The organism is Lysinibacillus sp. YS11, assembly GCF_002896375.1.
GTDB lineage: Bacteria > Bacillota > Bacilli > Bacillales_A > Planococcaceae > Lysinibacillus > Lysinibacillus capsici.
The window spans coordinates 3,651,534-3,709,204 of sequence record NZ_CP026007.1 but is presented as its reverse complement, the minus strand read 5'-3'; the positions used below and the strand labels follow the sequence as shown (position 1 = coordinate 3,709,204).

Below are 57,671 nucleotides of genomic sequence, written 5' to 3'. Positions count from 1 at the left end.
TTATTAATGGTTTCAGCAATATAATATGCACTTAATTCAATAGAATGTGTTTCTACCGCTACTGGTTTGTATCCAATACGTTCCTCAGAAACTACGATTTTATCTTCCTTGATAAAGTCATTAGAAAGTTTAACAATTTCGTTAGTTGAACGATAATTTTTTTTTAATTGTACTATGTTAGTAGGTGAGATCTTATTACATGTCTCTATAAACCGATCCATATTCTCACTATTTGAACCGTTGAACGTGTAGATTGTCTGATTTTTATCACCTACAACTGTAATTGAAGTACGCTCGTTTTTTAGGTTAAAAAGTAATTCTTCTTGGGCAAGCGAGGTGTCTTGGTACTCATCAACAAAAATATGTTCAAATAAAGTTGTCATTTTTTTATATGTTACTTGTTTGAGCGAAAGAATACGATTAGCTTCGGTTATTAAACCTTGGTAGTCTGTTACATTTTTAATTTTTTCAATTTTGTATATACGTTGCCAAAATTTAATTAAATCTTTTGCAAGGATACGAATTCTTCCATGACTATAGGTTTTTATATGAAAATAGTCATCTTGCATCATCTCATTCCAATGAGATAATGCTCGTTTATCTGATTTACTACCTTGCCGAACCAAATTGTATGCATGTGATAAAACATTATTGACTAATTCGCGATCATTATATTCAGTACATAAGTCTTTAGTAAGCCCAGGATCTAATTGAATAAATTCTTCAGTATCAATTCTACTAAAGTTTTCTCTGAAACGTGATTCATTGTAATGTATCGCATTTTTAATAAGTTTATGTGCTAAGCTATGGAACGTTAAAATATTTGGTTTTCCGCCATAACCAAGTATTGTCGTAAATTCTTCAAGTTTATTTAATAACTGGCTTTTTGCCGATCTAGAGAAGGAAATTCCTAAGATATTATCTGTGTCGACACCAAGCTCAGTTTGGGTATACAGTATTTTAGCTGCAAGAGTAGTAGTTTTTCCTGTACCTGGTCCAGCTATAATTTGTGTGAAACGAGAGGTTGAAGTAACTGCTAATTGTTGTTCAGGATTCAAACTGAATAAATTTTTTTCCATATCCCGATACCTTTCTTGGTAAATATTTAGTTAAATAGTCTAGATTATTTGTAACAGATAAACATATTTTAACAGATAATGTTTTGTTCGTGTGATAATTTTTGGTAATATTGAATTAGAATGATTAGGAAGGATGGGTGGAAATGAGTGTTCGTAATGTAAGGAGTAGACTAATCGATCGTTTAAGATATGAATTAGTTGGCCCTGAGAATGAAATCGAAGTAATTCAAAATAAGCCATTACAAAAATATTTAGCAGGTATTCTATGGCCAATGAAGTCTAGTATAGTGTCAGAAGAGGATGAGATAGATAATACTCATGGAAGAGAGGTTTCTAAAGAAACTTTTGAAACCACTGTACCTTTGGCTAAAGCAATGAATCCATCTGCAATAGGGGTTTCATTTCTAGTAGATAAAAACAACCCAATCATTAGTGTAGATGTAAGGTTAGGAATGTACGAAGAGATAGGGGAAGATAATTGGTCTAGAATCCCATTTGAAGTAAATGGTTTTGCTATTGATTTAACAGAAAATTTAGGAGAAAAAAGGACGAAAAGAATCCCTAAAAAAAATAAAGCAGTTTCTGAAAATACAAATGAATTGATTCAATTAGAGTGGATTGTTCGCCCATTTAAAAATAGTTATGCAATAAGTCTTTTTTTAGTAAATCGTTACATTCAAGAAGTAGACGAACATAATATTGATCATCTTTGTGTATTCCAACCTAAAATTATCATCAAAAGTCAAGATGCACTTTCATTTATGGTTAGAAATGCATTTTCAAATAATGAGAAAGAATTTCAAGATGAGGATACAAAATCAAATACGCTTTTATATAGAAACGAAGGAGTTTATGCAGTGGGGCATAGTGTTTCTGTATTTTGGAAGGAGGTAAATCATAAGACAAAACGAGCAGGATATTTAGAAACAGAAATTATTCCGGCTTATGAAATTCCAATGGTTATACCTCCTGATTGGGATGAAGGAGGTACACTTGATATGAAAAAGCTGGGGGAAATGCAAACAAGTGAAGAAGTAGAAAATGCATTAAACCCACTTTTGGAAAAATATCAAGAATGGATTGATGAAAGAAAAGAAGAGGTTAAAGAAGAGATTGGGGAAGAATATAGGGGTACAGCAAATTTACATATTAAAAATTGCCAAATTTCTTTAGAGCGAATGAAAAAAGGCCTCAAACAATTAAAAAATACTAATGTATTAAGAGCTTTCTTATTTGCAAATCAAGTTATGGCAAAACAGAGGGCACATTCTGAAGCAATTGAAAAAAATTGTTCACTTGAAAAAGTAAAAGTTGAATGGAGACCATTCCAAATTGCATTTTTCCTTCAAAATATAGAGGGAGTTATTAACCCAGAATCAAAGGATCGAGAAATTGCAGATCTACTTTGGTTTCCAACAGGGGGTGGAAAAACAGAAGCATATCTTGGATTAGCTGCATTTACCATTGGTTATAGAAGATTAATGTGTGTTCAAAATTATCGAACAGATGTTGGAGTTTCAGTCATTATGAGATATACACTTCGTTTGCTAACGATACAACAATTTCAAAGAGCAACTACCATGATTTGTGCCTGTGAGGAGATTAGAAGAAAAGATCAACAATTATGGGGGGAGAAACCATTTAAAATTGGGCTTTGGGTAGGAGATAACAGTGTTCCTAACAAATATGATGATGCAAGTGAAGTGATAAAAGCCAAAGTAGATGAAATATTAAGAAAATCTTCAGGATATATAAGACAATTTAAAGGGACTCCAATTCAATTAGTAACTTGTCCGTGGTGTGGACACAAACTTGTAGATGAAAAAGATCCTGTATTTTTGAAATCATATAAAAATAAAGATAAACAAAGAAGAGTCTTAATTTATTGTCCAAGTGATAACTGTAGTTTTAATAAGAAAAATTCAATAAATGAAGGATTACCTGTATTAGTAACAGATGAAGAAATTTATAGATTATTACCAGAAATGGTAATAGGGACGGTTGATAAATTTGCTCGAATGCCATGGGAGCCAAAAATACAAAATTTATTTGGGAGAGTGAAGGGAGAAGTAAAAAACTGGGGCTTTGTATCAAGCGGAAATTTGAAAGAGGAATTAAAACAAGTTAAAAATGTAGCTGGAGATATAAATATTATTAATGATAAACCAGTTCATCCACCAAACTTAATTATTCAAGATGAATTACATTTAATTTCAGGACCTTTAGGTACAATGGTCGGCTTATATGAAACAGCTGTAGATTATTTATCATCAGTTGAAGTAAATGGGGAAAAAGTTGGCCCAAAAGTAATAGCTTCCACGGCAACTATTAAAAATGCTCATCGCCAAATAGAAGGACTTTACACTAGAAGTACACAAGTATTCCCAAGTCCAGGATTAACACATGAAGATTCTTTTTTTGCTAAGCAAAGACCTTTAGAAGAAATGTCAGGCCGGATTTATGTTGGATTATTTGCTCCAGGAAAAAGTATGAAAACATCCCAACTTAGAGCATATGCGAATTTGTTATCCAGTGTAACAAATATGGCACCAGATGAGGATCCAAATGATATTGATCCATACCAAACATTAGTAGGCTATTACAATAGTATTCGAGAACTTGGCGGGGCAGTCCGATTAATTGAGGATGATGTACCTGCTAGGATGAAAACACTTCAAAATCAATTTAATGAAGAAAATACTTATCAGTTCACAATTCGAGAATTGGATAGAGATGTCCCTGAATTAACCAGCCGTATTGATTCAGGGAAAATCCCAGAGCTGTTGGCAAGGTTACAACAACGCTATCATGAGAAAGGTGACAACCTACAACCAGTGGATGTTTTACTAGCAAGTAACATGATTTCTGTTGGAGTGGACGTTGCTAGGTTAGGCTTAATGGTTGTAAACGGACAACCAAAAACAACAGCAGAATATATTCAATCTTCAAGCCGTGTTGGACGTAAACACCCAGGGTTAATTATAACCCTATACAACTGGGCAAGACCTCGGGATATATCCCACTATGAAGAATTTTATGCCTATCATGCCGCTCTTTATCGCTATGTAGAGCCTATTAGTGTTACTCCATTTGCATCAAGAGCGCGTGACAGAGGAATAGCTGCAGTTTTTGTTGCAATGTTAAGATTGGGTAATCCAGAGCTTTCTGATAATAACGCTGCCAATAATCTTTCAAAAGTAAATACTTTTTCAAAAGAAGTCATAAATACATTTGTTACTAGAGCAGAAAAAATGAAAATTCCTAAAGAAGAAATAAAAAAACACTTACAAGATATACTTGAGGAATGGGAAGAAGCCACTGAAAAAAGTAAAATCGTTTACAATAAATTTAAACCAGAAAATGAAACGAATTTATTGTATCCAATTGGATTAGATCCTTCGAAAGGAATATTCAAAACACCTAATTCAATGCGAGATGTAGAATCAACTGCGGGAATTTATATAAGAAAGGATTGAGTTGAATGAGTGAAAAAGTTGGTGAGTTAAGACCGAGTCAATTTATTACCACTTTCGGACCTGGATCGATAATTGATTTACCTGATTATTCTGTAATAATGGCTGGGATTGACAAATGGGATAATGTTGATGTTTCAAGAGCATCAACTATAGTAGAACCACGGCTTAAGCAGAAATTAAGAATTAATCAAATAAAATCAATCCCTATCAGTAATAGTAAAGAGATTGGTACAATTCCTGCATATAGGTTTCCAGAATATCATGTTTGCCCTAATTGCAGAAAATTAGGGAAATATAGTGGTAAAGAATTTATTGAGGAAAAAGGAATTTTGTATTGTAAGAATCCTGCCAATGAGAAAGGGCCTTGTCCTAAAGTTAAAACTCATCCAGTTCGTTTTATCGCTACTTGTAAAAAGGGACATATAAACGATTTTCCATGGGGGGGGTATGCACATCAAAAAGGAAAATATGATCCGAAAACATGTAAATTGTATTTAATTGATGAAGGACAAACAGGTTCATTAAGAGATTTAATTGTTTATTGTAAGACATGTGATAAAAAAAGATCAATGAGTGATGCATTTTCTAATAAACAAATTCTTGGGAAATGCTCAGGAAGAAGACCTTGGCTAAGAGATTATGAGGAGGATTGTAGCCTAAATAAAGAATTGTTACTTAGAGGTGCATCAAATATCTATTTTTCTTCTATAGAAAGCTCCATTGTGATTCCGACAAGCAAAAATGAAGGGATTGAGGGAATTGTTAGAGAGCATGTGAATATCGATGATGAGGAATTGACAGGGAATCGAACGGTATTTGATATAGTCATGAAGAGAAATCCTGATATTAACAGGATTGGACTTGATAAAGCTTGGGATTTGATACAAAAAATAAAAAGTGGGGAAAACGATGAATATTTAGATTTACGGACACCAGAATATGAAGCACTTTTAAAGGGGCATCATGACTATGAAGGTATCGAATTTCAAGTTGAGGCAGAGGATGTGCCACATCGATATAGAGATTATATTGCTAACTTAGTAATGGTAAAACGTCTTAAAGAAGTTATGGTACTTAAAGGATTTACAAGAATTCATCCACTTCCTGATCTGACAACGCGACTTACAACTGAGATTGGTATAAATGAAGAAGGAAATGAAAATAATGAGCAGGTTCAGTTAGCTCCTTTAAGTAGTAGTAACCTAGACTGGTTACCAGGAGTAGAAACATATGGGGAAGGTATTTTTATAACTTTAAAAAAGGAAAAACTAACTGAATGGGAGAATGAACATAAAGATTATGGTATTGGTATGGAAAGAGCCCATAGGAACATATATAAAGAGCGAAATATACCAGAGGATGAAATACCTCCCTTTCCGGGTTTAAGATATGTTCTTCTCCATACATTATCCCACGCATTAATAAGGGAATTAACAATGCATTCAGGCTATTCTTCATCTGCCCTTAAGGAACGCATATATTCTAATACAGAAAATGATATGGCTGGAATTCTCATTTATACAGCAACTATTGATTCAGAAGGTAGTTTAGGTGGATTAGTTGAATTAGGTAGAAAAGATAAGTTTGAAGCCATATTATCAAGGGCGCTAGCAGCAGCACTTTATTGTTCTAGTGACCCACAATGTGCTGAAAAAGATGTAGATACCCTTAGTGATGTAAATGGAGCTGCATGTCACAGTTGTATGTTACTTGCAGAGACATCATGTGAAAAATCTAATAGATACCTAGATCGATCTATATTAGTAAAAACGGTGGCGAATTATGGAAGAGAGTTCTTTGAAATTTAATAACTTACAAAATAAAATAGTCCGCTTCATATCATCTTGTTTGTTTGAAGAGGAAGAAGATACTTATCAACAATTAATGAATTTTCTCAATAAATTGGATTCTTTGTTAGATTATTCTAACTGGCAGTCTAAATTAAAACTTCCTTTTGATTTAGAATTTTTCCTGTATGAAGTATTTAAATCTGCATTGGATTGTAAAATTTCGCCTAAAGAGTTACAACAGTTGATAGAAGTAGCATACAAGATGGGGAAACATCAATTAGAGTTAAAACCAAGAATCTCTCCTGTATGGACAGGCCCTATAACAAATGAGGCACCCATAAAGCTTAATACTTATGACACTGTTAAATATTTATTAGAATCTGCTAAAGAAGAAATATTTATTGTAGGTTATAGCTTCTCATTTAATAACGAGAAAATAAAAAAACTATTAAGGTGTATTGAAAATGCGGCAGAACGCAACTGTCGCATCAATGTCATAGTGAATGATGTGGAAAATAATTTTAAAGAAATAATGAATCATTGGAAAAAAGAACGGTATCAAATTAATGTATATCATTGGAAAGGGTATAATTCCTCAGAATTTACAAGTCTTCATGCAAAGCTCGTGATAATTGATCAACAAAAATTGTTACTTACTTCTGCTAATTTCTCATACCATGGATTTCAAAAAAACATTGAAACAGGAGTAATCATTGAGAATCATGAGATCCCAAAAGTTATATGGAAACAATTTCACTCATTAATGAAAGAGCAACAAATGGACAGAGCTTATTAATAATAAGCTCTTAGTCCTTACTTCATGATTGTGCTATTTTACAAAAGGGTATTATCTAATTGGAAGTTAAAGTTTAAGAACAGAAAACGGAAAGGAAAAAGAAGTAACTATGTATATTTTGCATCCTCCTATTTTTAAAGAAGAATATGGTTTAAGTTTTGGTGAATCGTGGGAGATTTTTACTTTGAAGTTATTGAAAATACATTATAAAACAAATAATATCAAAAAAAGAAACCCACCAGAGAGTGGTATTGACCTATACTTTCCTGAGAAAAAAATAGCTTTTCAATGTAAAAGTATAGCTGAGGAAAATGGGAAATTTAATTACACCAAAGTGCAGAAATCTTTAGAGGATGCATTAAAGATTCAAAAAGAGCTTGGATGGCAGAAGTTTATAATATGTACTAACTGTGAGGAGACTGGTAAGCATATTGAAAAATTAAAAAAGATATATAAAGACATAGAAATATATAGTAAGCATTTTTGGATTTATATCTGCGAGAATAATCCAGAAGTTATTCAAAATAATTTTAGAAAAATTATAGATGTTCCATCAGCTTATCAAGCTAATAAGTTTAAGAATATTTCTAAGATTCCTTTAGAAATAAAAGAAATAATGATGAATAAGCATAATTTTTTTCAATTTGGCTTTATGTAAACCAAACCGATGATTTAATCCCAATTGATGTATGCTTAGACATGACCGTTGAACATTTACTAAATTTAGTAAAGGGTATATTGGGGATAACTAGTAAAACTTTTATACAGCATGAAGAAGTATTGGTAACCTGTCAATTATATTATCAAGGAATATATATTAATGAAAGTGATAAAACTTTAGCAGATATTCGAATTAAACAGGGAGAAGTAGTTTCTTTAGACATAAAAATAGAGCTTCCAGATATTATAGTGTCAACTTTAATGTTAAAAGATAATCAAAATCTAGTAAGGGGATACTTAATGGAAAGAAAACAATTTCTATTAAATTCTATTCATTCATATTTAAAAAGAGGATACTAATGAATAACATTGATAAATTTAAAATTCTTTCAGGGATTACAGATTTTTCGTTTTTTAAAGAATTTCCAAATATTAACTGTTATAAATATTATAAAAAATATCTTCAAGATATTGATAATTATATTAAAAGTACGTCTTATTCTCAATATAAAACTAGAAAATTAAACTTTCGATTTATTAATCGTTTTGATGTAAATGGGATTGCATATGTAAAAAATGGTGAAGATTTTATAAAAATTAATGAAGGTTCATTATATGTAATATATGGTATGTTTGGTGATTTAATTATAAATGGAGCTTTTTCAAAGTATACAAGTATTAAAGAAGTGGCGGATAGTCGAATTTATCTAAATAATGAAGGGATTACAGAGCATGAATTTAATTTTAAAATTCCTAATGATTATAATGCTAAGCTACTATCAGAATATTTAAGTATGTTTGCTGTAAAATTCATTATTTTGCATGAATTAGGCCATCATATAAATGGACATTTATTATACTTGGAGAAACATTATGGAATTAACGAATGGTATACGAAACAGACTAATCGGAACATTCCGGATTTATTGATAAAAACACTTGAAATGGATGCAGATGCTTTTGCTATAAGTCAGTTAGTAAGAGAATTTAAAGAGATGGTTATAAATGATAAAAAGATTAATGCTTTAAACATACCTAATGATGTTAAACTTGGACTTTTAATTTTTTCATTACATAATCTATTTATTTTACTAGGAGAAGGATTCGAGACCCAGAACTATTCTAATAAATATATGTCAATAAAAAGTAGATATCTACATAATATTTCTTGTTTAAAAACTAATTTGGAAATACAATACTTCGAATTTATAGATAATATTAATTTTATAGATGTAACTTCTTATTATCTTAAAATGTCTGAAACCCTCTATTTTAAAGTTTTTAAAATTAATAACCAATTAATTGATGATTTAGAACAAATAATTGAAGAGTACAATGATTTTGATGAAATAAAGAATACATGGAATTTGATTTTTGATGACTTATCAAAATTTGCTAGAGTACCTTTATCATCAAAATATAAAACTTAGGAATAATTGTATTTGTATAAAGGAAGTTCAGTTTTTGTAATTGGAATTTTTATTAATTATTATTGCAGTATCTGTACAGCAAGCTATACTACTTGAGAAAAGTAAGTAATCAATACATGCTTTGTCTCCGTAAGCAAAATCATAAATTTTATTGGGTCAAACTGTGGGTCAGGCTTTAAAATAGGTGCTGAAAACCCATTGAAAACACTGGTATTTCAGCCCTTTTCATATTTTTTGTTTCAAGACCCGCCGTCTCCATACATAAAGGTGAGCAAGATTGTAGCGGTAAATAATGATAAAGGTATAATAATATAAAAATGGATGGATACAGATAATACATTTGGCTATGAATTATTTACTAAGCTTTTACCGAAATTAAGGTTAAGCAATACACCAATATAGGAAAAAGGTTTACATCAGCAAAATAAGGTATACTATACTTGTTGAATAGATTTCTTTAAAGGCAGGAAAAGTAGGTGAACCAAAGTGGGGAAATATCAATTGGATACTAAAGGTAAGGTGGCTGTGGCAAAGTATCATGAAAAAAACAAGCCGGCCAAATTTGATAAAAAGCAGCAACTTGAGAAAATACGTGCAGAGTATTTGAAAAAGAAGCAAGAACAAACAGATCAATAATTTGAATGAAAACATAGGAAGACTAAAATTTTCCTATGTTTTCTTTTCAAATTGATGATAAAGACATTGAAACGACATAGACATATAAATGGGAGTCACCATCTACAATTGAGGACAAAAAATTACATGATTTGAATGCATTTTTCTGTTTTGATAATAATCTTAAATCCTACCGTATGATATTACATCTTAGCCCCAACGACGATTGAGTGGGAGTAGTCATAAAGCGAGATAACCATCCGTTTATCTCTTTAAACTGATATCCAACGTTTTTGGTTAAATGTGAAAGAATTCATGTGAATATATGCATATCAAATTCTTCAAAGGCTCTATTTTGGGTATTAATTTATAAAATTGTTTTTACATCTGAATGTCTCAGTCTCTTAGTATTTTTTTATTTGCATCTGCTTTCAATAATAGAGACTAATGTCTTTAGAGGAAACTAAGGTTTTTCTGATGAAAAATTATCTTTATTTGTAGCATTCCTAAAATCAGAGCGCAATTAAGTAAGTTACACATAAATGAATGAAAGCGATAAATTAAATAGTTAATTCGAAGTATGTTAGCTTCGTTATTTCATTAGGCTGTTTGGATAAATGAGTTCGGTATTGCACCGGACTTGTTTTTTAATTTTGCCTTGATCCGTTTCATACTATAGTAGTTTATATATTTTTCTAATTCTATTTTTAATGCTCTATACTTTCTAATTCCCTCATGTAAAGGAATTCGGATTTCCAAAGAAATTCACCATGACAGAGTTGTCGTAACAATTTCCTTTACGAGACATCCTTTGAACAACCCCTCTTGATTCAAAGGCCCGACAGTGTTTATTCATTTGATAATGCCAGTCCTGATCGGTATGCATAAGTAACTGGTGGTGCTCAGGTAAACGTTCGAGTGCTTTGTCCAACATGTCTGAAACAAGTGAATAGGTTGGTCTAGAGTAAACTCTAGTGTTTAATTTGTATACGGCTGAATAATAGCTTCAACTACATTGTATTACATATTAGCTTAATCCATTTAAGGATTGCTTTATTATTAGTCCCCATAGATTTAGCTATAGCATAGGAGCTTTCCGTTCCATTCCTTTTAAGTAGTGCTCAACAGCTTGTAATTTATTTTCGGCAGTTCAATATTTTACCGATTCTATCCAATCGTATTGAAAACTTCAAAATATTTTCTGTATTCCTTCTTTGGGAAGTATTACAAGTAAAGTATTGTTTTGTATTGTAGAATAGAGGTGAGCACAGTATTTGGTATATTATGTACATTTAAAAATGCTAAATTGTATTCAACATGAAAATTATTAAATGTATAAGGTGGTGGTTTGAATGAAGGATAGAATCCCCAAACCTATTATCAACACGATTTTATTGTTACTTTTTCTTGTTGCTTTATGGTTCTTAGGTAATGTTAGCCAACTATTTGCTAGTAAAGAAAATACCGAAAGTGAAATTGGTTATATAGTAATGCATGAAGGAATAGTCTATTTTATTCAAGGAAAGGACATTCAACAATCAGATATAGAGAGTTTCTCTAGCGAAAATCTCCTGTTCTCAAATAAATTTGAATCAGTTTCAATTTTAATTAATGAATCGAAACTTTCTATGAAAGGAATTAAAAGTGGAGATAAAGTGAGGATTTGGTATTCTGAAATTTTGGAGTCAAATCCAGCAAAAATCAAAGTTATTCGTATAGAAAAACTGTGACCAAAATTATTATTTACTAAATATAACTTAATTACCATTTATGAATAATAACTTTCATTTATTTCCTTTATTTATTAGAATGTTAGTTAACAACAGTCTAGGAGGAATGAAAATGAAAAAAATTACTTTAAAGTTTTTCTTTATGTTTATCTTTTTATTAGTTCCTATGAATGTCTTTGCGGAGGATCAACTTAGAAGTTTTACATTTGATTCAAATGATTCTTCGCATCCTTACGATATGGTAAATTCGAAAGGTGAAATTATTAAGTATGAGGACTTCAAAAATAATAATTTGCAATTAATTAATGAAACACCAAGTTTTCAAGGCACTGGAATAATTTCACCTGTTCAGATTGATAGCTTAATATTTCATAGTAAATCATTTATTGATTTAACTCCGTCACCTGTTATTATTGAAGACAACTTATCTAAAAATACAAATGAAATAACTCCATATATAGTAATAGGCGAGGACGGTAGAACAATTGTAGAAAATACACAAATAGCACCATTTAGTTCAATTACGTATATTGAATTAAATTGGGCGGATGGTTCAAGTGGCACTTGTACAGGTACTTTAATTGGTAGGAACAGAGTTCTAACAAATGCACATTGTGTAATCGATGCTGGAACACAAAGAGGTATATCTAGTGCTACAGTTTATCCAGGCGTAAGTGATAGCACAGGATGGTTTGGCTCTTATAATGTTAGGGATTATTTTGTCCCTTCTAATTGGATTTCAACTGGTTCAACCTCGGAAGATTTTGCTGTACTTGTTTTAAATGCAAATAATAATAGACATGCAGGAGATGTTGCAGGATTTCTTGGAATAAGACAAGTAAATAATCTTCTTAACGAAAATGTTGGTATTTTTGGGTATCCAGGAGATTTAATAAGAGCAGGTGGTGTGGTTTCTCAATTTGGTATGAGAGGGAATGTTACAAGAGAAGATACGTCTTTAGCTTTTTATACAATTGATACTGCACCTGGGCAGTCGGGATCGGCATTATTAAATGCAAACAACCAAGTTGTTGGTGTTCATAGAGGATCATATATTGTTAATGGGAACACTATGAATGGTGGTCCAAAGATGAATTCAAATATGTTCAATTTTGTATCTCAAGCTTTGCAGTAACAATAACAAACAAGAACAAGAACTTAGTCAATTTACAAAAAGCTGTCTAAAATGAGGGCTTTTAACCAACCATGAATAAAAAGTAAAAGGTAGAAATGCAAATAAAGTTGTTTCAGCAATTCCGTAAATTAATACTTAGATTAAAACTAAATTCTATATAGTCTTTAAATAACTAACTGAGACAAAATTCTAAAGATCAGGCACACATATAAAAGTGAGTGTCTGATCTTTTTATGTAGAAATTGAAATTAGGGTGTCAATACATATTAGACAATTAGCCATTATCAGCACCTTAACTCTCATATTGTGATAAAACTGATATCACAGACAACAATGAAGGAGTAATATACTCCCGTATTTTTCTATCCATCATTTAAAAATATAGTATAGTTATTGTAAAAACCGAAATGATCGAGGGGACTGGAATAGATGAACTTACTAGAAGTTGGAGTAAAAATAAAGCAGATGCGGAAGAAAAATAAAATGTCTCAGGATGATTTAGCTTCGCAGATTAATTTAACGAAAAGTCATATTTCAAAAATAGAAAATGGCAAAGCGACACCGAGTCTGGTGACATTGTCCAAGATTGCGGAAATATTTGATGTGCCAATGGCCTGGTTTGTAATTCAGGATCAATTTGATGGCATTTCAATTGTTTCGAAAAAAGAACGCAATGAGACTGTTGAGACGAATGAACTTGGCTATCAATATGAGCTGTTAGCGAATAAGAGCTATATGAGCAATATCAATCCTTCTATTGTTACTGTACATAATGGGGCGGAAAATTTAGCCCCTTATACACACGATAATGATGAATTTATTTATGTCATTTCTGGTAGTATCGTCTTGAAATACGATCATAAATTTTACCATTTAGAAGAGGGGGACTCTGCGTATTTTTCTGGGAAAAAGGAGCATATCTTTATTAATAATTCTGCAGAAAACTCAAAGGTATTAACGATTTATGTTGAGGATTAAATCTTTCTTTTAAACGTAAATATTATCGAAAATACAAATTTCTTGTTTACAATACTATTCAGACAATTTACAATTGGTGTAATGTTATTCAACAAAGTTGAATTATATTACACTTTTTTTAATTTTGGGGGTATGGGGATGACTTCACGTATTAAGGGATTTTATTTACTTTCAGTAGAAGAGCGAATTAAGTTAATCGCTGAAAAATCAAATTTAACCAAAGAGGAAGTTGAAGCTTTAAAAAGTGGAATTTCATTAGAGCTTGCAGATGCAATGGTTGAAAATGTTATTGGACATATTTCAGTGCCTCTAGGGGTAGCGGCCAACTTTAAGGTGAATGGCAAAGAGGTATTTATTCCGATGGCTACTGAAGAGCCGTCAGTAATTGCTGCGGCTAGTAATGCTGCCCGTGCAGCATATGAGTTAGGGGGTATTTTTACTTCCAGCTCGGGAACAGTTATGCGCGGACAGATTCAGGTATTAAATATTGAGGACCCTCATGCAGCAAGGGCGAAAATTTTTGAACACAAAAATGAGATCATCGAGCATTGTAATGAAAAGGATCCAACATTAGTCAAGTTAGGCGGCGGAGTGAAGGATATAGAAGTGCACTTAATCGACACAGCAAAAGAAACAATGGTTGTCGTTCATTTAATCGTAGATACGAAGGATGCAATGGGGGCAAACGCAGTCAATACGATGGCGGAATCTGTGTCACCATTAATCGAACGTATTACAAATGGACGAGTTGTGCTACGGATTATTTCAAATTTAGCAGATAAGCGTATTGTTCGTGCGCGTGGTGAATTCTCGACAGAAATGCTCGGGGGGATAGAGATTGCGAAAAATATTGTAAGTGCTTACGAATTTGCAGATGCTGATCCGTATCGGGCTGCCACACATAATAAAGGGGTTATGAATGGTATTACTGCTGCAGTATTAGCATCGGGTAATGATACACGTGCTGTTGAGGCTGGTGCTCATGCCTATGCTGCTCGTTCTGGTAGATACCGTTCTTTAACAACGTGGGAGCTGAATAAAGCAGGCAATCTTGTTGGGACGTTGGAATTGCCATTAGCTGTTGGTATTGTGGGAGGGGCTACGAAGACTCATCCTGTTGCAAAAGCAGCGCTAAAAATTATGGATGTGCAATCTGCAGAGGAGCTAGCTAGCTACATTGCCGCAGTAGGATTAGTAGAAAATCTAGCAAGCTTACGCGCACTTTCAGCAGAGGGTATTCAATCTGGTCATATGCGTCTGCATGCGAAAAACTTGGCTGTAATGGCTGGGGCAACAGGCGATATTATTGATCGTGTTGTGCAGCAGGCGGTAGAAGAGAAGGATTTCCGTTATGATCGTGTTTTAGAGATTACAAACTCTCTGCGAGGTGAATAATACATGGCGAATACTCCATACAATGAGCAAAAAAATGTAGAGGAAAAGAAGTTTATTGAAATTTTAGGAGACACGGTTTCTGGCAATCAGTTAATTATTTCAATTATTTTAAGCGTTGCCGCAAGCTTTTTAGGCTATCAGTTTGGTCAGTGGGTTTTTCCGAAGTTTGCAGACCCTCAGATGATTAACTCTTATTCACTGTTAACAGGAATCACGGGTATTCTGATTGTTGTTGCTATTAATACGATTCTTTTTAAACCAAAGCGTATTTTAGTAGAAGATGAAGCATCTAGTCATTCTTTAAAGGAAGCATTTGAGGATTTACAAATTGATATAGACGAGGAAATACGCTTAATCGAGGAAGATCCGGTGACAAAAAAAGAGCTTGAGGATTTTGGCATTCTTTCTAGCTTACAAGGCTTGAAAGGAGCGGATAAAAAATGAGTATTTATTTAATAGCTCTTTTATTTGCACTTCTTGGTGCAGCAATCTTTACTATAATTGGACTTATTTCAGGTACAGATGAAACAGCAATTATGGTACCAATTACATTGTTAGTTATTTTGCTGGGAGCGCCTCCTGAAGGGGTATTCGCCTTTTTCATGGCGGGCGTGTTAGCTAAGCATTTAACACATGCTGTCCCAACTGCGTTATTAGGCATTCCAGGGGATACAACGGCTGTACCGTTAATCGATCATGCCAATACATTACGCCGTTTAGGCATGCCGCACGTTGCACTACGTAAAATGATTTCTGGCGGTGTTATCGGTGCATTTATCGCCCTACCAACCGCTGTATTGTTAGGTCAGTTTTTAGGTCAATTTGCCGACTTTTTAAATCTTCATCAGGCATCATTTTTACACTTGCCGCAATTTTAATCGCATTCTTTTCAAAAGGAAAATGGGCAAGTATTTTAATCATTATTCCATTTGCATTTTTCATTAAAGCTTTAGATAGCGTTAGCTTCGCGATGCTGGATAAACATTTAAGTATTACATTCTTTTTAGGAATTGCGATTGGACCGATGTTTTGTAATATTTTAATGGCGGCTTCTTCTGTTGCTAAAAATGATCTAGCACGCAGTAAGCCAAATCAATATAATCTTGCTACCGAAACGAAATCATGGAAAGGCTATTTCCCGAATCCATTTAAAATTTTATCGAAAAGGCAGACCATTTTTACGAGTATTACAACGTTTCTTTCCTCCCTTACATTTGTCTTCAGTCCTGTTGGGATGACGTCATTGATGGGAGAAATTGTAGGCTCTCGTACAAAAGGTGCCTATAAAAAATCAACAACGAGTCTTACTGTTATGAATGGTGTAACGGAATCGACATATATAGCTGAAGCGATTATTCCATTAATTGCATTCGGTATTCCGTTAAGCCCAGTAGCACTTGGACCAGCATCACCTTTATTTAATGCACCACCGATTTTTACAGTAGATCCAGTTAACAACTTACACACGCTAATGTCTTCATGGGACTTTTTCATTTTTGGGTTAATCGGTATTAGTGTAGCCGCTTTAATTGCTTATCCATTTGCGATGAATTATGCACGTAAAGCATCTGTATTAGTATTGAAATATATTAGCCAGGAAGCAATCGTAGCGATGTTTATCGGATTAGCATTTTTGCTTGCCTATAACGAGGCACAATTGCTAGGAGTAGTGTTAACATTTACAGTTGCAACTGTTGGTGGATTATTGAATCGTATTTTAGGTGTGGGGGCTGGTGTGCAATTCATGGTATTCTACGCATCAAGCTGGATTATGCTACAGCTGTTCGGCATTTAATTAAAGGAAGTGTATCTTTATGACTTTACCAAAACAAGTGGAAATAAGAGAAGTTGGTCCTCGTGACGGCTTACAAAATGAGAAAATTTTTATTCCAACTGATTTGAAAGTGCAATGGATTAATTTAATAAGTGAAACAGGTGTCCGTCATATCGAGGTATCCTCTTTTGTTAGTCCAAAGTGGATACCAGCTTTAGCCGATCATCATGAAGTGTTTGAGCAAATCGCACGTGATGAAAAAATAACGTATGCAGCTCTTGTGCCTAATTTGAAAGGGATAGAAGGAGCCATTCAACACAAGGTTGATGAAATTGCTTTATTTATTTCTGCCTCTGAGGAGCATAATCAAAGTAATGTAAACGCTTCAATTAACCAATCTTTACAGAACTTAAAAGCTGTAGCTGAAGTAGCAAATCGTGAAGGTATATCGTTAAGAGGCTATATTTCAACTGTATTTGGCAGTCCGTTTGGTGATGAAGTAAAGCTTCAAACAGTGAAGGATATCATTGATGCCTATCTTGCAATGGGCGTTTCTGAAATTTCACTCGGTGATACAATTGGGGTAGCGGATCCTGTACAAGTAAAGGCTATTTTATCAGAGCTACTCACTCAATACGATCGTGATTTGTTTGCCCTTCATTTTCATGATACGTATGGCCGTGCTTTAGCCAATATATTTGCAGCACTTGAGCTGGGGATTACAAAATACGACAGTGCTATTGGAGGTTTAGGGGGATGCCCCTATGCCCCTGGTGCAAGCGGCAATGTATCAACAAATGATTTAGTAAATTTCCTGCATCGTTTAGGCGTCCAAACGAATATTGATGAAGAAAAACTATTTACCGCCACACGATTTTTACAGCAGGCAATAAATAGACAGCTTGATAGTAAAGTGTATAAAGTGCAAAGTAATTAAGTAAAAGAGCACCTCTATAGTTAGAATTAAAATGAGAACTGCCCCACCAATTGTTAGACACACTCTACCAATTGGTGGGGCATTTTTTTACTGAGGAAAAATAGTTTTATGCCAATTAATCAGCAAATTAATCATACTACCTTTGAATTCAATAGATGACCTTACTAAACATGATCACTATACTTCAAACACTTTGCCAGCAGTTGAGTACGATTGGTTACTTGAAATTTTCTATATAGATTTTGAAGATGTTTTTTAATTGTATTTTCACTGACGAATAATTGCTGGGCGATATCTATGTTTTTCAAGCCTTTGAATACAAACTTTAAAACTTCTCGTTCTCGATCTGTCATTTCCAACACGATGGAGGGCTGTGAAAAGTGATGTAAGGAATACATGTTTTCGATATTTCTTTTCAAATACACTAACTTTAAAATATCTTTTTCATTAAATAGCTTCTCTCCGGTTTTCCTTAAAAAACCAATAACTGCTACGAGCTTATTGTCTATTCTTAAATACATGGCCATTTCATCTTCATAGCGATTTTCTTTCAAAAAAACTTCTTTATAGTGGGTTTGTTTTTGCAGGCACATAACTTCATTCCTACTCATTAGCTGAATGGAAGGCTGTGTATTTATATTTTGGGGGTGCAATGGATCAAAGTTTTTATATCTTTGTAAATAGTCATTAATCGTGTGACTCTCTATATTAAAAAGCACAGGGGCGGTTAGCTCATTATTTGCTATTTCCCAAAATAACATATGGTGATATCCGAGATGCTGACTAATTGTTTGCAATAGTTCATGTTTAAAACATTCATTGCTTTGTTTCACATTCATATTTGAAATATGATAGCTTGCTTTAAGAATGTTTTCTAAATCATTTTCTAAAAACATGAAAACACCTCATTTCTCTATTATGCATTTATATTCTACTTAAAACAGAATTATCCTTTCGGGTAGTATCTTAAATTTAGAATATTCAGTACATTATAGTTGCAAGATTACTACTATACGAGGTGATGATATGAATTTACAAGAGTATGCATCCTATGACGGTATTGGGTTGGCAGAGCTAGTAAAATCGAAGGAGGTAACACCACAGGAGTTAAAGGAGCTAGCGTTAGAAGGAATAAAAAAAGTCAATCCATCCATTAATGCAGTTGTTAGTGTGTTAGAAGAGCAGGCTGACAAAGCAATTGAGAAGGTTGATGAAAATGCGCCGTTTGCAGGTGTTCCGTTTTTAATTAAAGAGCTTGTGCTACATGCAGAGGGTGTTTCGCATAGTATGGGGAGTCGTATTGGAGAAAATACGGTTATACCAGTCGATAGTGAATTAATGGCGCGCTTTAGAAAGGCTGGCCTGATTTTAGCTGGTACTACGACAACACCAGAGTTTGGCTATAATGCAGCGACTGAAGCAGTTATTTATGGTGCAACGCGCAATCCGTGGAATTTAACTCATAGTCCAGGCGGTTCGAGTGGAGGGTCAGCAGCCGCTGTGGCAAGTGGTATAGTGCCAATCGCTCATGCTAATGATGGCGGAGGTTCTATTCGTATCCCCGCTTCCTGTAGTGGGTTAGTGGGATTAAAGCCAACACGGGGAAGAGTTCCAGCTGGTCCATTCAATAGCGAGCCTTTAAATGGTATTGCCATTGAGTTCGCTGTGACGCGTACAATTCGTGATACAGCTGTTTTATTGGATCAAGTAGCAGGCCCGGACTTAGGGAGCTATTCCAAATTAGAAGTAACACATGCACCGTATGGACAACTTATCCAGGAAACAGTGCGCCCACTAAAAATTGCTTGGACAACTGAAACAAATTCTGGGGCATTTGTCGATCCGGAATGTATAGAAGCAGTTCATAAAACAGTTCAAGTTTTAAAGGAGCTAGGACACGAGGTAGTAGAAGCGCGTCCGAAATATGAACAAGCATCATTTACAAAGGCGACGGTTGCTATTTGGACAGCGAATATTTATCACATGATTCAGGGGGCTGCAGCGGGAACTGGTAAAGCAGTTTCTCCAGACTATATTGAAGCGGCCATTTGGAAATGCTATGAATACGGTGGTCAATTAAAGGCGGCTGATTTATTGGAAGCTATTCATACAAATGCAGTCGTTTCACGTCAAGTTGCAGGCTTCTTTGAAGATTATGATATTTTATTGAGTCCAACTATTGGCACACTTCCTGCTAAAATTGGTGAATTAAATGCCAACAATCCTAACATTTCAGCTGTTGAATGGACAGAGCAAATTTTCACGTATGCACCGTTTACAAATTTATTCAATGCTACAGGTCAGCCCTCTATATCATTGCCTTTAGCCGAAAGTAAATCAGGCCTACCAATTGGTCTACAAATGACAGGTAAATTTGCAGATGAATTGACGTTATTACAGCTAGGTAGACAGCTAGAGGAAGCAATGCCTTGGAAAGACCGTCAACCGGCAGTACATGTCAGTGAACAGCCTCAGCCAGCGGTATAATATAGCATGAACGCACTTAGTGTAGACTGGGTGCGTTTTCTTTCTGTCGTAATTTTAAAGCTTCCTCAAAAGCAGGTTTTATCCTGGCCTCGAACTCATATACATAACTTAAAAGCTAATAGGAGTAGTGATTATTGGACAAACAACAACATAAGTACAGATGGATTGTGTTTGTTGCTGTATTGTTTACCTATTTGTTAATGGCAAGTCAGCGAACTGCTCCAGGATTAATTACAGATCAATTGATGGAGGATTTTGGGGTAACGGCTTCGACAATTGGCTTATTGACGAGTATTCAATTTTTTGTGTACACGAGTTTGCAAATTCCGATGGGGATTTTAGCTGACCGATTTGGGCCAAACCTTTTCCTCATCATTGGTGCCATCCTTACAGGTATAGGAACCATTCTTTACAGTCTAGGTACACATGAATTCATTCTATTCTTTTCTAGAATGCTTACTGGTGTAGGAGATGCCACCATATGGGTGAATATGGTGCTTATTTTGGCACAATGGTTTCATAAAAAGGAGTTTGTCCGATTAATTGGCTTTGCAGGTATGACAGGGAGCTTAGGCTTTTTATTGGCAACAGTGCCTTTTGCTACATTGATTCTTTTATTAGGTTGGCGAATCACCTTTTTCTCTACAGGACTTTTACTATGCTTATGTGGTGTACTTCTTTATTTTGTGCTCGTACAAAACACAAAACGCATTTTTTCAAAGGAACCTGTAAGCATAACTAAAGAACTAAAACGTGAAAAAAGCTCCAAATTATTACGAAGAATATTTTCAAGCAGGCAAGCATGGGCTTTATTTTTTTGTCATTTTGGCGTTGTGGGCGGGTATGTTGGCTTTATTAGCTCGTGGGCAGTACCATATGGGATCAATATGTATGAGATGTCACGGTCAGAGGCTAGTCAGTTAATTATGATTGGCCTAGTCGGAGCGCTTATAGGAGCACCTTTAATGAGCTGGATTGCTGGCTGGTTAGGTACGATTAAGAGACCCTATATTGTAGTGCATATTGCGGTTTTAACGAGTTGGTTTGCCTTTCTTTTATTGAAAGGGCATCCGTCCATTTTCATGCTCATTGTCCTGTTCTTTATCATCGGCTTTGGCTATGGTGCAAGTGCTTTAACCTTTGCGGCAGTTCGTCAAACTTTTCCTTTAGCTGAATCAGGCATTGTTTCTGGATTTGCCAATACAGGGGGCTTTCTAAGTGCCGCATTGCTGCCCATTATTTTTGGGTTTATTTTAGATTACTTTCAAGCTGCCACAGGCAATGTAAGGGATGGGTACTACTATGGCTTCATTTCGCCTGTTATATTCTCCTTCATTGGTTTGATGGGAGTCCTGTTATTAAAGGAAAAACGTGTGAGAGTGGCTCTAGCATATCCAAATGAATCAAATAAATCCTATTAAAATAGGGATATTGGACGGGTTTGAAACTTTTGTTGAATATCAATTTTCTATTGCTTTTTCCTCTTTAATCACGCTAATATTTGTTAAATTTATGAAATTATATTACTTTTATGATAGATTTTACCTGGTTAGACATCTCCATAAATGCTACACTGATTAGGAATCTTAAAATTCAGAATAAAAAGGGAGAAAACTAGGAAATGAATCAATTGAAACAAGTTATAACAATACTAAGTATTGCTGTATTGATTCTGGCAACAGGAATTGTCTTTACACAAACGCCTGTCAATGCACAAGAGAAAGAGAAAGATATTCATATTACACTCCTGGCTACGTCAGATATTCATGGCCGCTCTATGCCTTGGGATTACGCAGTGGATGGACCTAATCTCACAGGAAGTTTAACGCAATTATATACAATTATTAAAGATATCCGTAAAGATCATCCGAATACCATCCTATTGGAAAATGGAGATTTAATACAGGATAATTCTGCAGAATTGTTTAATGACCAGCCGCAGTCACCAATGATGGTGGCTGTTAATGAAATGGGCTATGAAGCTTGGACATATGGTAATCACGAGTTTAATTTTGGTTTGGATGTATTGGATAAAGTTTCCAGTCAATTTAATGGAGCAAGACTTGCTGGGAACGTTTATAAAGAAAATGGCGAACGCTATTTACCTGCATATACAATTATTGAGCGTGAAGGGGTTAAAATCGGGGTTATTGGCATGGTAACACCTTTGATTACAGAGTATGAGAAGGGGACAAATCATCTTGATGGTTTAGTTGTCAAAAACCCTATAGAAGAGACTAAAAAGGCAGTTAAGGAATTAGAGGGTAAAGTAGATGTCATGATTGGCCTTATGCATATGGGATTGGAAAATGAAAATGGTGTTCCAGGAACGGGTGTGAAGGAAATGGCTAATGCCGTACCAGAACTAGCTGCTATTTTTGCAGGACACAATCATGTACTGATAAATAAAGAAGAAGTGAACGGTGTTTTTATAACAGAGCCTAATAAATATGGAACACATATTTCACGAATTGATTTAATATTTACTCGCCAAGGCGAGAAATTGTTGCTTAAAGAAAAAGATGCTTCAACTATTCCTGTAAAGAATGAAGACGGGACCTTTGTTGAATCGGATAAAGACCTAGAAAAAACGTTGAAGCCATACCATGATTATGCACGTGAAGATGCTAATATCGAAGTAGCACAGCTTAAAGGAACAAATCTTGTTCCCAAAAATGAAATTAAGGGTATACCAGCTGTACACATCCAAGAAACACCTTTATCAGATTTTTTCCATGAGGTCATGCTACATTATAGTAAGGCAGATGTGGTAGCACATCAGATTGATAATGACAAAGCTTCATTGGATGTAGGTCCTATTAAGAAAAAGGATATCGCCTATAATTATCAATTTGCTGGTGGAGAAGTATCAGTTTATGAAGTAACGGGCAAAGATTTAAAAGATTATATGGAATGGGCAGTTGGCTATTTTAATAGCACACGTGATGGAGATGTGACGATTAGTTTTGATAAAACGCGTCGTTCCTCTAAATATAGTACGAATGATTATTTCGGAAATGTAAAATATGACATCGATTTAACTGAGCAGCCAGGTAACAGAATAAAAAATCTACGAAAATTAGATGGTACCCCAATTAAGCTAGAAGACAATTTAAAGCTTGGTATGAACTCTTATCGTATGGATTTTCTTGTATCAAAAGGTCAGGCACTTGAAGGGCGTAAGTTTAATATGATTTGGTCCTCTAAAGAAGAAAGTGCCTATGGAGAAACAGGCGGTACAATCCGTAATCTAGCCATTCGATATCTAAAAGAAGAGATGAACGGCGTGTATGAGCCAGTGATCCAGCATAACTGGAAAATCGTTGGTGTCGATATGAAATCGCCAGCACGTGCTGCTGTTGTTGAATTAATCAATAAAGATATTTTAGCCATTCCTACAACGGAAGATGGTAAATATACAAATATAGCATCTATTAATATCAAAGCTTTGATTACAGAAGAAGAAATAAAAATGCTAGCAACAAAAGCAAAAGTAGATGCTAGCCAATTTACTGGGGTAAAAACGTCAGGTGAATTTTATCAAAAGCTGGTAAAAGCATTGAATAAACCTAAAGATGAGCCAGTAGAAAAACCGGTGAATCCAAGTAAGACAACACCAGACAAATCGAAGCCAACTATTACTCAGTCAGAATCACTTAAAGGGATTGTTACGGCTTATCACTTAAATGTTCGTTCAAAGCCATCGAACTCAGGAAAAGTATATGGGACAATTTCAAAGAATACCGAAATTACAATTTTAGAGGAAATACAAGGCTGGTATAAGATATCTTATAATAATAAATCGGGGTATGTTTATAGCAAATATGTAACGATTAAAAAATAAGAGCTAGCATAAGGCTGAAGGAAACTAGATTTGCATCTATTCCTTCAGCCTCTTTACATACGGCGATTTTTAGTCAATTAACACGTTGGGCTTTGTCATTGTAGTAGAGCGTTATTAAACTTGTGAATGTAGGTTATTAAAAGTCAAAAAACCTTATCCCATATATACACTAGCACAAGTATCTGGAGCAGGTTCATAAAAGCAATGATTCTTAAATTGTCCTGTAAACGGCTGACCATACCATGTTGGGGGACATGGTGCATATGGATTGAAGTACCAGAGTGCGTATTTTGCTGGATGTTCTCGCCAGAAATCTAAGTTTTGTTTCGCTAATCTTTTTTCCGTTTCTCTTGCTCGTTGGTAAAACATATTGCCTTTTTGAACAGCTTCGAAAGAATAGTTTCCGCCTTGTACCTGGTAAATAACCTGCTCAATCGTTCTTACATCATTGAAGTCTAAACAGGACGCCACTGCACGATTCACAATGACATTGCCCACGTAAAGCATACCTTGTTGACCTTCACCCTCTGCTTCTGCTCTCATCATCCTTGCCATTAAAGCAACGTCTGCATCACGGTATTTTACTCTTGGCATTTTTCCACCTCCACCTTATAGTATGAAAAAGAACAAGGCTAGTTTCACTTTATCTTGAAATTCGTTGTTTTTGAATATCACTCCATAAAAAACACCATCTTTACTGTTCAACAGCAAGATGGTGTTTTTTCATTAAAAATTATTTTTGAAGTATGGCGTTTTTTTCAGTACAACACATACTGGGATGGCGATAACTAAGCCTACGATGTTTTGAATGACGTCCCCAGGAATGGATGCCAGCGGGGCAATCCAGCTGTTGAACATAATGGCTTGCCCAACATAGTAAACAGAAATCATCACAGGCATTGATACTACTGCTCCTAAAATATTCAGCCCAAGATTATCACCTTTATGTCCTTTTGACCAAGCAATTTTACCGACAATGAAGCCTTGTAATGCGCGTGAAATAATGGTTGTGGGTGCCCAAATTAACCAGCCACCTACGATATCGAATAAACCCATTCCAATAGCTCCAGCAAGTGCTCCTTTTTTAGGCCCGAATAGAATAGCAGAGATAAACAGCATAGATGTTCCTAAGTGGATAAGGCCCCCTTGCCCAATCGGTAGCTTAAGATTGATAAACATTGTAGCAACGAAAACAAGTGCTGCTAAAATCGCTGTAATGACTAAATCAAATGTTTTTGTGCGTGATTTTGTATAGGATGTTGGCCTTTGTATATTTTGCATTTGTCTCTTCCTCACTATGATGAATATTTTGATGATTTTTACTTTAACAAAGGACTGACTATTGTAAAAGTGTCAATTTCATAAAAAAGTTAAGGGTCAGTTTGAGGTTATTTTCGCATCTTTCTAATTGTGATACGATGGGGAGAGTAAAAGCAGGATGAGTTAGGTGGAATGTATGATGAAAAAAGTTGCTGTAATTCAAGATATGTCGTCCTTTGGAAAGTGCTCATTGACGGCTGCGATGCCTGTACTCTCTGTGATGGGTGTGCAAGCAGTCCCACTACCAACAGCTATTTTAACGGCACAAACAGGATATTCAAGCTTTTATTGTGAAGATTTAACGTCAAAGATGGACTCTTTTATAGACGAGTGGAGTAAGCTTGAAGCTACCTTTGATGGTATTCATACAGGCTTTGTTACAGGTAAGGAGCAAATCGATAATATATTTCGCTTTTTAGACGTGTTTCACTCAAATAAGACGACATTGCTTGTCGATCCAGTAATGGGCGATCATGGTGAGGTCTATAAGATGTTTACTGGTGAATTGCTTGATCGTATGAAAGCGTTAGTAAAGTGTGCTGATATTATTACGCCAAATGTTACGGAATGCTGCTTGCTTACAGGTTTATCCTATGAAAGGCTATTGAGCTATCAAAATGATAATGATTATATTCATGCCCTTAAAGAGGCAGGTCAGCAGTTACAGCAAGCAACTGGAGCAAATGTCATTATTACGGGTTTGAATCCACCAGTAGGTGATACGGACAAGCGTTATGTTGGCAATATGTTTGTCGATTCTGAGCGGTCTTTTCATAATATCCGCAACTATAATGGTGAGAGCTATTCAGGCACAGGCGACCTCTTCGCATCCATCATAATGGGCGGCATGATGCGCGGACAAGATTTAATGGAATCAATGACAATGGCAGAAACATTTTTAGCCGCTGCAATTGAAGCTACTTCGAAGGAGCAAGTACCTCGTGAGGCAGGCGTGCATTTTGAAAAGTTTTTACGTATGCTGCTTTAGAAACTATAGAGTGACCTAAAATGTTAGCATCATTTTAGGTCACTTTTCTTTTAACAGCAATCTCATAGTGATGTCTCTCATGAATAGCCAACAACTGAATAGCTTGAATGAGATTAGGATAATGCGCAATGGGATCAGGAAAAACAATATGCCCTGCAACATCCTCGTCTATATTTTGTACTAACTTTTGCAAAGCAAGTGTCTCGTTGATAAGTAATTGGTCGATATCATAACTGTTTAATACAAAGCGTATTTTCTTAGGTGGAACTAAAATACCTGGTGCTCGCATTCCATGTCCTTTTTTGGATTGATATTCTTCATAAATATCATGTATTTCAGTAGAGAATGGCTTGTTTCTTCGCATTTTAGCGATAGGCGTAAGGAATAAAGAATATTTGGTTGCTGTGTGGAGCATTTTGAGAATCAAATAAAGGTGATAAAAGTGTTCGCCAATGGACCATTTTCCCTCGCGTGTTACACGCCATAGTTCTTCCTGTGAAAGTGAATGAATAGCTGGTAGGTAGTGTGCTCGTTGTGCCTGTAATGTAAGAAAGTGTTTTGACATATTAGTAGATTCCATAGATTTTCAGCTCCCTTATTTCCATTTTAAGGATTACTGTTGGAAAAGTACATCAAATGCCAATCGTTATGGCCGATAAATAGGAAAAGTATGATAGGAGGAAAAGGCATGGAAATTAGACAATTAACAGCTGCAGATGCTGAGGTATATAGAGATTTAAGATTAGAGGGATTGCAAACAAATCCAGAAGCTTTTGGCGCTAGCTTCGAGGAAGAAAAGGATTTGTCAATTGAGTCGTTTGCAAGTAGGCTCGAAGGACAGGGAACATTTACGTTTGGGGCATTTGACCAGGAGGATTTACTCGGTGTGGCGACATTGGTGCAAGCAAATAAAATGAAGCTAAAGCATAAAGCGAGTATTTTTGCCGTTTATGTTTCTTCAAAAAAACGGGGATTGGGCATAGGAAAACAACTAATGATAGAGATCATCAATCAAGCAAAGACACTAGTAGACGTCGAGCAAATTAATTTAACAGTTGTTTCTTCCAATGAATCAGCAAAAGGATTATACAAATCGTTAGGTTTTCACGTTTTTGGAACAGAACGAAACGCCTTAAAAATAGGGCAGCAATATTATGATGAGGATTATATGGTGCTGTATTTCTAAAATTGCTAAAAAGCCTTTGAAGACTTCCATCTTCAAAGGCTTCAATTTATTAGAATGAGTAACAATGGAACAATGAAATTAAAGCAAGGAATAAAAGAATCCCCGTAATAAAAAGAATAAGTAAAGAGCTAACAATGCCCACTTTTTTATAAGTAACCATAGACTTAGCAAGATAGTAAGGACCGATAATGGGAGTGCCAGCCAAAATCCAAGATTCCCCAAGTATTCAATCATAATGGGGAATGAATGGTGAAAGTAATTGTAGGGAATATCTAGCATGAGAAAAATGGTCAATATAAGCTCCATAAAATCCCCCCATCTACATATTTGTTCTTACATATATGGTATGCAGAAGCATCTTTAAGTCACACGGCAACATCCTTTTTAAAGGATGCTGCCGTATATTTTTTTATAGGCTTAATAATTTTCCCTTTTATCTAACAACTTCAAGATGATTGCTTCCAAATTTTCTATTTTCTTCTCAAAACGCATAAAGAGATAGATGGTAATGGCAATAGGGAAACCTGAATTACCTATTAGGTGAACCCACATTTGTATAGTTTCAATTGGTATCATAACATCTTCCTCCCTCATTATTGTGATGCTTACAGTTATGAAAAGTGAACGTACGATTAATAAAATCAATACGAATGAATAAATTAGGGAACATTTGTTCTGTTTTTGGTTTATAATAGATATATGATATTCACTTTAATGAACAAGAAGGCGAATATATAGGAGTGATGCGAATGTGTAATGAGTACAAAATAATAGAAGAGTTTTTTTACAGAAATAGAGAACAGGTTAAAAACCCAATTATCAGGAGTTTTTTGGCAGATGCACAAAATCTTTATTTGGTACAACATGCAATCTTATATCCCAATGATTGTAATTTGAAAATGGTTGATGAAACATTTCAAGCTCATTATCAAAGGGTACAGAAAATAAAATATATCAGCAATTTAATTTATTTCTTTAGCTTGGATTTCGATAAAAAAAGAGAAGATTGCAAAATCGCTTTTTATTAGTCGCAGATAGTGGTCTAATGGACGACGGTATAAGAGACGAAGAGAGCGAAGAAGAAGGATTATTAGAAAAAATTGAAAATGAACAGCTCTTTAAAGGCTTGCAAAAATTAACAGACAAGCAACTGCAAATTTTAGAAATGATTTATGTCAAAGACTATTCTATAAAAGTAATCGCTGAAACATTACAAACAACACCACAGAATATATCCAACCTGCATCGAAAGGCTTTAAAGAAGCTTCATCATATTATTAGAAAGGAGGAGATTTAGTCAATGCAGAACAATATGAATGAGGAGATGCTAATAATTATTGAAAATTTTACGCCAAAAATTAAGCAGTGTCTTCATCAAACAAGTTACCAGGATAGAGAAGACTTAGAGCAGGAGATTAAGCTGAAAATTATTGAAAAGCTGACAACGAAGGAATTTGAAAATACACCTTGTTTTTGGAATTTTTTTTGTATGATAAAAAAAGAGCAATGCCCTTTTAAGAAGGACAATTGCTCTTTTTAATCATTAACCCTTTAAGAAATCTGGTTTTGCAAAGCTTGGATTTGGATATGTGTAGAAGCCTTCACCTGTTGCGCGGCCCAATTTGCCTTTTTCGATGTATTCTGTTTTTAAGAGGTTAGCTAATTTTTTCATGTTTTCATCACCAGTGGCAGTTGCTTTCGCTTCCACAATGTTATAGGCAGTGTTAATGCCAACGATGTCTAGAATAGCAAATGGTCCAAGTGGAGCGCCTGTACCAATCATCCATGTTTTATCGATTGTTTCTGGATCGGCCACTTCTTTTACAAGTAAAGATTCTGCTGCATCTAAAAACGGAACTAGTAATGAGTTTAAAATATAGCCAGGTTGCTCTTTATGCAATGGTAGTGGTACCATGCCAATGGCGCGTGCAAATTCAATCACTTCATCAAATACTTTCATATCTGTACCAGGGTGTTTCATAATTTCCGCAGTATTGTTTTTCCAAATTGTATTAGCAAAGTGAAGAGCTAAAAATTTATCAGGACGGCCAGTTGCTTCAGCAAATTGGCTTGGTAGTAAAGTAGACGAGTTTGTTGCAAAAATTGTTTTTGCTGGTGCTACTTTTCCAAGATTCGTGTAAAATTCTGTTTTGATGCTCACAACTTCAGGGATTGCTTCTATAACAAGATCAGCATTGGCAACTGCTTGCGCCAAGTCACTATTAAAAGTAAGACGTGCATAGGCTGCATCCACTTCTTCTTGTGAAGCACCTAAATCTTGTTGATAAAATGGTTTTAATTTTGTAATACGATCCTGTGCATTTTTTAATGCCTCATCGTTAATGTCATACACTGTTACATTAAAACCTTTGAAAGCAGATTGATAAGCAATTTGGCTTCCTAATACACCACTACCTGCAACCGTAATGTTTTGATAATTCATCGAAATTCCTCCTTTGAAATTGTTACATTAATATAATAGTGTGGATATGTAGATAATCCTTCATTACAATTCCATACTACTTCTACCGTTGAATAAAAATCAAATGAAAGCCTCTAACATTATATAAATATAAAGTTATCTGAAAAAAGTTTCTTTCCAAGTATGTACCCAGTGTAAAAGAAATATAACAAAGAACAGCCTTTAAGCTGCCCTTATTTGAGAGATATATCTAATTACATATGTAATTGTGGTAGATAGCATTGAGAAATTTGTCCTTCTGTTAAACTAGTTTCAAACTCAAAAGTAAAATAGGAAAATTATAATGTGTTAAAAATGGGTCTTTTATATAATTATTGTTTAATTCCCATATTTTTATAGATTTATAAACTGTTGTTTTAGTACACTGAATCTATGAATTGAAGGGGGAAAAACAGTGAAGAAAATAATGTTAGCTGGTGCACTGAGTATTGCATGTTTTACAGGGGTTGGTGGACAGGCGTATGCACAGGATGTAGTAAATGTGGCAAATATAATCCATCCAAAGCAGAATGTTGCAGCCACTAGTCAGTTACAAGCCATGCCCTATCAAGATATTTATAAAATGCTTTTGTTATCTAAAATAGGCTTTGAAAATAACGAAGTGTCGATTGTTACAACAAAAAATAGTATTACAGTAAAAATTTCATTAGAGGCGATTCTTCAATCGTACAAAGATGGTACAAACCTCTATCCAGAGGGAGAAAAAGAGTTTAAGGAAAACTATGAAGAACTGAAGAAGTTATTTGGGCCTGCGATTCAAATAAAAATTACACAAACTAGTAATGGCTATAATAGTGAGGTATATACAGCTGGCAAATGGGAAGCAGTTAGTGCAGAGGATTTAAATGATATGGTACAGGTATTTGCTCGTGCCGACGTTGAGTTAAAAGCAGGTGGATATTTCAAGGATGCTATTGGTCATTGGGCTGAAAGCTATATTCAGTTACTATATCAAACAAATATCATTAATGGGACAACGGCTACTATGTTTAATCCAAATGGACAAGTGACGCGTGGAGAACTGGCGGCTATTATTTTCCGTGCATCTGGCTTAAATGTGAATGAAGATTATGAGGGTCCTGCTTCTTATACTGATCTTAGTGGTTTCTGGGGTGCTAAGGAGGTAGCGATTCTTGAGGAGTATGGCTTAATCGATATTTTCAATGGTGAAAAATTTGAGCCGAAAAAGCCTGTTACACGAGAGGAAATGGCCTATATTACTGCTAGGTATTTAGAAGGTATGGAAGTGAATGTTGCGCAAGTGAGCAAAAACAATTCATTCACAGATAAAAATCAAATGCGTCAAGAAACAGTAGAGGCTATCGGTCTATTGCAACATCTAGGTATTTTAAATGGTACGAATGGTAAGTTTAACCCAAAAGGTAATCTTACTCGGGCAGAGGTTTCTAAAATTTTAACGCTTACTTTAATGCTAGTTAGTGAAGAAGAATAAAAGAGGAAAGGGATGTCTCATGCGCGGAGACATCCCTTTGTTATTCAACAAGTATATGGAAAATATAGCTTAGGAAATAACCTAGAAAGAGATACATAAAAAATGCTTTAAATGAGACTTTCTGTAGCTGATGCAAAATGAATTCAGAAATACTAGCTGTAGCAATCAATCCTATCGAAATGCCCATTAAGATCCCTTGTGCTTTGTCTGGTAAAGCCCAATACTGACCAAACCAGATGAAAATACTAAAGAAAATAGAGAAGATGAAGAAATAAATGAAAAGTCTCCAAAGCCTTTCACCTTGAGAGATGAGTGCAGTAGATAATGCAAATCCCTCTGGAACATGGTGGAGAATAATGGAGGCTGTGAGAGAAATACTTAATGCAGCATTTCCAAGTAAATTTCCAACAGTGAGACTAATAGGTATTGTATGGATAATCATAGCTAGTGTTAATAGAGAGACAGAGGGATTCTGTGCATGAGAAGCATGAAATAAGGTATCTAGTAGTTGGAAGATGAAATAACCAATAAAAATACCTAATATAATCCCAAATGATTGATAGATTTGAAAGGAAGAAGGGATGATATCTAGCACAAGTAAGCCTACTAAAAAACCTCCGCACAATAATGATAACCCCTGTGTCGTATGCTGAAATAGCTTAGAGAAAATCCAGGCAATCGCGCCCCCAATGCTCACACTGAAAAATAGAAATCCGCCAAGTATCATTGCACTCACCTGTAAAATTCCTCCGCCCTATCATCAACTTAATGCCTTTTTCAAACTATATGCTAAGTAGAAATGAATATGCTTGACATTGAATTGCCTGCATAAAAACGATCATGATAAAGATGTGCATACTGCAGGTTAGCGAAGGAAAGAATAGAGTCGAAAATATATGCTTGTTGTGATGATACTATGCAAAGGGAGTGTTGTCGTGAAGGCTGTAACCTATCATGGAAATAAAGATATTAGAGGGTCCAACTGTTAAAAGAAGGACGATATTATTGTGAAAATCACTTCTACTGCTCTTCGTGGAACTGATTTGCATATTTACCAAGGCGCTATTTCTTCACATAAGAATTATGTAATAGGTAAGAGCATGTGACAAAAGTGAAAAAGGGTGACTGTGTCCTCTTGCCTTTTAATGTATCGTACCATTACATATCAATTGCCATTAGAAGAAGCAAGTAGCCTATGAAATAATTTGTGGACGGGAAGATAACTGTATAAAGGTGATTCTAAAACCTTAAATCGAGTGAGTATGCTCCTTTTTTTGTGGAAATATAGGGAATGGTTTAAATTGACTGAATATTGGTTTAATTCTATACTTTTTAATAGAAAGGACAGATTCATCGATTTAGCTCATATAGGGAGGAATGGTTGAATGAAATGGGATGCTAGTTATGATGTAGTAGTAGTAGGCTCTGGTGCAGCGGGATTGACAGCAGGTTTAACAGCAAAGTTACAAGGAATGAAATCATTAGTGATAGAAAAAACAGATCGCTATGGTGGTGCTTCTGCTATTTCAGGTGGTGCTTTATGGATTCCTAATAATCATATCATTAAAGGTGCAGGTGTCCCAGATACACATGAACTTGCACGCCAATATCTAGATTCAACAATCGGTGATCGTGTGCCAGAAGAGCTAAAGGAAACTTATATTACGAGAGGGCCTGAAATGTTACGCTTTTTATACAATAAAACAAAGCATATGCGCTTCCAATATGCAAAAGGCTACTCGGATTATTATCCAGAAAAACCAGGTGGGTTGTCACAGGGACGCTCCATTGAACCACTTATTTTCGATTTAACAAAAATGGGCTCCTTAGCAAATTCTATGCGTCGTGCAACTCTATCAACAAAAGGCTTCACGATGAATAGCTACGAGTTTCATAAAGTGAATATGATTACCCGGACGCTAAAAGGTAAAACTACTGCACTGAAATTAGGGGTGCGTTTAGTCAAGTCAAAGGTGACTAAGAGCGATCCAGTAGCCTTAGGAGAAGCTTTAATTGCACGTTTACGCCTCTCCCTTGCAGAAGCAAATGGTGAGCTTTGGCTATCAACGGCCTTTAAAGATTTCATTATGGGCAAAGGAAGAGTAATTGGAATTATTGTGGAACGAGATGGACAAGAGCTTAAAATTGAGGCAAAGAAAGGTGTTGTTCTGTCATCAGGTGGCTTCTCACATAATCAGACACTTCGTGAAAAGTATTTACCAAGTCCTACGAATGCTGCATGGACTTCTTCTCCAGAAGGTCAAACAGGTGACATCCTTGAACCTGGCGTAAAAATTGGTGCAACGTTGGATTTAATGGATAAAGTATGGGGAGCGCCTTCTGTTATTGATCCACAAGGACATCCATTCTTCCTTGTGGCAGATCGTGGCGTGCCCAATATGATTGTAGTGGATAGTGCAGGGCAACGTTTTGTCAATGAAGCGGCTCCATATCATGAATTCGTGGATACGATGTATAAGCATCAAGAGGTCACACAGCAGGCAGTTCCTTCCTGGATATTAATTGATGCTTCAGCTAAAAGCCGTTATATTTTTACAGGATTGTTCCCAGGACAGGCATTCCCGAAAAGTTGGTTTGAGCATGGAGTTGCAAAAAGTGCGGAAACGATTGAAGAGCTTGCCAAACAAATGGAAGTGCCAGCGGAGAACCTAGTAGCAACGGTGAATCGTTTTAATGACTTTGCGCGGAACGGACATGATGATGATTTTTATCGAGGAGATAGTGCCTACGATAATTACTACGGGGACCCGACACTACCAAATCCAAATTTAGCAGAAATCAAGAAAGCACCATTCTATGCATTGCGTCTATATCCTGGAGACATCGGCACAAAAGGTGGCCTCGTAGTAGACGAATATGCTCGTGTAATAAAGGAGAATGGCGAACCCATTGAGGGGTTGTATGCTTCTGGCAATTGTTCAGCGTCTATCATGGGGGAAACGTATCCTGGCCCAGGCGCAACCATTGGGCCTGGTATGACACTAAGCTTTGTGGCGACAGCACATATGGCCAATGCAGTGACAAAAGATGAGGTATCACTTGTAAACGTGTAAATGAAACGAAGCCCTTCCTTTCTAATAAGGAGGGGTTTTTACGTTGGTGTAATGTTCTAATACTTTCTTGCTAGGAATATAGTGGCTACTAAATGTATGGCGATGATCATGTGAAAAGGAGCGATTTAGTTTATTGCTAGCTTATAAACTCATAACGACTATCGAAGAGTTAGAGCCCTATCGGAGCATTTGGTCAGAGATTCTTGAAAAAGAGTATAATAATAACCCTTTTATTGAGTATGAATGGATTTCAACTTGGTGGACAACGCTCGGGATTCATGATAATGTCAAAATTTACATAGTGGAACATCAAGGTATAGCAGTGGCCTTTTTTCCGTTAGTGCATTCTGTACGATTTGGTACAATCCATTATTTCAGCTTTTTAGGACAAGGTTTTGCGACCTATATGGAAGTGATTGCTGATAAGGAGTGGTTAGAACCTTCCATTACGTTTCTTTTGAAGGAGTTTTCACGAAAATATAAGCGTTATTTAATCGTGTTACATGGATTATTAGAAAGTAAAAATACCTCTCAAGAATTAGAAAAATATGCGATTGAATATCAGATGCCTCATTCGATTTTTCGAACTGTCACATCTTATATTGATTTCCAAACCATTCCTATGGAAACATTTCTAAAGAAGCATCGCAAGAAATTCAAAAGCCTTAAACGGCGTGAAAACAAATTAAAGTCTCTTGGTCATGTCGCCTTTCAGGAAGTGAATCACAATCATCTACAAGACATGTTTACGTTATTCAAGAGAAGATGGCAAAAGAAAATTGATAAAAGTGGCTTTACTGAAAAGCAAACTCGTCTATTTTATGAGCAGCTAGCTAAAAGCAACAGTAAGGAGCTTCGCGTAGAAGTCGATAGCTTACAATTTGAAGGACAGTGGATTGCTTTTACAATTGACCTATGCTGTAGAGAGCGCAATTTTTGTCAGGCAATGGGCCATGAGCCAGATTTTAATCTATTTGGTCCAGGACGCCTCATTGAAAAAGAGAATATGCTAAGAGCACATCAAGCTGGCTATCGTTATTATGACTTAGGAAGTGGCTATGAGCCATATAAGTTTGAATGGTATACACATATTGATTTTACTAGGAAGTTTGTAATGAGTACAAAAGGAGTTAAAGAGCGTAGTATTCGATTATGGATGGTCATGCGTGATCGCCTAAAAGGGCTATTAACGAATAATCATCAGCTAGTAAAATTGAAGCGAGACCGATTAGGAGAACTGCGTTATTTTCTGAAGCATGCAAGCACGAAAGATTGGCTAAGAGCTTTTACAAAAATGTTCCAACGAATGCTAGCCATTCATATTTTAGATGTTTATATTGCAAAGCAACAACAGAGTAACGGAAATGTGAGATTTCAAGAATTATCAATGAAAGACATCATGACAACGAAGGATCGAGAGAAAAATGTTACAGATTTCTATAAGGGCTATCGACTCTTTGCAGATAGCGATCATGTCATCTATAAGCGACACGATCAAACGGTAGCCGAAGAAACGGTTAACTATTCCTATGAGCTGTCAGACAATATGTCGTTTATAAAAGAATATGATAGCTTGCGACTAGAGGAGATCGTTGCAGATGTGCAACGGGAAGGGAGAGCAGTCTGTACAATAGTCCCTTGGTATAAGAGAACCAGACGAAGAAAGCTCATGCAGGCAGGCTTCCATAAAGTAGCTAAAATTAATATAATAAAGATTTTCAAGTGGCAAAAAATATACGATATCTAAATAACAACACCCTCAGCATATTTGCTGAGGGTGTTTCATTAAAAATGAATACCAGGTTTATCAATTAGCTTACAGCCTGTACCATACTTGGCTTTTAAGGCACCTCTGAAAAGAGTGTGCTCCAGCTCTGGGAATGTCTGTTTCCAAAGTTCAAAGACATTATGGCTAGATGCTTTGCCGTCCTTTGTTAAGCGCGCAATATGGAAGCCATATTCATCATTACAGCGAGCCAATGGGCGGTTTTCTCTTACTGTAATAATTCGACCACTTGCCGTCATTTCATATAAGCCTTCATAGCCAGCAATCGCACGGCTTTCTTCTTGTCCTTCAACTAAAGGCTTTTCTTCATGTGGTGCTACTTTTTCCTCTGTCGTTGCTTCTTGTTCAGAAGATTGAGTTTCTTTATCGCTGTTTCCTGCTGGTAGTTGTTCAACAATCACAAAATCTTTTTTTGAAGCTTTATCGCTCATTGTCGCCATCACGTTCATGATAGAGCCTACATAGCGTAATGGTTTTTCTCTTCCTTCTTCGAAAACAAAAATATTATACTCGGTTTTATTAATCTTTTTCATAATAATATTACCCGTTGTAATAGTAAAACCGATGAATTTGTTCTTTTTAAGTGCTTGTATTGCTTCTTGCTTTGTTAAAATCATTTTGAAAATCTCCTAAAGAATTATTTATTCTATTCTACCATAAAAATTATCACATTGTTTTTCGTAAAATAATGGATGATTTTGTACAATGCAGGGAAATATCCCTATTTTCTCAAAATTAATAATGGTACTATTAAGAATGTTTGGGGAATAAAACTCCTTTATAAAGGAGCTTTCATAATAGAGATACAATTTTAGTAGGGAGTGTTGATAGGTTGATCAATGTGCTTGGGGGCATAGGTTTATTTTTACTTGGAATGACGATGCTAACAAACGGTTTAAAGGAATTGGCAGGAGATGCCTTGAAAAAATGGCTCAATCGTTTTACAGGTGGGACCATTAGCTCGGTACTATCTGGTACATTTATGACAATGCTTGTACAATCCTCCACGGCCACGACCTTGATTACGATAGGTTTTGTCAGTGCTGGACTTCTCACATTTGTCCAATCGATTGGCGTTATTATTGGCGCCAATATCGGGAGTACGAGTACTGGTTGGATTATTTCATTAATCGGCTTTAAGATCAATATGCAGACAATGTCACTACCTTTTATTGCGCTTGGTGTATTTGTCCAATTGCTCGCACCACGTGATTACAAAGCAATTGGAGGGCTAGTGACTGGTTTTGGCTTATTATTTTTAGGTATTGATGTTCTTCAGGGAGGAATGGCTGCGGTACAAGATAAAATTCCATTCGATGCATTTAGTGCAAATTCTATTAGTGGAAAACTAATTTTAATTGTTTTGGGTCTTATCATGACGGTTATTATGCAGGCTTCTAGTGCTGCAATAGCAGCCACTTTAACAGCTTTATATGCAGGTGCTATTGATTTTGAACAGGCTGCTTATTTAGTCATTGGTCAAAATATCGGGACGACAGCTACAGCGTTATTTGCTGCGATTGGTGCATCAACAGCTGCAAAACGAACAGCTGTGACACATGTAATGTTCAATGTAGTCACTGCTATACTAGTGACATTCGGTGCAAGGTTTATGTTTGCTCTTACAGAGTTTGTCACGAAATCCATCAATGGTAGCTTTGATGAAACACTCGGCATTGCTGTTTTCCATACATTATTTAGTGTGATTGGCGCGATACTCTTTGTGCCATTTGTTCGTCCTTTTGCAAAGGCCATTGAAAAAATGATACCTGAAAAAGGAAATTATTTAACTCGTAATTTAGATAGTAGTGTTGCCAAACTACCTGGAGTTGCTGTAGAGGTATCCTTTAATACATTGCAAGATATTACTAAGGAAATGACGACAGTACTCGTTTCCCTTATTCAAGGAAAAAAACGCACAGCTGAAACAGACAGTAGATTGGCTCAAATAGATGAGGCAATCGAAAAAACACGTTTATTTATGGATGCTATTCAATCTTCCTCTCAAAAAGAACGGTATAAGCATATTGCCCTTTTACATGCTTTAGACCACTTATATCGTTTGTCAAAGGCATTACGTGAGCAACATCCAAATGCCTTTCAATTACAGGAGACATTAACCCAAAAGTGGTTAGAGGTATTGGAAAAAGTACTACTAATCATTGATGAGGATGAACGTCTACCTGAGATTGCTACCTTGCTTGAGGTTACTTCCTCTGAAATGGCTACGGTGCGTCGTGATAAACGAAACGCATACTTTGAGCACACTGTTGAAAATGTGGTAGAGTTAGAGACAGCTGTATCGAAAGTGGAGACTTTGCTGTGGATTGATCGACTTGTCTATCACTATTGGCGTACGACCGCTCGTCTTGCAGAGTACCAAACCGTGACTAAGAAAGGTCGTCATATTGACACAGAAAAAAATACAGTAACAGTTGAATAAATGGAATGCTCGTCTTACGTTTGTAAGCGGGCATTTTTCTTCGCTTTACAAATAAAGGAGGATCTAGAATGGTTCAGCATAAATTTACAATGGACTTAACTTGGTCAGAAGGAAGAAACGGTACAGGAAATATCCAAGCTAGTAATTTGCAAACACAAATTTCTATTCCTCGGGAAATGAATGGACCTGGCATTGGTACAAATCCAGATGAAATGCTTTTAGGGGCAGCTGCAACCTGTTATTTAATTACACTAGCTGCTTTATTCGAAAGGTCAGAAATAGATGTACTGGAATTATCCATGCAGGCCCATGGATTTGTTAGTGTAGAAAATGGCATTTTTACGTATGAAAAAATTGTCCATAAACCGACTATTATTGTGCAAGAGCTAACAGAACATCTTGAAAAAAGACTTCTACGCTTAGCACACAAGGCTGAACAAACATGTATGATCAGTAAAGCATTAAAAGGTAATGTTGTAATTGAATGTGATGTTCAAATTTTTGAAGCAAGCATATAATAAGACAGCAAGAGTTATTCAGCAAGTAACGCTGATATAACTCTTTTTTTCATAAAATAAGCACTTTTTCTAAAATAGTTCTAGAAATGTTCAAAATGAATATATAGAGTTAAGTGCTAAAAAAATGCAAAGGATGATGTATTGCACGTTCAGACAGCTCAGAATCTCACATTCTATGGTCAGTACGGCAAAAGAATATTCGATATTATTGGGGCATTATTTTTGCTTTTTATAACAATTCCTCTAATGCTAGCTATATTCCTCATTTTACTCATAACGACAGGTCGCCCCATTTTTTTTAAACAAATCCGAACTGGCCTCGATCATCACCGCTTTGTGATTTGGAAGCTACGAACAATGTGTATTCAGGCAGTTCCAGTCAATATGCCGACTATTTGTGCTGATGGTATCCCTGATGATTATTATTTTAAAACAGAGCAAGATACACGCATCACAAAAGTGGGCGCTATTCTTCGAAAACTCAGTATTGATGAAATTCCACAACTTTTAAATGTGTTAAAAGGTGATATGAGCATTGTAGGTCCACGTCCTGAAGTACCAACGATCACGAATGCATATAATCCCTTACAGGCTCGGCGTTTGGAGGTAAAGCCAGGATTAACAGGCCTCGCTCAAATTAATGGTAGGTCGAATATTTCACATGGACAAAAAATATCATATGACATTGAATACGTTGATCATTATTCCTTTTGGTTGGATGTCCAAATTTTGTTGAAGACAATTTATGTTGTTGTTGCACGAACAGGTGCTTATTAAAAAATAAGGAGTGGCCATACTGAAGATCGTTCAGCTTATTACACGAATGGATAAAGTTGGAGGTGCGCAAAAACATGTGGAGGCACTTGCTATCCACTTAAAACAGGATGGGCATGATGTCACAGTAGTGACGGGCTCCTATCAACCATCACTGTGGCACTTACAAGAGCATAAAATCCCTGTTATCAGTATATCTGCTCTTCAACGGGCTATTCATCTAGCGAAAGATTTTCAAGCATTTTGGCAATTAAGAGCCGTTTTCAAACATCTACAACCAGACGTTATAGCCACCCACTCCTCTAAGGCTGGTGTGATTGGTCGCATAGTTGGTAGGTTGTTACAAATTCCAACTATTTTTACGGCACATAGCTGGAGCTTTACAGAAGGTGTTCCTTACAAGAAAAAGCTATTCTATCAACGGATGGAAAGATCAATTCAGCCATTTACGACAAAAATTATTACAGTGTCTGAATATGATCGGGAACTAGCACTAATGAAAAAGGTCGCTCCTGCTCATAAATTGCTGACTATTCACAACGGCATTGACCCTATCGAGAGAAATAAGACAACTGAAAAGATATGCATGGAGCAGCCAGTCATTGTCATGGTTGCTCGTTTTGAAGTGCCTAAAAGACAAGATGTCCTGTTAAAGACTTTAGCGGAACTGACAGATATACCTTGGCACCTTCAATTGATTGGAGATGGTTCTCTGCGTCCAGCTCTAGAACATTTCGTTGAACAAAATCGATTATCAAATCGTGTAACATTTTTAGGTAATCAATTAGACGTTCATTCTTATCTTGAGAAAGGCCACCTATTTGTTCTGTTATCAGATTGGGAAGGCTTGCCGATTTCGATTATTGAAGCGATGCGTGTAGGACTTCCTATTATTGCAACAAATGTAGGTGGTGTGAAAGAGCTTATTATTGATCGTGACAATGGGTTTTTAGTGGAGCGAGAGAATAATGAATTATTGAAGAAGAGGCTGCATCAATTATTAATGGATGCTCCTTTAAGAGGGGAAATGGGGACGGCAAGTGAGCAGCGTTATTTACAGTACTTCACCTTCATCCCCATGTATCAAAAAACATTAATGGTTTATCAACAGGCTGTTTCAGAACTAGTGAAGAAAGGGGATTAAATTGCAATTAATTCGCATTAGAACTGATGATGAGCTTATGTGGTACAAGGAAATTTGGGATGCCATTTTAGAAGAAGAGAACAATGATAATCCATTTATAGAATTTGCTTGGTTTTATAATTGGTGGCAAATTGTAGGACGGAAAGAGCGTGTAGAGCTTTACGCCATTGAACATGAGGGGACAATTAGGGCCTTTTTTCCTTTTACAGTGTCTATTCGTTGGGGGGTAAGGGTGTATGCTTTTGCGGGAGAAAACATCGCCAATTATACAGGGGTTGTGGCTAAAAAGGAATGGTTACAGCAAGTTACAACCTTTGTTTTTGATGAGCTCATTAAAAAGCATCGACATATTCTTTTTTCCTTGCATGGGTTATTAGAAAGCAAGGTGTCTACTAAGATCTTAGAGCAATACTTTGTAGAAAGACAATTACGTACAAGCCTGTTCCGAGTTGTGACACCCTATCTTGCTTTTTCAGAAATTGATTTTCAGCGCCATTTCAATCAACGTCGAAAAATGCATGGCGTTGATCGACGAGAACGAAAACTAAGAAATTTAGGCTCCTTAGAAAGACGTGAGGCTTCACAGGACGAGCTTTGGCAAATGTTTCGGTTATTTGATCGACGATGGGCAAAAAAACTAGATACAAGTGGCTTTACAAAAGGCAAGAAAAGAGATTTTTTTGAGCGTTTAACGATGCTTAAAGGTGAGGCGTTACAGGTAGAGGTCGATGCTCTTGTCTTTGAAAACCAGTGGATTGCTTTTACTTATGGATTATGCTGTCGTGGCCGCTATGTAACCTATGCCCTTGCACATGAGCCAACTTTTAATTTATTTGGTGCTGGTCGGATAGTCACTCAGGAAGCCATCCAGCGAACGTTTACTGCTAACTATCGCTTATATGATATGAGCATAGGCTATGAGTCTTATAAATTTGATTGGCGCTCAGACATTGATTTTACAAGACAGATGCTTGCTAGCAGCGGTACGAAACGTACAAATCTACTGGCAGGTTTTTTATCGTTAAAGCAAAGGCTCAAAGAATTTATGAAAGGGAACCAACGAGTCGTAGATTGGAAGCGTAACACACTGGGCCATTTACGATATTTAGTAAAGTATGGAAAGGTAAAAGATTGGCTAGAATATGGACAACAATTCGTAGAAAAATTTATTCGTTTGAAACAAGTGGAGCTGTATGAATTATCCCCATCAGATGACGTATCACCACAGCAACCTGTCGGAAACTTATTTGAAGAAATGTCGATTCAGGAAGCGATGCAACTTGATCAGGAAGAAGTCATGGCCCTCCTTTATAAGGGCTATACGATTTATAAAGACTCCTTTGCGGAAACGAATAAGCTGGCGTTTGCATTACATGCCACAAACTGGCGAGTGGATTCAATGCAAATTGTAGAAGCCTTACCGAAGCAAACCTATTTTTTAGCCTATGATGTTTTCAAACAAATCGACATTATTACAGCTTTTTTACGGAAAATAAAACCAGCACAAACATTGTGGGTATCGGTAAGTTTTTGGCAATGGCGCAAGCGCAAGCGCTTAGTACAACTAGGCTATAAACCTATTTCTCGAATGAAACATTATAAACTTGCTCGTTTTGAGCGACACCGTGTAGAAAAATATACAGAGAGTGGGGGCGATGTACATTCTGTCCATTAAAAGTAAGCGATGGAATATCGCAATGCAGCATTTTTATTTTCTCGAAAAGCCAGCCAATTTTCGAAAGTCTATGAAAGTTGTAGGCTATACGCATTCATTAGTACCAAGTCGGAAGCTTGTAAAAAGCGAAACGATTCACATTTATTTGCAAGAGCATGAGCTTTCATTATATTTAGCACTGTCTGAAGGTAATCGTAAAATCTTACGACGTGCCCAAAAAGAATCCTATCAAGTCATTTTGTATAAAGAGCCATCCATAGAAAATTTGAAAGCCTTTCAGCAATTTTACAATCAATTTGCCAAAAGAAAAAAAATTGAAGCAATCGGCAAGTCGCAAATGGAAACCATTCTGCTCCTCAATGAACAGGGTGCCTTATTATTATCGGAGATCCAGAGTTTTTGTGGACAGACATTATGTTATCGATTAGATATTGTGCATGAGAAAAAAGCGATGTCTTATTTCGAGGCAACATGTCATGCAACCGCATTGCCTGCACAATTAAAACGTCCTTTCCGTTATGCAAATCGGTTTTTAATTTGGCATAACCTGCTACACCTAAAGGAGCAAGGTTTTGTCTTATATGATATGGGAGAATTAACGGACAATCGAAATGTACGAGCCTTTAAATTAAGCTTTGGTGGCCAGGTTGTTCATGTTTACTCAGGCTACATTATCCAATCAAAAATACGTGCACTTTTACTAGGTGTGCAAAAATGGAGGAAGTAGCAACATGAATGGTGGGGGTCTCGTTATTTCATTAGATTTTGAGCTGAATTGGGGTGTCCATGACGTATTTCGTTATGGCCAATACAATAAAAACCTATATGGTGTCCGTAAAGCCTTGCCCAGGATACTAGCGTTATTTGAGCAATATGACATCCATGCAACTTGGGCTACAGTTGGATTATTGTTTGCTGAATCAAAGGCAGAAATGGCTCATTATTTGCGAGGTATCCCTGTGAAATATGAAAATATGCGCTTTGCAGCACATACACAGCTAGCAAAAGTTGGCGAAAATGAACAAGAAGATCTCCTGCATTTTGGTAAATCATTAATTGAGGAAATTAAACGTACACCACATCAGGAAATAGGAAGTCATACCTTTTCTCATTTTTATTGCTTGGAGAAGGGCCAAACGAAAGCTGCCTTTTGTGCGGATTTACATGCAACCAAAACAATCAGTGACGGCTATACTGCGCCTATGAAATCGATTGTCTTTCCTCGTAATCAAATAAACAAAGACTATTTTACAGCTTGTTTAGAAGAGGGATATGTTTGCTATAGAGGCACCGAAAATCATGAGCTATATGACGCACAAAAGTTTACGAAAAAGGGAAGACTTTTAGGTGCTAAGAAGTGGATAGATAGCTATTGGAATATAACTGGTCATCATATAGCCACCCTGGAAGAAATGCAAGAGGAGCAACTGATTAATATTCGATCAAGTGCTTTTTTAAGGCCATACTGTAGTCCATTACGTATATTCGAAAATTTAAAAGTAAAGCGAATAAAGGAAGGCATGCTCAAGGCTGCACAGGCACAAGCCTTTTATCATTTATGGTGGCATCCTCATAATTTTGGTAAGCATATTGATAAGAATTTGGCGATGCTAGAAGAACTATTAAGTTATCATCAAGAGCTGCGTAGTCAATATGATTTCCAAAGCTATTCCATGTATGAGGTAGCAGAACTTTGCGAAAGCCTTTCGAAACAGCAGAAGTAATAATGGAAGAGCTCTCTGTACGAAGAGTTGGTAAAAAAGAGGTTTGCTCTCTGAAGAGTAATTAAAGTGCTTGCAAACGAGAGAAAGTCATTTATTAAGAGTGTCAAAGCGCTCAAGGTAGGTGAACAACACTCAAAAATTTGAGAACAGCCACAATCTCCTAACAAAAGAAATATGTAATTTCTGAGCAAACTGATTTCAAGTTTGCTTTTTTTGTTTGATCAAAAGAATATTTTCACTATAAGAGAAAAAAGAAAAACTTTGACGAAAATCATTGTACGAATGGTACTATTACTATAAAGAAAATATGTTAGGACATTTACAGGGGAGCACCAATTGATTTAGGTCAATTGAACTTGAATGGAAAAGAGAAGAAGGTGGTAGATGAATATGTTTATACAATCAGAATGCCAATGGAAACAGGAGAATGGATCAGCTATGCATCAGTGGATAAAGCAGCAAACAAATCCGAATCCGAATGAGGTGGATATTGTCGTATATGGAGCGCTTTTATCATATACCAATGGTGCGTCGTCAAAAGCGCAATACCCAACAGCCTTTCGTAAGGCTTGGCCAGGTTTTCAATCATATAATTTAGATGAGCAGGTGAATTTACGTGCCCTTTCAGTTGTGGACATTGGGGATGTGGCGATTCTAGAAAATGATCGAATGCTTTCGGAATCTGCCATCGAGGCTGCTGCAGAAAATTTAAGTATAGCCTTTCAAAGAAGTTTTACTTGTTTGATTGGGGGAGATCATACTATTACAGCGCACTCCATAAAAGGTATAAAAAATGCCTTCCCACAGGATCGCATTGGCATCATTCAGATTGACACGCATTTAGATGCAAGAAACCAAGAGGAAATTGGTTTAGCACAAGATTCTCCAATTCATCAGTTAATTGCAGCAGGGGTTGTGGAGGGGAGACATGTCTATAATGTCGGTTTGCATGGCTTTTTCAATTCACCCGAAATGATTCATTATGCTAAAGAACAAGGCATTCATATGATTACGTTAAAGCAAATGCGGCGTGATGGTATTCAACTCACAATACGTGAAATGCTGCGTCAGCTTATGTATGAAGTAGATCGCATTTATGTGTCTGTGGATTTAGATGCACTTGATATTGTATTTGCCTGTGATGTTCCTGCAGCTTCACCTGGTGGTTTAACGGCTTATGAGTTATTCGATATCCTCAAGCTTATTGGCGAAAATGAGGGTGTTCGTCATATTGATTTTGTTTATGCTGATCCTAAAGAAGGTATACTACGTCCAGAAACTGTTAAAATCGGTGTAACTGCATTTTTACAATGGTTGACAGGCATTCAACTAGATCATCGCAATCGTATCTCGAAAAAAGGAAAGGTTATGTTGTAAAGCAAGTGTATTTCCGAGTATTAACAATGCTGATTTTTAAAAGTTTGCTATAATGTTTAAATAGAAAACAATAAATAAATACAAACTTTGTATTGTAATAGAGAGGAAATTTATGATGACAACAAAACCAAGATTATTGATTGTCGACGGTATGGCACTGTTATTCCGTTCTTTTTTCGCTTCGGCTGCCATGGGGCATTTTATTCGCTTGGCAGATGGAACACCTACGAATGGGGCCCAAGGATTTGTGCGACATGTTCTAACAGCACAAACTATTATGAAGCCAACACATATGGCTGTTTGCTGGGATATGGGCGCACATACATTCCGCAATGATTTATTTGATGGCTATAAAGCTAATCGCCCAGCACCTCCAGAGGAAATGCTACCACAATTTGATATGGCGAAAAATTTATCGCAGCAAATGGGTTGGCAAAATTTCGGGGTGAAGGGCATGGAGGCAGATGATTTAATTGGCTCCATGATAACGAAATGGCAGGACGAGGCAGACATTACGGTCATTAGTGGTGATAAGGATTTACTTCAGCTTTTAAGGCCATCTACAGAAATTGCGTTTATGAAAAAGGGCTATACAGAATACGATATTTATACGCATGCTCGCTTTAAAGAAGAATATTGTATTGAACCTTCACAGTTTGCACAGGTGAAAGCCTTTATGGGTGATTCAAGTGATGGCTATCCAGGTGTGAAAGGGATTGGCCCAAAACAAGCGTTAACGCTTATTCAAACATATGGCTCAATAGACAAAATACTGGCATCACTCGGTGAATTGAAGCCAGGTCAAAGAACAAAAATTCAAGATAATTTAGATATGTTGCAGCTATCACATGAGCTTGCAACGATTCAAACCAATGTACCAATTGACGCTGATTTTACAAGCCTTGTGTTACCAACTTACGAACCACATATTTTTAAAGCAATAGAAGAGCGTGGCTACACACTAATTGCCAAGCACGCCCGTTCTTTGTATTCGCTTATTTAATCAATCATCGCAGAGTATAGTCATATGCTCTGCTTTTTTTATTGTAAGGAAAAGAATAGAGAGCAAAAAGAAGGCTAATCGATATTTGCTCTAGTAAGGAACCATTTTCACGAAGGATAATACCTTTTCGTTGTCTTTATAGAGAGCCTGACGAATTTGGCTATCACGTTGTGGACCACCATTATCATGGAATATTAGCCATAGCTCATCATTTTTTATCTCATAGCCTATAAGCGGTACCCAATGATAAGCAAAGGTTGATTTTTTATCACGCCACTGAAGGCTAAAATAGCGATCAAAACGCATAGCAACTGGTCGACCTGCGTCAATTTCCTGTAGAGCTTCCTTTAATGAACATGTTCGAATATCCCAAGTTGGAAGCAATTGACGAAGATTGTGAATCAGTCTCCATTTGAATAAGCCAATTTTTGTACCACCAAGCAGTTTATATAGCTCATTAATTGAAGGAGCTGACTCATTTAAAAATTTTAAGATGACATGAATCGTAGTAGGTCCACAGGCAGAATTGCGATAGCTTGGTGCAATGGAAATCTCATATTGTGAAGCCCCTCGTAGTGCCAATTGTTGACGCATAATAAACTCCTTTCAAAAAGAGCTGCATTTCAAGAAGAAATGCAGCTCTCTCGCCATTATTGTTGAGCAGATAAAAATTCTGTTACTTGCTGAGGTGTTTTTGCATTTGCACTATGTAAGTGTGCAAGTTTTTCACCATTTTGGAAAATCAATAGACTTGGAATTCCCATAACATCGTACTTATCAGCGATTTCTGGAAGCTCGTCTCGGTTTAGCTCATACCAATCATATTGGTTGTACTCTTCAATGATTGGATCGATGAACATATTCATACGTGTGCAATCAGGGCACCAGCCAGCATAAAATTTCACTAAAACTTTTTGGTCGCCAGCGATTAATTCGTTAAATTGTTCTGCAGTAGTAATAGTTTTCATTAAGTATTCACTCTCCTTGCTTTCCATTCTACACATTTTTCTCGCAATCTGAAAGTTTTCTGTTTGGCCGTTTCAATCGCTACTTCTTGTCCTTTTTTAGCTCGTTAAAAACAAAAAAAGATGTATACTGCAAAAATAATTCTTGAAAAAAGATTGCTAAATTAGACAAAATAATCTACACTAAAAACAGAAAAGTAGTTTTATCTTCATTCATTGAGAAGTGTCATTTTGAAGCGAAGATAAACCTTAGTCGTGCTTGGTTGAGTGGAGGGAATCTCATTCAACAAAAGGACAAAAAATTCACTAAGGAACACTTGATATTTTTTTGGCCAAAAAATGAATGGCTATTCATTCAATGGGAGAATAAGGGGGAATTGCTTGTGACTTACAACATTAAAAAAGCAGCTGTTCTAGGTTCTGGGGTGATGGGCTCTGGAATTGCAGCACATTTAGCAAATATCGGTATACCAACATTACTATTGGATATAGCACCGAAGGAACTGACGCAAGAGGAAGAAGCAAAAGGCCTTTCTTTAGAGCATCCAGCTGTTAGAAATCGTATTGTAAACGGAGCTTTGCAAAAGTTATTAAAGCAAAAGCCAGCACCACTTACTTCTAAGAAAAATTTATCACTACTATCAGTTGGCAACTTTGAAGACGATCTAGGGAAACTAAAAGATGTAGATTGGATTATTGAGGTTGTTGTAGAAAATTTACCAATTAAACAAAGTCTTTATGAAAAAATTGATGCGGTTCGTTCACCAGGAACAATCATTAGTTCAAATACATCTGGTATTAGCATTAATGCGATGGCAGAGGGACGTTCAGATGATTTTCAAAAGCATTTTCTTGGCACACATTTTTTCAACCCACCTCGCTATTTAAAGTTATTAGAAGTGATTCCTGCCAATACAACTGCACCTGAAGTAGTTAGCTTCATGAAAACGTTTGGGGAAGATGTGCTTGGTAAAGGAGTTGTACTTGCAAAAGATACACCAAACTTTATTGCCAACCGCATCGGAACATATGGTTTACTTATCACTTTACAGGAAATGTTAAAAGGTGGTTACTCTGTTGGTGAGGTAGACTCTGTAACAGGTCCGCTTATCGGCCGTCCAAAGTCTGCAACTTTCCGTACGCTAGATGTAGTTGGTTTAGATACATTCATTCATGTAGCGAAAAATGTTTACGATCAAACAACAGGTGAGGAGCAGCAAGTATTTGCAGTACCTGAATTTTTACAAAAAATGGTCACAAACGGTTGGCTAGGAGCAAAATCAGGTCAAGGTTTCTTCTTAAAACAAGGAAAAGAGATACATGAGATTGATCCAGCAACCTTAACGTATAGTCCAGCCAAAAAATTAAAAACACCTTCTATTGAAATGGCAAAACAAACTCGTGGATTGGCTAATAAAGTGAAGGCGTTAACCTATGCAAAGGATCGTACAGGCGAGCTATTATGGGGGATTTTTGCACCAACGCTCCTTTATTCTGCACAGCTACATGGGGAGATTGCAGATGATATCGTAGCCATTGATAACGCGATGAAATGGGGATTCGGCTGGCAACAAGGGCCATTTGAGATTTGGGATGCTATAGGCGTAAAAGATTCTGTGGCGAAAATGGAGGCTGAGGGCCGAGAGGTACCTGCTTTTGTCAAAGAGATGTTAGCAAATGGCGTGGAGACATTCTATACAGAATTAGACGGAGATTTAGCTTACTATAATGGTTCACAATATGTGAAAGTGCCAGTCAATGAAAAAGAGATTAATTTAAAACGTTATAAGAAAAAGCATGGTGTGATTAAATCAAACACAGGTGCTAGTTTAATAGATTTAGGGGATGGAATTGCATTACTGGAGTTCCATTCGCAATCCAATGCAATCGGCTTGGATATTATTCAAATGATTAACTTTGCGGTAGATGAAGTAGAGGCTAACTATAAGGGCTTAGTCATCGGTAATCAGGGGAAAAACTTCTGTGTTGGGGCAAATCTAGGAATGATTTTGGTAGAAGCACAGGATGATAATATATTTGAGCTAGATTTCGTCATTAAAGCATTCCAAGATGCTATGCAGAAAATTAAATATTCACGTAAGCCTGTTGTAGCAGCACCGTTTGCCATGACATTAGGCGGGGGAGCAGAGGTTTGCTTACCAGCTGCACATATTCAAGCAACAATGGAAACATATATGGGCTTAGTGGAAGTAGGGGTTGGATTAATCCCAGGTGGTGGCGGAAATAAAGCACTCTATCAGAAATTCCTAAAGGGCTTACCAAACGGCGTAGAGGTAGACTATCAACATATTGCTAATAAAGTATTTGAAACAATTGCGATGGCGAAGGTTTCAACATCTGGTGAGGAAGCACGTGAAAATAATTTCCTAAACTTTGCGGATGGTATTTCAGTTAATCCAGATCATCAATTGTATGATGCGAAGCAGGCGGCATTAGCACTTTACGAAGCGGGCTATCAACCACCTGTACCAACAAAAGTGCCAGTGGTCGGTGCATCAGGCTATGGTACATTACTCATCGGTGCGCAAGGAATGTTTGAGTCAGGCTTTATTAGCGAACATGATTTAAAAATTGCTAAAAAATTAGCTTATGTTATTGCAGGTGGAAAGGTTCCGTACGGCACATTAGTCGATGAGCAATATTTATTGAACTTAGAGCGTGAGGCATTCCTTAGTCTTGTTGCTGATCCACTATCACAGCAGAGAATGCAACACATGCTGTTAAAAGGTAAACCACTTCGTAACTAATTGACGAAATAGATCAATCTTGCACATGAAACAAAGGGGGATTAATACGATGCGTGAAGCCGTTATTGTAGCAGGAGCACGAACTCCAATTGGAAAAGCAAAAAAAGGTTCTTTAGCAACAGTAAGACCAGATGATTTTGGTGCTGTTGTAGTCAAGGAAACATTGAAAAGAGCAGGCTATGAAGGGCCAATTGATGATTTAATTTTAGGCTGTGCAATGCCAGAAGCAGAGCAAGGAATGAATGTAGCACGTAGTATTGGGGCACTTGCTGGATTACCAGATACAACGCCTGCTCTGACAATCAATAGATTTTGCTCATCAGGTTTACAGGCAATTGCTTATGCAGCAGAGCGAATTATGCTAGGACACTCAAAGGCTATTCTTGCTGGTGGTGTAGAATCCATGAGTATGGTGCCGATGGTAGGGAATACACCACGTTTAAATCCGACTTTAGCAGAAACGGCTCCACAGTATTATATGGGCATGGGGCATACAGCTGAGGAAGTAGCTCGTCAATATAATGTTAGTCGTGAAGACCAAGATGCTTTTGCTGTTCGCTCGCATGAGCTTGCTGAAAAGGCAATTAAAGAAGGTAAATTCAATGATGAAATTGTACCAATTGAAGTGGAACAGCATTACGTAGACGATAACAATAAACCACAAGTGAAAAAATTCACATTCAGTATGGATGAAGGTGTACGTCCAGGTACATCAGTTGAAGGTTTAGCCAAACTACGTCCAGCTTTCCACGTAAAAGGCAGTGTAACGGCGGGCAATGCCTCTCAAACTTCTGATGGTGCAGCAGCTGTACTAGTAATGGATCGTGAAGAGGCTGACAAGCAAGGACTGACACCAATGGCAAAATTCCTAGGCTTTGCAGTTGGCGGTGTACCTCCTGAAGTAATGGGTATCGGGCCTATCGTGGCAGTGCCAAAAGCGTTGGAAATTGCAGGTTTATCCATCGAAGATATTGATTTATGGGAAATCAATGAAGCATTTGCTTCACAGTCATTACAGGTGGTACGTCATTTAGGCATCGACCAAGAGAAAGTCAATGTCAATGGTGGAGCGATTGCATTAGGTCATCCACTAGGCGCAACGGGAGCTATTTTAACATTAAAGCTAATTCATGAATTGAAGCGTCAAGGGAAGAAATATGGTGTAGTGACAATGTGTATTGGTGGCGGCATGGGTGCTGCTGGCGTATTTGAAATTCTATAATTTTTGCTAGATCAGCTTGAGGTGTACTGTTTACGGTTGCCTCCGAACATTGTATACGTCAAGCTTTTCTATACATGATCATTAGGGGAATCAACTAACAAAAAGATATATTGGGAGGAATTAATCATGACTGAAAAAACAACTGATTTCATTAAAGGCGGCGGATTTCTTATTGAAGATGTGGAATTAGATCGTGTATTTACACCGGAAGATTTCACTGACGAGCATAAAATGATTGCTAAAACAACAGAGGAATACGTTACAAATGAAGTTTTACCAGTAGTGGAAAATTTAGAGCACCATGAATTTGAGCATTCAGTGCGTCTCCTAAAAAGTGCAGGCGAATTAGGCTTACTTGGAGCAGATGTGCCTGAAGAATACGAAGGGCTAGGATTAGACAAAGTTTCTTCAGCTTTAATCGCTGAAAAAATGTCTGTTGCAGGTGGTTTCTCTATCACACATGGTGCTCACGTTGGTATTGGGTCATTACCAATTGTTCTATTCGGTAATGAAGATCAAAAGAGAAAATATTTACCTAAGCTTGCTTCAGGTGAATTAATCGCTGCCTATGCATTAACAGAGCCAGGTTCAGGTTCAGATGCTCTAGGTGCAAAAACGACTGCAAAATTAAACGAAGCTGGCACACATTATATTTTAAATGGTGAAAAACAGTGGATTACGAATGCAGGCTTTGCTGATGTATTTGTGGTCTACGCAAAAATTGATGGCGATAAATTCTCCGCCTTTATCGTAGAACGTGCCTACAATGGTGTTTCAGTTGGTCCTGAAGAAAAGAAAATGGGGATTAAATCATCATCAACTCGTACATTAGTATTGGAAGATGCGGAAGTACCTGTAGAAAATCTATTAGGCGAAATTGGTCGTGGGCATATCATTGCGTTCAATATTTTAAACATTGGTCGTTATAAACTAGGCGTGGGCACAATTGGCGGATCGAAACGTGCATTGGAGTTAGCTATTCAGTATACAAACCAACGTCAGCAGTTTAAGACAAAGCTTTCTGATTTCAATCTGACAAAAGAAAAATTATCAACGATGGCTTCTCAATTGTATGCTTCAGAATCATTAAACTATCGTACTGTGGGTCTATTTGAGGATCGTTTAAGCCAATTAAGCCTAGAAGAGCAAAAGCAAGGAAGAGTGATTGCAGGTGCGATTGCTGAATATGCTATTGAATGCTCTATTGCCAAAGTATTCGGTTCAGAAACATTAGACTATATTGCAGATGAAGCAGTACAACTTCATGGCGGTTATGGCTTTATGGCTGAGTATGAGGTAGAGCGTATTTACCGTGATTCTCGTATTAATCGAATTTTTGAAGGTACAAACGAAATTAACCGCATGATTGTACCTGGTACATTTATGAAAAAGGCGCTAAAAGGTGAGCTGCCATTATTACAAGTTGCTCAAAATTTACAGCAAGAGCTGCTTATGCTAATGCCAGAGGAAATCGGTACAGAGCCGTTAGCACAAGAAAAATATTTAGTGAAAAATGCCAAGAAGATTGCTGTATTAGCTGCAGGATTAGCAGCACAACGCTTTGGTGCAAAACTTGATCAAGAGCAAGAAGTATTGGTAAACATTGCGAATATAGCTAACCAATTATTTGCAATGGAATCAGCTGTCTTACGTACAGAAAAAGCAATTGCTCGTGACGGTGCTGAAAAAGCACATCAAAAATTGCTATACACACAAATTTTCTGCCAAGAAGCATTCGCAGAAATCGAAAAAGAAGCAAAAGACACAATTCTTGCTTCAGCGGATGGCGATGCAGCCCGTATGACATTATCTGCACTGCGTAAGCTAACGCGTAATAATCCATATAATTTAATTGCGAAGAAGCGTGAGGCTTCCGTTAAATTAATTGATGCTGAAAAATATATTGTTTAATAGTGCAAATTTAACCTAGCTATCTGCAAAAGATAGCTAGGTTTTTTTATGAGATGGATAATTGTAAAAGGAGCGGATAAATTTGCACAACTGGTGGATAAACTTACAAAAAAGAGTGAAGTTCACCATTGAAAACAACTATGATGGTATACTACAGAAAAAGACAGAAGAGGAGCATTGTAATGACGATTCAATTTTTCCATTATCCGAAATGTACAACATGTAAAAAGGCACAGAAGTGGTTAAATGAGCATGAGGTTTCCTATGAAGAGGTACATATCGCAGAGCAACCTCCCACTAAAGAAGAATTAACAGCTATTTGGCAAGCTAGTGGACAGCCTTTGAAGAAATTTTTTAATACCTCAGGCATGAAATATCGTGAGTTTGGCTTAAAGGACAAGTTAGCAGAAATGACGGAGGATGAGCAGCTTGAGCTACTTGCTTCAGATGGCATGTTAATTAAACGTCCCATCGTGACAGATGGAAAAAAAGTTACTTTAGGTTTTAAAGAAGTAGATTTTGAGCAAGCTTGGAAATAACCGTATTAAACCTTGTATTTATAGGAGAAGTATGGCACACTGAAAGTGAATATATTACATATTTATGGAGGGGTTTTTTGCATGAGCACACCTAAAGACTTACGATACTCTGAAGAACATGAATGGGTAAAAGTAGAAGATGGAAAAGTACGTATTGGTATTACTCACTTCGCACAATCTGAATTAGGAGATATCGTATTCGTTGAGCTTCCACAAGTTGGCGACGAAATCAAAACAGATGATCCATTCGGTAGCGTAGAATCAGTAAAAACTGTTTCTGAATTATATGCACCAATCTCAGGTACTGTAGTTGAAGTAAATGCAGATTTAGAAGATAGCCCAGAATTCGTTAATGAATCACCATATGAAAAAGCATGGATGATCGTTGTTGAGCCTGCTGACGCATCAGAAGTTGAGAAACTAATGACAGCAGAGCAATACGAAGAAATGATCGCTGAATAAGACAAGCCATAATCGAAAAACGTCGGAAACTACCGGCGTTTTTTGTTATATAATGACTTATAAGTGGGGATCTCTAAATGGAGGTGGCGTAATGTTCGAGGGAAAATGCTTGATAGTAGAAGGGCGCTCAGATAAGCTACAAATTGAGCCTATTTTGAATGAGAATGTTACAATACTATGTACGAATGGTACAATTGGTGTGCATCAATTAGAAGAACTACTGGATCCCTATGAGGGCTGTGAGCTATTTACTTTTTTTGATGCAGATACTTCTGGTGATAAGCTACGTGCATTAATGGACAGACATTATCCAGAGGCTGAGCATCTGCGCACAATGCCAACATACAAGGAAGTAGAAACGACACCAAGAAAAGTGCTAGCAATGATTTTACTGCGTGCACATTTTTCAATCCATAATGAATATATTTTGTAAGGTTGCGTGAGTAAATGGAAGAATGGTCAATAGAGCAGTGGGAAGCGGCTAAACAGTCGGGAGAGAAAACTGCATTTTATTTATATACACCGATGTGTGGAACGTGTGCAGTGGCATCTAAAATGATGTCCATTATTGAGCAATTACTGCCACAGCTACAAATGGGTAAAGCAAATATCAACTTTTTGGAACACATAGCTTATGAGCATCAAATTGAAAGTGTTCCCTGTCTACTCATCAGTGATGGCGGAAAAGTGACAGAAAAGATTTATGCTTTTCAATCCGTACCATTTTTATATGAATTGTTAAAAAAATCAATTGACTGAACTTTACTAGCGTGGTAAAGTATCAAATATATTATTAAAACATTAAATATATCGAACTCTTATGAAGAGTGGCGGAGGGAAGTGCCCTATGAAGCCCGGCAACCATCACAATGTGAAAAGGTGCCAAATCACCCAAAGATTTTTCTTTGAAAGATGAGAGAACGGTTTAACGTATCATACGTGACCCCTTCTACTTGTCTGTGAGTGAAGGGGTTTTCTATATGAGAAAAGGAGTATTCGCTATGATCCAGCTTCAAAATATTACAAAGAAATACAAAACAGCAAATGGCGAATTAACAGCAGTCAAAGACGTCAACCTTACTATTAATAAAGGTGAAATTTTTGGCATTATCGGCTATAGTGGTGCTGGTAAAAGTACCATGATTCGTTTATTAAACGGTTTAGAGAAACCGACAGCAGGAACAGTAACGGTGAACAATCAAGAATTTTCATCGATAAAAGGGCAAAAACTTAGAGCAGCTAGACAAAAGGTAAGTATGATTTTCCAGCATTTTAATTTACTTTGGTCAAGAACAGTTGCCGAAAATATTGCATTCCCTTTAGAAATCGCAGGCTTCCCAAAGGCTCAACGTGAAGCGCGTGTGAAGGAATTAATTGCCCTTGTAGGCTTAGAAGGGCGCGATAAGGCATATCCATCTCAGCTTTCTGGGGGACAAAAGCAGCGTGTAGGAATTGCACGTGCATTAGCGAATAATCCAGAGGTTTTACTATGTGATGAGGCGACATCCGCACTCGACCCTGAAACAACGGATGCCATTCTTGATTTACTCGTAGATATAAATGAACGCTTAGGCTTAACAATCGTCCTGATTACCCACGAAATGCATGTCATCCGCAAAATTTGTCATCGTGTAGCGGTGATGGAGGCAGGCGAAATTGTGGAACGTGGTGAGGTATTACAAGTCTTCCAAGCCCCACAGGCGGCTATCACTAAGAAATTTGTATCTCAAATTACAGACACTAAGGAAACACAGGATACAGTAGCACAAATTAAAACAAACTATCCAACTGGACAACTTGTCAAATTGATTTTTGTTGGTGAAAAAACAGAACAGCCTGTCATCTCACATCTTGTGAAACAATTTGATGTAGAAGTAAGTATTGTTCACGGAAATATTTCGCAAACAAAAAATGGTGCATATGGTACATTGATTGTGCAAATTGATGGCTCTCAGACAAACGTCACTGAAGCCCTTCGTTATTTAAATACAGTGGAAGTACAGACGGAGGTGATTGAAAATGCTAACTAATCTCTTTCCGAATGTAGACTGGGAAAATATGTGGCAAGCTACGTATGAAACTTTATACATGACAGCTATATCAACGGTTGTGACATTTATTCTTGGGTTAGTCATTGGTATTGTTCTATTTCTAACTAGCCCCAATCAGTTATGGGCAAATAAAATCGTTAACTTTTTAACAGGATCACTCGTTAATATTTTCCGTTCCATTCCATTTATCGTATTAATTATTTTATTAATTCCATTTACGAAGTTTTTACTAGGTACAATTCGCGGTGCCAATGCAGCGTTACCTGCTTTAATTATCGGTGCAGCACCGTTTTATGCTCGTATGGTATTAATTGCGTTACGTGAAATTGATAAAGGTGTGATTGAAGCAGCCCGTTCAATGGGAGCAAAAACTTCTACGATTATTTGGAAAGTATTGGTTCCGGAATCATTACCAGCTTTGATTTCTGGTATCACTGTAACGGCTGTTGCTCTTGTAGGATATACAGCGATGGCAGGAATTATTGGTGCAGGTGGTCTTGGTAACTTAGCTTTCTTAGACGGCTTCCAGCGAAATCGCCAAGATGTGACATTAATGGCAACTATTTTGATCTTAGTAGTCGTATTTATTATTCAATGGATTGGTGATTTAATTACCGAGAAAATTGATAAACGCTAGCAAGAAAAAGGGGTTATTCCGGTTTTTACCGCTAACATATTTT

At 36.6% G+C, this 57,671-nt stretch carries 55 protein-coding genes, 2 pseudogenes and 1 riboswitch (1 of these 58 only partly in view); of the genes and pseudogenes, 45 read left to right on the top strand and 12 right to left on the bottom strand.

The window, feature by feature from the left end:
• On the bottom strand, window positions 1-1,079 hold the 5' portion of the coding sequence (locus LBYS11_RS18625; protein WP_103118763.1) for an ATP-dependent helicase. It extends 745 nt beyond the left edge of the window; 1,079 of the gene's 1,824 nt are visible here — the first part of the coding sequence; the start codon lies at window positions 1,077-1,079; its stop codon lies beyond the left edge, outside the window.
• A 143-nt stretch (window positions 1,080-1,222) separates the two neighbouring features.
• Between LBYS11_RS18625 and drmA the strand changes: the two genes are divergently transcribed.
• The 7 genes from drmA (at window position 1,223) to LBYS11_RS23325 (ending at window position 9,867) form a co-directional block, all read left to right on the top strand.
• Complete coding sequence (gene drmA / locus LBYS11_RS18620; protein ID WP_103118762.1) at window positions 1,223-4,555, top strand: DISARM system helicase DrmA; 3,333 nt, start codon at window positions 1,223-1,225, stop codon at window positions 4,553-4,555.
• Between the two features lie 5 nt (window positions 4,556-4,560).
• Entirely contained in the window at window positions 4,561-6,363 is a 1,803-nt protein-coding gene (gene drmB, locus LBYS11_RS18615; protein WP_103118761.1) for a DUF1998 domain-containing protein, read from the top strand.
• Complete coding sequence (locus LBYS11_RS18610; RefSeq protein WP_103118760.1) at window positions 6,338-7,141, top strand: phospholipase D-like domain-containing protein; 804 nt, start codon at window positions 6,338-6,340, stop codon at window positions 7,139-7,141. Before drmB ends, LBYS11_RS18610 begins: the two co-directional genes overlap by 26 nt.
• 109 nt (window positions 7,142-7,250) lie before the next feature.
• Entirely contained in the window at window positions 7,251-7,799 is a 549-nt protein-coding gene (locus LBYS11_RS18605) for a hypothetical protein (RefSeq protein ID WP_103118759.1), read from the top strand.
• A 41-nt stretch (window positions 7,800-7,840) separates the two neighbouring features.
• Window positions 7,841-8,161, top strand: coding sequence for a hypothetical protein (locus tag LBYS11_RS18600; protein WP_103118758.1), 321 nt, complete (start codon window positions 7,841-7,843; stop codon window positions 8,159-8,161).
• Entirely contained in the window at window positions 8,161-9,231 is a 1,071-nt protein-coding gene (locus LBYS11_RS18595; RefSeq protein WP_103118757.1) for a hypothetical protein, read from the top strand. Before LBYS11_RS18600 ends, LBYS11_RS18595 begins: the two co-directional genes overlap by 1 nt.
• 486 nt (window positions 9,232-9,717) lie before the next feature.
• Complete coding sequence (locus LBYS11_RS23325; protein ID WP_004228154.1) at window positions 9,718-9,867, top strand: hypothetical protein; 150 nt, start codon at window positions 9,718-9,720, stop codon at window positions 9,865-9,867.
• Window positions 9,868-10,406: 539 nt separating this feature from the next.
• On the opposite strand, the pseudogene LBYS11_RS18585 reads toward LBYS11_RS23325, so the two are convergent.
• Window positions 10,407-10,810, bottom strand: a pseudogene (locus LBYS11_RS18585) (IS3 family transposase); the annotation flags it as partial.
• A 388-nt stretch (window positions 10,811-11,198) separates the two neighbouring features.
• Between LBYS11_RS18585 and LBYS11_RS18580 the strand changes: the two are divergent.
• From LBYS11_RS18580 to LBYS11_RS18550, 8 genes are all read left to right on the top strand, one after another.
• Complete coding sequence (locus tag LBYS11_RS18580) at window positions 11,199-11,576, top strand: DUF3221 domain-containing protein (RefSeq protein WP_103118756.1); 378 nt, start codon at window positions 11,199-11,201, stop codon at window positions 11,574-11,576.
• A gap of 112 nt (window positions 11,577-11,688) precedes the next feature.
• Entirely contained in the window at window positions 11,689-12,711 is a 1,023-nt protein-coding gene (locus tag LBYS11_RS18575) for a trypsin-like serine peptidase (protein WP_158651969.1), read from the top strand.
• A 429-nt stretch (window positions 12,712-13,140) separates the two neighbouring features.
• Window positions 13,141-13,689: a helix-turn-helix domain-containing protein gene (locus LBYS11_RS18570; protein ID WP_066037146.1), complete on the top strand. Its 549-nt coding sequence runs from the start codon at window positions 13,141-13,143 to the stop codon at window positions 13,687-13,689.
• Between the two features lie 138 nt (window positions 13,690-13,827).
• Window positions 13,828-15,084: a hydroxymethylglutaryl-CoA reductase, degradative gene (locus LBYS11_RS18565; protein ID WP_036078712.1), complete on the top strand. Its 1,257-nt coding sequence runs from the start codon at window positions 13,828-13,830 to the stop codon at window positions 15,082-15,084.
• Window positions 15,085-15,087: 3 nt separating this feature from the next.
• Window positions 15,088-15,528, top strand: a complete 441-nt coding sequence (locus tag LBYS11_RS18560; RefSeq protein WP_048394316.1) for a hypothetical protein — start codon at window positions 15,088-15,090, stop codon at window positions 15,526-15,528.
• Window positions 15,525-15,962: a tripartite tricarboxylate transporter permease gene (locus tag LBYS11_RS24020; RefSeq protein ID WP_255409627.1), complete on the top strand. Its 438-nt coding sequence runs from the start codon at window positions 15,525-15,527 to the stop codon at window positions 15,960-15,962. The genes LBYS11_RS18560 and LBYS11_RS24020 overlap by 4 nt, the downstream gene beginning before the upstream one ends.
• Window positions 15,963-16,054: 92 nt before the next feature.
• The gene (locus tag LBYS11_RS18555) at window positions 16,055-16,879 is read left to right on the top strand and encodes a tripartite tricarboxylate transporter permease (protein WP_369823933.1); all 825 of its coding nucleotides are present in this window, start codon (window positions 16,055-16,057) and stop codon (window positions 16,877-16,879) included.
• 19 nt (window positions 16,880-16,898) lie between these two features.
• On the top strand, window positions 16,899-17,795 hold the full coding sequence (locus LBYS11_RS18550) for a hydroxymethylglutaryl-CoA lyase (RefSeq protein ID WP_066037149.1): 897 nt from the start codon (window positions 16,899-16,901) through the stop codon (window positions 17,793-17,795).
• Window positions 17,796-17,959: 164 nt separating this feature from the next.
• Here the strand turns inward: LBYS11_RS18550 and LBYS11_RS18545 are convergent, their stop codons facing one another.
• Window positions 17,960-18,691 (bottom strand): response regulator transcription factor, encoded by a 732-nt coding sequence (locus LBYS11_RS18545; RefSeq protein WP_103118754.1) that lies wholly within the window; start codon window positions 18,689-18,691, stop codon window positions 17,960-17,962.
• A gap of 130 nt (window positions 18,692-18,821) precedes the next feature.
• Between LBYS11_RS18545 and LBYS11_RS18540 the strand changes: the two genes are divergently transcribed.
• The 3 genes from LBYS11_RS18540 (at window position 18,822) to LBYS11_RS18530 (ending at window position 24,126) form a co-directional block, all read left to right on the top strand.
• Entirely contained in the window at window positions 18,822-20,282 is a 1,461-nt protein-coding gene (locus LBYS11_RS18540; protein WP_103118753.1) for an amidase, read from the top strand.
• Between the two features lie 134 nt (window positions 20,283-20,416).
• Window positions 20,417-21,703, top strand: a complete 1,287-nt coding sequence (locus LBYS11_RS18535; RefSeq protein WP_103118752.1) for an MFS transporter — start codon at window positions 20,417-20,419, stop codon at window positions 21,701-21,703.
• A gap of 200 nt (window positions 21,704-21,903) precedes the next feature.
• Window positions 21,904-24,126 carry a 5'-nucleotidase C-terminal domain-containing protein gene (locus LBYS11_RS18530; RefSeq protein ID WP_103118751.1) on the top strand — a complete coding sequence of 741 codons (2,223 nt, stop codon included), beginning with the start codon at window positions 21,904-21,906 and terminating at the stop codon, window positions 24,124-24,126.
• 153 nt (window positions 24,127-24,279) lie between these two features.
• Here the strand turns inward: LBYS11_RS18530 and LBYS11_RS18525 are convergent, their stop codons facing one another.
• Both LBYS11_RS18525 and LBYS11_RS18520 read right to left on the bottom strand, forming a co-directional pair.
• On the bottom strand, window positions 24,280-24,720 hold the full coding sequence (locus LBYS11_RS18525) for a cell wall hydrolase (protein ID WP_004228176.1): 441 nt from the start codon (window positions 24,718-24,720) through the stop codon (window positions 24,280-24,282).
• A 132-nt stretch (window positions 24,721-24,852) separates the two neighbouring features.
• On the bottom strand, window positions 24,853-25,407 hold the full coding sequence (locus LBYS11_RS18520) for an ECF transporter S component (protein WP_103118750.1): 555 nt from the start codon (window positions 25,405-25,407) through the stop codon (window positions 24,853-24,855).
• 178 nt (window positions 25,408-25,585) lie between these two features.
• Between LBYS11_RS18520 and LBYS11_RS18515 the strand changes: the two genes are divergently transcribed.
• On the top strand, window positions 25,586-26,434 hold the full coding sequence (locus LBYS11_RS18515) for a pyridoxamine kinase (RefSeq protein WP_103118749.1): 849 nt from the start codon (window positions 25,586-25,588) through the stop codon (window positions 26,432-26,434).
• Window positions 26,435-26,468: 34 nt separating this feature from the next.
• On the opposite strand, the gene LBYS11_RS18510 is transcribed toward LBYS11_RS18515, so the two are convergent.
• Complete coding sequence (locus tag LBYS11_RS18510; protein WP_103118748.1) at window positions 26,469-27,014, bottom strand: DinB family protein; 546 nt, start codon at window positions 27,012-27,014, stop codon at window positions 26,469-26,471.
• A 108-nt stretch (window positions 27,015-27,122) separates the two neighbouring features.
• Between LBYS11_RS18510 and LBYS11_RS18505 the strand changes: the two genes are divergently transcribed.
• Complete coding sequence (locus LBYS11_RS18505; RefSeq protein WP_054549489.1) at window positions 27,123-27,620, top strand: GNAT family N-acetyltransferase; 498 nt, start codon at window positions 27,123-27,125, stop codon at window positions 27,618-27,620.
• A 417-nt stretch (window positions 27,621-28,037) separates the two neighbouring features.
• Here the strand turns inward: LBYS11_RS18505 and LBYS11_RS18495 are convergent, their stop codons facing one another.
• Window positions 28,038-28,196 (bottom strand): YvrJ family protein, encoded by a 159-nt coding sequence (locus LBYS11_RS18495; protein WP_103118747.1) that lies wholly within the window; start codon window positions 28,194-28,196, stop codon window positions 28,038-28,040.
• A gap of 173 nt (window positions 28,197-28,369) precedes the next feature.
• Here LBYS11_RS18495 and LBYS11_RS23815 point away from each other — a divergent pair, with 173 nt between their 5' ends.
• From LBYS11_RS23815 to LBYS11_RS18485, 3 genes are read left to right on the top strand one after another with little or no spacing between them, the layout of a single operon-like run.
• The gene (locus tag LBYS11_RS23815) at window positions 28,370-28,648 is read left to right on the top strand and encodes a hypothetical protein (protein ID WP_233732170.1); all 279 of its coding nucleotides are present in this window, start codon (window positions 28,370-28,372) and stop codon (window positions 28,646-28,648) included.
• Window positions 28,627-28,917: a sigma-70 family RNA polymerase sigma factor gene (locus tag LBYS11_RS23810; RefSeq protein ID WP_233732167.1), complete on the top strand. Its 291-nt coding sequence runs from the start codon at window positions 28,627-28,629 to the stop codon at window positions 28,915-28,917. The genes LBYS11_RS23815 and LBYS11_RS23810 overlap by 22 nt, the downstream gene beginning before the upstream one ends.
• Window positions 28,918-28,920: 3 nt before the next feature.
• Window positions 28,921-29,160: a hypothetical protein gene (locus tag LBYS11_RS18485; protein WP_103118746.1), complete on the top strand. Its 240-nt coding sequence runs from the start codon at window positions 28,921-28,923 to the stop codon at window positions 29,158-29,160.
• A gap of 3 nt (window positions 29,161-29,163) precedes the next feature.
• On the opposite strand, the gene LBYS11_RS18480 is transcribed toward LBYS11_RS18485, so the two are convergent.
• Window positions 29,164-30,063: a 3-hydroxyacyl-CoA dehydrogenase gene (locus LBYS11_RS18480; RefSeq protein WP_048394338.1), complete on the bottom strand. Its 900-nt coding sequence runs from the start codon at window positions 30,061-30,063 to the stop codon at window positions 29,164-29,166.
• A gap of 433 nt (window positions 30,064-30,496) precedes the next feature.
• Here LBYS11_RS18480 and LBYS11_RS18475 point away from each other — a divergent pair, with 433 nt between their 5' ends.
• Window positions 30,497-31,555: an S-layer homology domain-containing protein gene (locus tag LBYS11_RS18475; RefSeq protein ID WP_103118745.1), complete on the top strand. Its 1,059-nt coding sequence runs from the start codon at window positions 30,497-30,499 to the stop codon at window positions 31,553-31,555.
• A 40-nt stretch (window positions 31,556-31,595) separates the two neighbouring features.
• Here LBYS11_RS18475 and LBYS11_RS18470 read toward each other — a convergent pair whose 3' ends face one another.
• Window positions 31,596-32,282, bottom strand: coding sequence for a ZIP family metal transporter (locus tag LBYS11_RS18470; RefSeq protein ID WP_231595704.1), 687 nt, complete (start codon window positions 32,280-32,282; stop codon window positions 31,596-31,598).
• Window positions 32,283-32,490: 208 nt separating this feature from the next.
• Here LBYS11_RS18470 and LBYS11_RS23805 point away from each other — a divergent pair.
• From LBYS11_RS23805 to LBYS11_RS18455, 3 genes and pseudogenes are all read left to right on the top strand, one after another.
• Window positions 32,491-32,708, top strand: a pseudogene (locus tag LBYS11_RS23805) (alcohol dehydrogenase catalytic domain-containing protein); the annotation flags it as partial.
• 232 nt (window positions 32,709-32,940) lie between these two features.
• Window positions 32,941-34,629 carry an FAD-dependent oxidoreductase gene (locus tag LBYS11_RS18460; RefSeq protein WP_103118744.1) on the top strand — a complete coding sequence of 563 codons (1,689 nt, stop codon included), beginning with the start codon at window positions 32,941-32,943 and terminating at the stop codon, window positions 34,627-34,629.
• A gap of 133 nt (window positions 34,630-34,762) precedes the next feature.
• Window positions 34,763-36,376, top strand: coding sequence for a GNAT family N-acetyltransferase (locus LBYS11_RS18455; protein WP_103118743.1), 1,614 nt, complete (start codon window positions 34,763-34,765; stop codon window positions 36,374-36,376).
• Between the two features lie 38 nt (window positions 36,377-36,414).
• On the opposite strand, the gene LBYS11_RS18450 is transcribed toward LBYS11_RS18455, so the two are convergent.
• Window positions 36,415-37,032, bottom strand: a complete 618-nt coding sequence (locus tag LBYS11_RS18450) for a 3-ketosteroid-delta-1-dehydrogenase (RefSeq protein WP_103118742.1) — start codon at window positions 37,030-37,032, stop codon at window positions 36,415-36,417.
• 224 nt (window positions 37,033-37,256) lie between these two features.
• Here LBYS11_RS18450 and LBYS11_RS18445 point away from each other — a divergent pair, with 224 nt between their 5' ends.
• The 9 genes from LBYS11_RS18445 (at window position 37,257) to LBYS11_RS18405 (ending at window position 47,073) form a co-directional block, all read left to right on the top strand.
• The gene (locus LBYS11_RS18445) at window positions 37,257-38,858 is read left to right on the top strand and encodes a Na/Pi cotransporter family protein (protein WP_233732847.1); all 1,602 of its coding nucleotides are present in this window, start codon (window positions 37,257-37,259) and stop codon (window positions 38,856-38,858) included.
• 68 nt (window positions 38,859-38,926) lie between these two features.
• On the top strand, window positions 38,927-39,376 hold the full coding sequence (locus LBYS11_RS18440) for an SACOL1771 family peroxiredoxin (RefSeq protein ID WP_054549471.1): 450 nt from the start codon (window positions 38,927-38,929) through the stop codon (window positions 39,374-39,376).
• A gap of 141 nt (window positions 39,377-39,517) precedes the next feature.
• On the top strand, window positions 39,518-40,153 hold the full coding sequence (locus tag LBYS11_RS18435) for a sugar transferase (protein ID WP_103118741.1): 636 nt from the start codon (window positions 39,518-39,520) through the stop codon (window positions 40,151-40,153).
• Window positions 40,154-40,199: 46 nt separating this feature from the next.
• On the top strand, window positions 40,200-41,294 hold the full coding sequence (locus tag LBYS11_RS18430) for a glycosyltransferase family 4 protein (RefSeq protein ID WP_103118740.1): 1,095 nt from the start codon (window positions 40,200-40,202) through the stop codon (window positions 41,292-41,294).
• A 1-nt stretch (window position 41,295) separates the two neighbouring features.
• Window positions 41,296-42,969: a GNAT family N-acetyltransferase gene (locus tag LBYS11_RS18425; protein WP_103118739.1), complete on the top strand. Its 1,674-nt coding sequence runs from the start codon at window positions 41,296-41,298 to the stop codon at window positions 42,967-42,969.
• Window positions 42,950-43,696, top strand: a complete 747-nt coding sequence (locus LBYS11_RS18420; RefSeq protein WP_231595696.1) for a hypothetical protein — start codon at window positions 42,950-42,952, stop codon at window positions 43,694-43,696. The genes LBYS11_RS18425 and LBYS11_RS18420 overlap by 20 nt, the downstream gene beginning before the upstream one ends.
• Before the next feature lie 4 nt (window positions 43,697-43,700).
• Window positions 43,701-44,693 (top strand): polysaccharide deacetylase family protein, encoded by a 993-nt coding sequence (locus tag LBYS11_RS18415; RefSeq protein WP_103118738.1) that lies wholly within the window; start codon window positions 43,701-43,703, stop codon window positions 44,691-44,693.
• A 390-nt stretch (window positions 44,694-45,083) separates the two neighbouring features.
• Entirely contained in the window at window positions 45,084-46,070 is a 987-nt protein-coding gene (locus LBYS11_RS18410) for an agmatinase family protein (RefSeq protein ID WP_233732158.1), read from the top strand.
• Between the two features lie 115 nt (window positions 46,071-46,185).
• Window positions 46,186-47,073 (top strand): 5'-3' exonuclease, encoded by an 888-nt coding sequence (locus LBYS11_RS18405; protein WP_004228212.1) that lies wholly within the window; start codon window positions 46,186-46,188, stop codon window positions 47,071-47,073.
• A gap of 90 nt (window positions 47,074-47,163) precedes the next feature.
• Here the strand turns inward: LBYS11_RS18405 and LBYS11_RS18400 are convergent, their stop codons facing one another.
• Both LBYS11_RS18400 and LBYS11_RS18395 read right to left on the bottom strand, forming a co-directional pair.
• Window positions 47,164-47,667 carry a C39 family peptidase gene (locus LBYS11_RS18400; protein ID WP_054549466.1) on the bottom strand — a complete coding sequence of 168 codons (504 nt, stop codon included), beginning with the start codon at window positions 47,665-47,667 and terminating at the stop codon, window positions 47,164-47,166.
• Between the two features lie 56 nt (window positions 47,668-47,723).
• Window positions 47,724-48,068: a thioredoxin family protein gene (locus LBYS11_RS18395; protein ID WP_081010969.1), complete on the bottom strand. Its 345-nt coding sequence runs from the start codon at window positions 48,066-48,068 to the stop codon at window positions 47,724-47,726.
• A gap of 353 nt (window positions 48,069-48,421) precedes the next feature.
• Here LBYS11_RS18395 and LBYS11_RS18390 point away from each other — a divergent pair, with 353 nt between their 5' ends.
• The 9 genes from LBYS11_RS18390 (at window position 48,422) to LBYS11_RS18350 (ending at window position 57,628) form a co-directional block, all read left to right on the top strand.
• The gene (locus tag LBYS11_RS18390; protein ID WP_054549465.1) at window positions 48,422-50,806 is read left to right on the top strand and encodes a 3-hydroxyacyl-CoA dehydrogenase/enoyl-CoA hydratase family protein; all 2,385 of its coding nucleotides are present in this window, start codon (window positions 48,422-48,424) and stop codon (window positions 50,804-50,806) included.
• Window positions 50,807-50,855: 49 nt separating this feature from the next.
• Window positions 50,856-52,028, top strand: a complete 1,173-nt coding sequence (locus tag LBYS11_RS18385) for an acetyl-CoA C-acetyltransferase (RefSeq protein ID WP_054549464.1) — start codon at window positions 50,856-50,858, stop codon at window positions 52,026-52,028.
• Window positions 52,029-52,154: 126 nt separating this feature from the next.
• Window positions 52,155-53,939 (top strand): acyl-CoA dehydrogenase family protein, encoded by a 1,785-nt coding sequence (locus LBYS11_RS18380; RefSeq protein ID WP_103118736.1) that lies wholly within the window; start codon window positions 52,155-52,157, stop codon window positions 53,937-53,939.
• 182 nt (window positions 53,940-54,121) lie between these two features.
• Window positions 54,122-54,478: an arsenate reductase family protein gene (locus LBYS11_RS18375; RefSeq protein WP_103118735.1), complete on the top strand. Its 357-nt coding sequence runs from the start codon at window positions 54,122-54,124 to the stop codon at window positions 54,476-54,478.
• A gap of 81 nt (window positions 54,479-54,559) precedes the next feature.
• On the top strand, window positions 54,560-54,940 hold the full coding sequence (gcvH, locus tag LBYS11_RS18370; protein WP_004228227.1) for a glycine cleavage system protein GcvH: 381 nt from the start codon (window positions 54,560-54,562) through the stop codon (window positions 54,938-54,940).
• Between the two features lie 91 nt (window positions 54,941-55,031).
• Window positions 55,032-55,373 (top strand): toprim domain-containing protein, encoded by a 342-nt coding sequence (locus LBYS11_RS18365; RefSeq protein WP_004228229.1) that lies wholly within the window; start codon window positions 55,032-55,034, stop codon window positions 55,371-55,373.
• Between the two features lie 14 nt (window positions 55,374-55,387).
• Window positions 55,388-55,699, top strand: a complete 312-nt coding sequence (locus LBYS11_RS18360) for a thioredoxin family protein (protein WP_048394370.1) — start codon at window positions 55,388-55,390, stop codon at window positions 55,697-55,699.
• A 56-nt stretch (window positions 55,700-55,755) separates the two neighbouring features.
• Window positions 55,756-55,859, top strand: a riboswitch (SAM riboswitch).
• Window positions 55,860-55,941: 82 nt separating this feature from the next.
• Window positions 55,942-56,970, top strand: coding sequence for a methionine ABC transporter ATP-binding protein (locus LBYS11_RS18355; protein WP_004228232.1), 1,029 nt, complete (start codon window positions 55,942-55,944; stop codon window positions 56,968-56,970).
• Entirely contained in the window at window positions 56,960-57,628 is a 669-nt protein-coding gene (locus tag LBYS11_RS18350; protein ID WP_004228234.1) for a methionine ABC transporter permease, read from the top strand. The genes LBYS11_RS18355 and LBYS11_RS18350 overlap by 11 nt, the downstream gene beginning before the upstream one ends.
• Window positions 57,629-57,671 lie beyond the last annotated feature (43 nt).

Coding starts and splice junctions, on each gene's coding strand:
- drmA (WP_103118762.1), top strand. CDS start 1,223: ATGAGTGTTCGTAATGTAAGGAGTAGACTAATCGATCGTTTAAGATAT.
- drmB (WP_103118761.1), top strand. CDS start 4,561: ATGAGTGAAAAAGTTGGTGAGTTAAGACCGAGTCAATTTATTACCACT.
- LBYS11_RS18610 (WP_103118760.1), top strand. CDS start 6,338: ATGGAAGAGAGTTCTTTGAAATTTAATAACTTACAAAATAAAATAGTC.
- LBYS11_RS18605 (WP_103118759.1), top strand. CDS start 7,251: ATGTATATTTTGCATCCTCCTATTTTTAAAGAAGAATATGGTTTAAGT.
- LBYS11_RS18600 (WP_103118758.1), top strand. CDS start 7,841: ATGACCGTTGAACATTTACTAAATTTAGTAAAGGGTATATTGGGGATA.
- LBYS11_RS18595 (WP_103118757.1), top strand. CDS start 8,161: ATGAATAACATTGATAAATTTAAAATTCTTTCAGGGATTACAGATTTT.
- LBYS11_RS18580 (WP_103118756.1), top strand. CDS start 11,199: ATGAAGGATAGAATCCCCAAACCTATTATCAACACGATTTTATTGTTA.
- LBYS11_RS18575 (WP_158651969.1), top strand. CDS start 11,689: ATGAAAAAAATTACTTTAAAGTTTTTCTTTATGTTTATCTTTTTATTA.
- LBYS11_RS18570 (WP_066037146.1), top strand. CDS start 13,141: ATGAACTTACTAGAAGTTGGAGTAAAAATAAAGCAGATGCGGAAGAAA.
- LBYS11_RS18565 (WP_036078712.1), top strand. CDS start 13,828: ATGACTTCACGTATTAAGGGATTTTATTTACTTTCAGTAGAAGAGCGA.
- LBYS11_RS18560 (WP_048394316.1), top strand. CDS start 15,088: ATGGCGAATACTCCATACAATGAGCAAAAAAATGTAGAGGAAAAGAAG.
- LBYS11_RS24020 (WP_255409627.1), top strand. CDS start 15,525: ATGAGTATTTATTTAATAGCTCTTTTATTTGCACTTCTTGGTGCAGCA.
- LBYS11_RS18555 (WP_369823933.1), top strand. CDS start 16,055: ATGCTGGATAAACATTTAAGTATTACATTCTTTTTAGGAATTGCGATT.
- LBYS11_RS18550 (WP_066037149.1), top strand. CDS start 16,899: ATGACTTTACCAAAACAAGTGGAAATAAGAGAAGTTGGTCCTCGTGAC.
- LBYS11_RS18545 (WP_103118754.1), bottom strand. CDS start 18,691: ATGTTTTTAGAAAATGATTTAGAAAACATTCTTAAAGCAAGCTATCAT.
- LBYS11_RS18540 (WP_103118753.1), top strand. CDS start 18,822: ATGAATTTACAAGAGTATGCATCCTATGACGGTATTGGGTTGGCAGAG.
- LBYS11_RS18530 (WP_103118751.1), top strand. CDS start 21,904: ATGAATCAATTGAAACAAGTTATAACAATACTAAGTATTGCTGTATTG.
- LBYS11_RS18525 (WP_004228176.1), bottom strand. CDS start 24,720: ATGCCAAGAGTAAAATACCGTGATGCAGACGTTGCTTTAATGGCAAGG.
- LBYS11_RS18520 (WP_103118750.1), bottom strand. CDS start 25,407: ATGCAAAATATACAAAGGCCAACATCCTATACAAAATCACGCACAAAA.
- LBYS11_RS18515 (WP_103118749.1), top strand. CDS start 25,586: ATGAAAAAAGTTGCTGTAATTCAAGATATGTCGTCCTTTGGAAAGTGC.
- LBYS11_RS18510 (WP_103118748.1), bottom strand. CDS start 27,014: ATGGAATCTACTAATATGTCAAAACACTTTCTTACATTACAGGCACAA.
- LBYS11_RS18505 (WP_054549489.1), top strand. CDS start 27,123: ATGGAAATTAGACAATTAACAGCTGCAGATGCTGAGGTATATAGAGAT.
- LBYS11_RS18495 (WP_103118747.1), bottom strand. CDS start 28,196: ATGATACCAATTGAAACTATACAAATGTGGGTTCACCTAATAGGTAAT.
- LBYS11_RS23815 (WP_233732170.1), top strand. CDS start 28,370: ATGTGTAATGAGTACAAAATAATAGAAGAGTTTTTTTACAGAAATAGA.
- LBYS11_RS18485 (WP_103118746.1), top strand. CDS start 28,921: ATGCAGAACAATATGAATGAGGAGATGCTAATAATTATTGAAAATTTT.
- LBYS11_RS18480 (WP_048394338.1), bottom strand. CDS start 30,063: ATGAATTATCAAAACATTACGGTTGCAGGTAGTGGTGTATTAGGAAGC.
- LBYS11_RS18470 (WP_231595704.1), bottom strand. CDS start 32,282: ATGATACTTGGCGGATTTCTATTTTTCAGTGTGAGCATTGGGGGCGCG.
- LBYS11_RS18460 (WP_103118744.1), top strand. CDS start 32,941: ATGAAATGGGATGCTAGTTATGATGTAGTAGTAGTAGGCTCTGGTGCA.
- LBYS11_RS18450 (WP_103118742.1), bottom strand. CDS start 37,032: ATGATTTTAACAAAGCAAGAAGCAATACAAGCACTTAAAAAGAACAAA.
- LBYS11_RS18440 (WP_054549471.1), top strand. CDS start 38,927: ATGGTTCAGCATAAATTTACAATGGACTTAACTTGGTCAGAAGGAAGA.
- LBYS11_RS18430 (WP_103118740.1), top strand. CDS start 40,200: ATGGATAAAGTTGGAGGTGCGCAAAAACATGTGGAGGCACTTGCTATC.
- LBYS11_RS18420 (WP_231595696.1), top strand. CDS start 42,950: ATGTACATTCTGTCCATTAAAAGTAAGCGATGGAATATCGCAATGCAG.
- LBYS11_RS18415 (WP_103118738.1), top strand. CDS start 43,701: ATGAATGGTGGGGGTCTCGTTATTTCATTAGATTTTGAGCTGAATTGG.
- LBYS11_RS18410 (WP_233732158.1), top strand. CDS start 45,084: ATGTTTATACAATCAGAATGCCAATGGAAACAGGAGAATGGATCAGCT.
- LBYS11_RS18405 (WP_004228212.1), top strand. CDS start 46,186: ATGACAACAAAACCAAGATTATTGATTGTCGACGGTATGGCACTGTTA.
- LBYS11_RS18400 (WP_054549466.1), bottom strand. CDS start 47,667: ATGCGTCAACAATTGGCACTACGAGGGGCTTCACAATATGAGATTTCC.
- LBYS11_RS18395 (WP_081010969.1), bottom strand. CDS start 48,068: ATGGAAAGCAAGGAGAGTGAATACTTAATGAAAACTATTACTACTGCA.
- LBYS11_RS18385 (WP_054549464.1), top strand. CDS start 50,856: ATGCGTGAAGCCGTTATTGTAGCAGGAGCACGAACTCCAATTGGAAAA.
- LBYS11_RS18380 (WP_103118736.1), top strand. CDS start 52,155: ATGACTGAAAAAACAACTGATTTCATTAAAGGCGGCGGATTTCTTATT.
- LBYS11_RS18375 (WP_103118735.1), top strand. CDS start 54,122: ATGACGATTCAATTTTTCCATTATCCGAAATGTACAACATGTAAAAAG.
- gcvH (WP_004228227.1), top strand. CDS start 54,560: ATGAGCACACCTAAAGACTTACGATACTCTGAAGAACATGAATGGGTA.
- LBYS11_RS18365 (WP_004228229.1), top strand. CDS start 55,032: ATGTTCGAGGGAAAATGCTTGATAGTAGAAGGGCGCTCAGATAAGCTA.
- LBYS11_RS18360 (WP_048394370.1), top strand. CDS start 55,388: ATGGAAGAATGGTCAATAGAGCAGTGGGAAGCGGCTAAACAGTCGGGA.
- LBYS11_RS18355 (WP_004228232.1), top strand. CDS start 55,942: ATGATCCAGCTTCAAAATATTACAAAGAAATACAAAACAGCAAATGGC.
- LBYS11_RS18350 (WP_004228234.1), top strand. CDS start 56,960: ATGCTAACTAATCTCTTTCCGAATGTAGACTGGGAAAATATGTGGCAA.